Genomic DNA, 47,420 nt, shown 5'->3' on the forward strand with positions numbered 1-47,420 from the left:
GGCGACGCGCTCGCCGTTGCCGGCTTCGACGTGGCGGTCGAGGCAGTTGTACGACGCGTTGAGTTCGCCGTCGTCGAACCATTTGTAGAACGGCGCGTCGCTCTCGTCGAGCACCTTCGTGAACGGCTTGTGCCAGCTGAGGCCCTCGCGCGCGAGACGCGCCCAGAAGCCTTCGTAATCCTGCTCGGCCTCGGCGGCCAGCGCGCGGTAGGCCGGCATGCCGGAGATGTTGGCGCGCTCGCGCGCGTCGGCCGACGGTTCGAAGATTCGGTGTTCCTGCAGGATCGATACGAGGGCAGTCAAGGTGTTCTCCGTGGAAATCGTTGGTGTGCGGCCTGACTGTTGAAACGCAACTTGCATGCCAGTCGCGCGGGTATTCGGCCGCAGCGGCGTGCGTGCGCGTTGCAGTGCGGTTCACGTAGATCGATATGCAGTGCAAAGCATAAAGAGACCAGGCACTCGGTGCGCTTGCCGGCCTGCGCGTTGCGTCGAAATGCAGCAGCAGGTGTTGCAGGCGTCAACACGGCACACGATGCGCGGCGTGCACGCCGCTGGCCGGACGCCGCGCTACGCGATGAACGACCGGAGCGCGCCGAGCGCGTCGGATGCGCGAAGCCGCGCGAGCGCCGACGCCTCGATCTGCCGCACGCGTTCGGCGGACAGGTTCAACTGGCGGCCGATGTCGCGCAGCGAGCAGCCTTCGTCCGCATGCAGTCCGTAGCGCAACCGCAGGACCGTCGCTTCGCGCGGCGGTAGCCGGTCGATCGCGGCGGCGATCGTATGGCGCAACTGGGCGGCGCCGGCGGCGTCTTCGGGCGACGGCGACGACAGGTCCGGCGCGACGTCGGCGAACGTCATGTCGCCTTCCGGCGAGACCGGCAAGTCCGCCGACACCGGCTCCTTCACGATCGCCATCAGGTCGCGCACCTTGTCGACCGGCTCGCCCATGTGGACGGCCAGTTCGGCCGGCGTCGCGGCCGTGCCCGCGCGTTGCCGATGCTCGCGCGCGAGCCGCGACAGCTTGTTCAGTGCGTCGACCGTATGCGTCGGCACGCGGATCGTGCGGCCGAGGTCGGCGAGCGCATGCGTGATCGCCTGCCGGATCCACCAGGTCGCGTAGGTCGAGAAGCGGAAACCGCGCCGGTAGTCGTAGCGCTCGATGGCCTTCAACAGGCCGATGTTGCCTTCCTGGATCAGGTCGGCGAACGGCAGCCCGCGATCGGGATAGCGCTTCGCGATCGACACGACGAGCCGGAGGTTCGCGTCGAACAGGCCCGTCCTCGCCGGCTGCATCGCGCGCTCGATCGCAGCGAGCCGCGCATCGAGCGACGCGGTCGCGCCGGGCGGCAGCGCCGACGTCGGGGCATCGCGCACGATCGCGGCGCGTGCATCGACGAACTCGGCCGCGCGCCGCGTCAGCGTCGGCCCGCAGGCCGGATGGGCGGCGATGCACGACGCGAGCCAGCCCGCGTGGTCGTCGTCGGTCGACCGCGCAAACGACGGCGGGACGCCCACGTCGGCCAGCATCCGCGCCAGCCGGCCCCGCAGTGCGCGCTGCCGGCATGCGCGCTTGCGCAACGGTTCGCTCATCCGTTCGAGTGCGCGGGCGGACAGGCTCACCGTGCCGAGCAGCGCCGCGACGTCGCGGACTTGCGCGCGATACGCGGCGGAAGCGGTGCCGCCCGACAGCAGCGCCGCGCGCATGCCGCCGGCGAGCGCGTCGATGCGGGCGAGCCGTGCCACGACGGCGTCGCGCCAGGCCGAATCCTCCGGTGGCGTCTCGTCGTCGCGTGCGGGTTCGCCGATGGGGGCGGGCGAAGCGTCCGCATCGACTCTGTCCGCCGGTCGATCGTCGCGCGGGCCGTCGGCGAGAAAGATCACGTAGGTCGATGCGGCGGTCCGGCATTCGGCGATCTCGGTGCGGATCGACACCAGCGCGTCGAGTGCATCGGGGTCGCCGCACAGCACCGCGACCGACGCCGCGCGGCCGCGTTCGATGCGCTGCGCGTACGCGAATTCCTCGTCGCGCGTGAGGAGCGGCGTCGTGCCCATCTCGCGCAGGTACAGCCGGACCGGGTCGGTCGTGCGCGCCGCGAGCAGGTCGGCCGCGGCGAGCGTACCGGCGCCGTCGGCCCATGCACGCGCGGGCGGCGCGGGCCGGAAGTAGCGGTCGATCGTCCAGCCGCTCGCGGTATCGGCGCTGTCGCACACCGCGATGCCGAGTTCGGCGAGCACCGCGGCGGCGGCATCGATGCCGCTGTCGCTCGCATCGTCGTCGGGCAGCGCGTCGATGATGTCGCCGCGCGTGACGAAGCCGCGCGACAGGCCGGTCGCGATCAGCGCGTGCAGATGCGCGACGGCGTGCGGCGGCGCGCCGTCGTCGATGCCGGCCGCGGGCGCCGGTGCGTGCCGCGCCGGCATCCCGTCGCGCGACGCGTCACGCGCGCTTCGCATACACGTTGCACCAGCCGTCCGCCGCGACCAGCTTGCCGCCGAACATCGGACACGTGCCGGCGGCATCCGCCGCTTCGCCCTTGTAGAAGCGGCAGTTGACGCAGCGCTGGCCGGCCTGGTATTTCGGGAACTGCGCGGCGTCGACGCTGGACGCATGCGCGCGATAGCCGAGCGTCTTCGCGGCGGCGTCGTTCTCGTCGACGAGCGGCGGCGCCGCGAGTGCCGTGCGTGCGGCGGCGAGCGTCGCGCACAGGCCGATGGTATGGATGATGAAGGTTCTGCGGGAGGTCGGGTGCGTCACGGTCGTTTCCTGGTGAAGATGAAATCGTGGGGAAGGGCGCGGCCCGCATCGCGTGGCGGAGCCGCTGGCCCGGTGTTACTGGCTCGCGTCCTTGTGCGCGGCGGGACCGGCGATGAGCGGCGCGGTCGATGCGTGGGCGGTATCGGCCGTCAGCTTGCTCTTGCCGGCGACGTAGCCGTTCGACGCGAGCAGGAAGGCCATCAGGTCCGCGTAGTCTTCGTCCTTCAGCTTGCCGGGCTGGTCCGCCGGCATGTTGGTCGCCATGTAGCCGAACACGCCGCCGATCGTCAGGTGCGAATGCGACAGCGGTGCGAACGACGGGCCGCTCAGCGCGGGCGCGGTGTTGCCTTCGAGGTCGGCGCCGTGGCACTTCGCGCAGGCATTGCCGTAGATTTCCTTGCCGTGTGCGACCTGGACGGCGTCGAACGTCGGCGCGGCGTCGCCGGTGCTCGCGGCGACGCGGATGAAGCCGCCTGCGCTCACGTTGCGCGCGCGCAGCAGGCTATCGGGCGCGCGGCCTGCGCTCGCCGTCGCGCCGTCGAGGAAACGCGACGGCGTGCGCGACTCGTGCGCTTCGAGCGCGCTGCCGGGCAGTGCCCACTTGCGGGTCAGCGCAGCCAGCCGGCCGTTGTCCTTCATCTGCGTGAGTGCCGCGTCGATCCGCTGCTGCAACGCGGCCGAGCGCGGCGCGAACGCAAACGTGAGCTGCCACTCCGCATACGGCGACGAGGTCGCGCCGATGCGGAATGCCTGTTTCGGATGCGCGGCCTGATATGCGACGACCGCCGGATACCAGACGATCGCGCGATGCGCGCGGCCGCGGGCGACCGCGTCGACCGTTTGCTCGGACGTGTTCTCGAGATCGAAGCGCGCGTTCTTCTGCTGCACCGCGATCAGTTGCGCGGGGCTCGCGTAGGTGGCCGCGACGATTTCCCGGCCGGCCGCCGGCGTGCCGGCGTCGCGGCGCGTGACGCTTACGTAGCCCGAGCGCAGGTAGCCCTGCGAGAACAGCAGCTTCGTGTCGGATGCGTCGGCGATGGCCGAGCGCGGGAAGCCGGCGAGCACGTCGCAATCGCGTTCGAGGATGTCGGCGAGTTCGTGCGCGGATACGCCGTCGTCGTCGCTGCCGCCTGCGTCGTGTGCGGAGAAGGTGGCCGTGATGCCGGCCGTGCGGAACACCTCGCGGGCGACGGCCTTGTCGAGCGCGGCCGTCGGCGTGCCGGGCAGCGAGCAGACGCGTACCGCCGTCGCGGCCGTGGACGGCACCGGGGTCAGCGCCGTGCCTGCCGCGAGCGCACAGGCCACGGCGAGGCGGGAAAGTCGGAGGTTCATGATCGTACGCTCGGTTGAAAAGGAGAAGGGAGGCGGCACCCGCGCCGGCGGCGCGGGTGCGATGCGGTTGAACGGACGTCGATCAGCCGCGGTCGAGGGCGAACACGTACAGCGTGCCGCCGCGCGGCACGTCGTCCGCCGCCTTGGCCATCGGGCCGCCCCAGATCGGGTTGGCGCCGCCGTAACCGGCGAGCACTGCTACGTACTCCTTGCCGTCGACTTCGAAGACGGACGGCTGCGCGATGATCCCGCTCGCGAGCTTCGGGCTCTCCCACAGCACCTTGCCGGTCGACACGTCGAACGCGTACAGGTGGCCGTCGAGCGAGCCGCTGAACGCGAGGCCGCTCGCGGTCGTCGCGACGCCGCCGTTCCACGGCAGCTTGCTCCAGTGGCTCCACACCTTCTTGCCGGTGTTCACGTCGATCGCCTGGAGTTCGCCGTAGCCTTCGCTGCCCGGCTCCGGCTTGATCTCGAAGCCTTCGCCGAGATACGGCAGCCCTTCCATGTAGTTGACCGACTTGCCCGACAGGCTCATGCACGCATGCAGCGCCGGGACGATCGCGAGATGGCGCACCGGGTCGTACGACATCGACCACCAGTTCTTGCCGCCGAGGAAGCTCGGGCACGTGTCGATCGTCGTGCCGACCTTCGGATACTTCGCGGGATCCTGGATCGGCGCGCCGTCTTCCGTGTAGCCGGTGACCGACGTGGCCTTCACGAACGGCTCCGCATAGATCAGCTTGCCGGTGTCGCGGTCGATCGCGTGGAAGTAGCCGTTGCGGTCGGCATGGACGATCGCGTCGTGTTCCTTGCCCTTGTACTTGATCGTCGCGAGCACCGGCGTGTTGACGCCGTCGTAGTCCCAGGTGTCGTGCTTCGTGTACTGGTAGTGCCACTTGAGGTCGCCGTTCTTCGGATCCAGCGCGAGCAGCGAATCGGAGTACAGGTTGTCGCCCGGCCGCAGGTCCGCGAGCCACGGCCCCGGGTTGCCGACGCCCCAGTACAGCGTGCGCGTCGCCGCGTCGTAGGTGCCGGTCAGCCAGGCCGGTGCGCCGCCGTGCGCCTGCATGCCGTCGGGCCAGGTATCGGCGTGCTTCTCGCCCTGGCCGGGGATCGTGTAGCGCTTCCACAGCAGCGTGCCGTCGTTCGGGCTGAGCGCCGCGATGAAGCCGCGTGCGCCGTATTCGCCGCCCGAACTGCCGACCACGATCGCGCCGTCGAGCGCGAGCGGGGCGAGCGAGAACGCGTAGCCGAGCCCCGGTTCGAACATCTGCTTCTTCCACACGAGCGCGCCGGTCTGCGCGTCGAGCGCGGCCACCTCGCCGCTCAGCATCGCGACGTAGACGTTCTTGCCGTACAGCGCGACGCCGCGGTTCACGACGTCGCAGCAGGCCGTCTTGAACGATTCCGCGCCGAGCTTCGGTTCGTATTTCCACAGCTGCGCGCCGGTGGCCGCGTCGAACGCGTACACGTTGTCCTTCGGCGTGGTCACGAACAGGTAGCGGCCGTTGACGATCGGCGTGGCCTCGAAACCCTGCTTCAGCTCGGCCGGAAACTTGTAGCTCCACGCCTGCGTGAGCTGCTTCACGTTCGACGCGTCGATCTGCTTGAGCGGCGAATGCGCCTGGCCGCTGTACGTGCGGTAGTAGGTGAGCCAGCCCGGATCGCGTTGTGCATCCGTGAGCCGCTGGTACGTGACGGCCGGATAATCCGCGGCAGCGTCCACCAGGCCGGGATTCAAGGCGATAGCGGCAGCCGCCGCGATGCCGATCGTTGCCAGTCGGCTCGTCGAAGCCGAGAGTTTTTTCATGGTTGTCTCCTGAGTCATTGTGGTCGCACCGCGGCCAACACATGGCCGGGCCGGCAGGGTGGGGATCCGGGTCCAGTGCGCAGCCAGTCACGCAAATCGCATGCCACTGCGGCGCGCGCCTTGCCGCGCAAGGCGCAGCGGCCGATTGCGCGCGTTGTGGCGACGCGGGCGGCGCGGCGCGGGTGATCCGCGTGTGTTGCGTTCGGGGACAGCCGCGGGCCGAGTGTTGCGAAACATGACAACGCCGTGAGCGGACGGGAGCAGCACGCATGCGATACGTGGCGCACGGCCAATCGCGGCGGTTCTGCGTGCGTGCGTGCCTGAATGGACGACGGTGCGGCGCAGGGACGGCGATCGTCGTCGACTGTGTGAGTCGATGGCGCGCCGTTACCCGGTGCGACGCACGCATGCAACGGACCGCGCGCGTGCGGCGGCGCGCTCGATCCGAACGACGATCGCGCATACGACTGCACGAGCGCCGTACCGTTGATCCAAATTGACACAGGTGCGACAGCGGTGGCACGAACTGCAACAGGTCGGCGGTTGCGGATCGACGCGTGGTGGCTTCGACCGGCGCCGGCCGGGCGATGCGGGCATCGGCATGCTTCTTGCCGTTCGAACCGGCAACGATTCCGCGCAGCGAGAAACCGCGATGCCGGTCCCGATCGCGGGGCCGATCGGCCAGGCGCTGGTCGCGACCGGGATCGGGATCGGCGTCGCGATTCCGGCGGTGCTGGCTTACAACCTGTTCCTGCGGCAGCTCAAGACCGTGACGGCCGGGCTCGACGAGTTCGGGCAGGACCTGATCGCGCTGGCCGAACAGCGTCGCTTCCGGATCGACGCGCCGGTGCATGCCGCGCTGCCGGCAGCAAACAGTGCGGGCGTGCGCCGGGCGGCCGTATGAGGACGGACGAGCGCGAAGCCGACGCGGGCGAACCGCTCGGCGAGATCAACGTGACGCCGCTCGTGGACGTCGTCCTCGTGTTGCTGGTGATCTTCATGGTCGCTGCGCCGCTGATGACGCATGCGATCCGCGTCGACCTGCCGAAGGCAGCCGCGCCCGCGCGCGACCTGCGTGCGTCGACCGTCACCGTGACCGTCGACGCGCACGGAGCGGTCCGGATCGACGGCACGCCGGCCGCGCCGGCCGAGGTCGAAGCCGTGCTGGCACGCCGCGTCGCGCACGACCCGCAGACGAGCGTGAGCCTGCACGCGGACCGCAACGAGCCGTTCGGCACCGTGGCCGGCGTCATCGCGTCGATCGGACGCGCGCGTGTCGCGCATGTCGCGATCGCGACGGCGGACGGCGCTGCCGGGCCGGCGCCATGAAGCGAACGATGTCGGCGGAGATGAGCGCCGACCCATCGATACGGACAACGATATAACGACGCGACGACAAAAAAAGAGGAGACGTGGAGATGAAGGAAACCGATGGGACGAAGCGCCGCTTCGCCGCACGGCGCGCGGGCGTGACGCTGTGCTTCGGCGGCATGCTCGGCGGCTGGCTCGCGCCCGCGTCGGCGCAGGTCGAACCGGCCGGCAACGCCGATGCGCCGACGCTCGCGCCGATCGTCGTCGTCGGCACGACGCCGCTGCTCGGGATCGGCACGCCGCTCTCGCGCGTGCCGGCCAACGTGCAGACGATTCGCGGCGAGGACCTCGCGCGCCAGCACGACAGCGTGCTGACCGACTACTTCGAGAAGAACGTCTCGAGCGTCGACATCAACGAGGCACAGGGCAATCCGTACCAGACGGATGTGAACTACCGCGGCTTTACTGCGTCGCCGGTCGTCGGCACGCCGCAGGGGCTGTCGGTGTTCGTCGACGGCGTGCGTGTCAACGAGCCGTTCGGCGACGTCGTGAACTGGGATCTGATCCCGCAGGCGGCGATCGACACGATGCAGCTGATCCCCGGTTCGAATCCGACCTACGGCCTCAACACGCTCGGCGGCGCGCTCGCGATCACGACGAAGAACGGCAGGACGAGCCCGGGCGGCGCCGCGCAGGTATCGATCGGATCGTGGGGACGCAAGACCGCGCAGATCGAGCAGGGCGGGCGTATCGGCAGCCACCTCGACTATTACGTGACGGGCAACGTCGCGAACGACAACGGCTGGGCCGATCACAACGCGAGCCGCGTGCGGCAGGACTTCGGCAAGCTGCGCTACACGGACGCCGATACGACGCTGTCGATCTCGGCCGGCGGCGCGGACAACGCGCTGCAGGGCTCGCAGACGATTCCGCGCACGTTTCTCGACAATCGCGCGCAGGCCTACACCTATCCCGACCTGAACCGCAACAGCGCCGCGTACGTCACCGTGGCGGGCGACCATTCGTTCGGCGACCACGTGCAGCTGAGCGGCAACGTCTATTACCGGCACTATCGCAACACCAACATCAGCAGCAACGTGACCGACGATTTCGGCAGCGTCGACGGCAGCGGCGCCACCGACACCGTGCAGGCGACCAACGCCCGCTCGGTGATCGCGACCGACAGCTACGGCGCGAACCTGCAGCTGACGCTGCTCGGCAAGCTCGCCGGCATGGACAACCAGTTCGTGGCGGGCGCATCCGCCGATCTCGCGAACTCGGGCTTCGAGCAATCGTCGCAGGATGCGATGTTCACGGCCACGCGCGCGACGGTCGGCATCGGCGACTTCACGCAGACGACGCGCGCGAAGACGCGCAACGCGAACTACGGCGTCTACTTCGACGACACGCTCGCGCTGACGCGCCAATGGTCGCTGACGCTGGCCGGGCGCTACAACGTGTCGCGCGCGGCGATCGAGGACGTGAGCGGCCTGCAGCCGCTGCTCACCGCGCGCCATACGTTCGCGCGGTTCAATCCGGCCGTCGGCATCACGTGGAATCCGGCGCCGGGCTTCACCGCGTATGCGACGTACAACGAAGGGATGCGCTCGCCGACCGCGATCGAGCTCGCGTGCGCCGATCCGGCCGCGCCGTGCTCGTTGCCGAACGACTTTCTCGCCGATCCGGCATTGAAGCCCGTGATCGCGAAGACGATCGAGCTGGGCGCGCGCGGCCGGGTGGGGCAGGCGACGACGTGGAGCGCGGCCGTCTACCGCACGACGCTCGACGACGACATCCAGTTCATCAGCAGCAACGGCGGCGCGAGCACGCTCGGCTATTTCCAGAACGTCGGCAAGACGCGCCGGCAAGGCTTCGAACTCGCGGGTCATACGCGGCCCGGGCCGGTCGGCGTCGGCGTCAGCTACAGCTATGTCGACGCCAGCTACCGCTCGACGTGGACCGAAAGCAGCGCGAGCAATTCGAGCGCCGATGCACGCGGCAACATCGTCGTCCGCTCCGGCGACCGCATTCCGGGGATTCCGTCGAGCACCGTGAAGCTGAGGCTCGACTATGCGGCGACGCCGAAGTGGACCGTCGGCACCCGCATCACCTATCGCAGCGGCGTGTTCGCGCGCGGCGACGAGAACAACCAGGACGAAAATGGCAAGGTGCCCGGCTATTTCCTCATCGACCTCGACACGACCTGGCAGGTCACGAAGCAGCTGCAGCTGTTCGCGTCGGTGACCAACCTGCTCGACAAGCGCTATGCGAGCTTCGGGATGCTCGGCCGGAACGTATTCAATGGTCCTAACCATTCGTTCGACGAGCTCAATGCCGTCAACGAACAGTTCGTCGGGCCGGGCGCGCCGCGCGGCGCGTGGGTCGGCGCGCGCTATGCGTGGGACTGAACGGGCGGCTCGGCGCAGTGCGGTGCGGCTGCTGCCGTGACGTCGAGCATCTTGCGTACCGCGCGAGCGACGCCACGCGCGAGCGCAGCATCGCTCGCGAGATGCCCGGCCGGCACGCGCTCGACGATGGCGGCCGGCACCGCGCGCGCGAGTCGATCGACGTTGTCGACCGGGCACACGCGGTCGCGCGTGCCGTGCACTGCATGTATCGGCACGCCGGCTTGCGCGGCCTGCCGCGCGAGCGCCAGCAAGCGGCGTTCGCCGAGCCAGCAATGGCGTTGCAGGTAGTGCGCCTGGATCCGGTACTTGTCGATCAGCCGGTCGATCGCGGCTTGCGTCGGCCGCGCGCCGCGCGCCGGCCGCCCGGTCAGGATCGCGTCTTCATACGCGTTCCATGCGAGCGCGACCGCGCGCTGCCGCGCCGCGCCGGCGCCCGGCTGGAGACGCCGCGCGCAGCAGGCGATCAGACGATCGACGCGCGCGGTGCCGGCGGCGGCCGTCAGGCGCTGCCAGGCCCGCGGTGCGCGTGCGCGTGCACCGACGAACAGGCCGCGCACTTCGCGCGACGACGTGAGGAACAACCCGCGCAGCACGACGCCGGTGACGCGCGACGGATGCCGTCCCGCGTAGGCGAGCGCGAGCGCCGCGCCCCACGACCCGCCGACGACGCTCCAGCGTGCGATGCCGAGCCGCGCGCGCAGCGCGTCGAGATCGCCGATCAGTTGCATCGTGTTGTTGTGACGCAGACCGCCGCGCGGCGTCGACGCACCCGCGCCGCGCTGGTCGACCAGCACGACGCGTGTGCGCGTCAGGTCGAACAGGCGCAGCACGGCCGGCCGGCTGCCGCTGCCGGGCCCGCCGTGCAGCACGACGACCGGCGCGCCGCGCGGGTTGCCGGCTTCGGTCCACGCGATCGTGCATGCATCGCGGGACAGGCGGCGCACGGGGAGGGCGGAGCGTTGGCTGCGTGATGGCGACATGTCGGCGGGGTATAGACGGAGAGGGAAAGGCAATCGCACGATGCGGCCGCGCTCGACCCGTATGAAGCCAGATTCGCGCCGGCGATGAAGATAGGGATTCGTCCGGGTGGCGGCACGCGTGCGTTTCACGTTATCACGTGGACCACGCGCGCGGCACGCCGCATCGACGGCAAGCTAGTGCCGTCATTTCATTTCCCTTTCAATTTCGGTCGGCGCGGCGATGCAACGAAACCAGATCGTGCGCGTATCCCATCGTGGCCCGATGTTTGCTCGCATCAAGGGCAAAGAGTCCGGCACGACCGGAAGGATCCCCGGAGGAGACAATGCGCGATGACGTTCATCCGACGGCCAACGCACGGGCCACGCATGCGCCCGGCTGGCCGACGCCGACGATCCAGAAGTCCCATGAGCGGTCCGAGACGTTCGGCCTGCAGGCATCGGCACGTCCCGACTACGACCTGCTGTCCGGCGCCGCGCTGGCGCTCAAGCGCGAGCAGAACCGCGTGCTGTGCGTGCATGCGATGCCCGTGATGGAGACGCTGCACGAGCAGATCGTCAATACGCAGAGCATGATCGTGCTGACCGATGCGGAAGGGCTGATCCTGCATTCGATCGGCGACGACGACTTCCTGCGTCGCGCGGAACGGGTCGCGCTGCGCCCCGGCGCGAACTGGGCCGAGAACCGGCAGGGCACCAACGCGATCGGCACCGCGCTCGCGGAGCTGTGTCCGATGGTCGTGCACGGCGACCAGCACTTCCTGGCCGCGAACCATTTCCTGACCTGCTCGAGCGTGCCGATTCTCGATCCGTACGGCGACGCGATCGGCGTGCTCGACGTGACGGGCGACCACCGCAGCTATCACCAGCACACGATGGCGCTCGCGAAGATGTCGGTGCAGATGATCGAGAACCACCTGTTCACGACGACCTTCCAGGAGACGCTGCAGGTGTCGTTCCACGGCCGCCCCGAATTCCTCGGCACGCTGATGGAAGGGATCGTCGCGTTCACCGCGGACGGCCGCTTCCTGTCGGCCAACCGCAGCGCGCAGTTCCAGCTCGGGATGCCGCTTGCCGCGCTGCGCGCGCATACGCTCGCGTCGCTGTTCGACGTGACGAGCGCGCAACTGATCGACCGGATGCGCGCGAGCACCGAGCCGCACGTGGCGCTGAATCTCGGCAACGGCGCGGTGGTCTGCGCGCGCGTGCAGTTCCGGCGCGCGTTGCGGCCCGAGGGCAGCCGGCCCGCCGAGGTGCACGACGGCGCCGCGCCCGCCGCGCGGCCGCCTGCCGCGCAGGGCGCGGCGAGCCTGTCGCGCCTCAGCTATCTCGACACCGGCGATCCGCAGGTCGCGGCGGTGATCGCGAAGATCCGCAAGGTGATCGGCAAGGACATTCCGGTGCTGATCACCGGCGAAACCGGCACCGGCAAGGAACTGCTCGCGCAGGCGATCCACAACGACTCGCCGCGCCGCGACGGGCCGTTCGTCGCCGTCAACTGCGCGTCGATTCCGGAGACGCTGATCGAATCCGAACTGTTCGGCTATGAGGAGGGCGCGTTTACCGGCGCCCGCCGCAAGGGCGCGACCGGCAAGCTGCTGCAGGCCAACGGCGGCACGCTGTTTCTCGACGAAATCGGCGACATGCCGTATCCGCTGCAGGTGCGGCTGCTGCGCGTGCTGCAGGAGCGCATCGTCAATCCGCTCGGCTCGACGAAGGCGATCGGCGTCGACATCGCGATCATCTGCGCGACCCACCGCGACCTGCGCGAGATGATCGCGCAGAACCGCTTTCGCGAGGACCTGTACTACCGGCTCAACGGCCTCGTCGTACGGCTGCCGCCGCTGCGCGACCGCACGGACCTCGCGGTGGTCGTCCAGAAGATGCTGCAGCGGGAGACGCTGTCGGGGCCCGGCCGCCGGCCGTTGAGCGTCGCGCCCGACGTGATGGCGCTGTTCGAGCGTTGCGCGTGGCCGGGCAACTTCCGGCAGCTCGCGAACCTGCTGCGCACCGCGTCCGCGATGGTCGACGACGACTGCGAGATCCGCTGCGAGCATTTGCCGGACGACTTCTTCGACGACGTGCGGCGCGACTGTGGCGCGGTGGCGCAGGGCGCCGCTGCGCCGCCGCAGCAGCTCGCAGCGGATGCGCCCGCGTTCGCGAACGCGAACGCGGCCGCGGCCGGTGATGCACGGTTGCAGGACGTCGCCGCATCCGCGATCGCGGCCGCGCTCGCGCGTCATGGCGGCAACGTGTCCGCCGCCGCGCGCGCGCTCGGCGTGTCGCGCAACACGATCTACCGCAAGATGCCGGCCGCCGGGCCGGATGCGCTGGAGCCGGACGAACCCTGACGGAAGCCTCGACTGTCACACCGGTGTGTCAGGTTGCAACACCCGGTGTTCAAGGATTCAACACTTGCTCAACCGGCCGCGCGCATCGTGAACCGTCGCTCGACGGATTCTGAAATGTTAGTGTCGGTCAATCGTAAGGATTTCGGTGCCGTGACCACCCGGCGGTGGCCGCACGCCTGCGCACGCCGCTGCGCGACGCAAATCCGGCCCCGGCACGCTCCTTGCTGAATGGGTATCGGCCGCTCGATCGATGCGGTTTGTTCGACTCACCAACTCAACAAGGAGACACATCATGCAGTGGACCACCCCGGCTTATACCGACCTGCGTTTCGGTTTCGAAATCACGATGTACATCGCCAACCGCTGATCGAGGCGCGCAGTGCCGCCCGCATCGACGGACACGATGCGGGCGGCACCCGGAGCACACGCAGATGAAGATCAAGATACTCGGCTCGGGCGCCGGCGGCGGACTGCCGCAATGGAACTGCAACTGCGGCAACTGCCGTCGCGCGCGGGCCGGCACCGACGGCATCGTGCCGCGCACGCAATCGTCGATCGCCGTCAGCGGCGACGGCAGCGACTGGGTGCTGGTGAACGCGTCGCCGGACATCCTCGCGCAACTGCGCGCCGCCCCCGACCTGCAGCCCGCCCGCGCGATCCGCGACAGCGCGATCGTCGCCGTCGTGCTGTGCGACGCGCAGATCGATCACGTGACGGGTCTGCTGATGCTGCGCGAACGCACGTCGCCGCTGCCGCTGTACGCGAGCGCACCGGTGCTCGACGACCTGTCGACCGGGCTGCCGCTGGTGCCGCTGCTCGGCCACTACTGCGGGGTCGACGTCCACCCGATCGCGCCGGGCCAGCCGTTCGCGATCGCGGGCGCCGGCGGCCTTCGCTTCACCGCCGTGCCGGTCGACAGCAAGCCGCCGCCGTATTCGCCGCGCCGCGAGGCGAGCGTGCCGGGCGACAACATCGCACTCCTGATCGAAGATACGGCGACCGGCCGGCACGCGTTCTACGCGCCGGGGCTCGCCGACGTCGACGACGGCGCGCGCGCCGCGATGCGCGACGCCGATCTCGTGCTGGTGGACGGCACCTTCTGGACCGGCACCGAGATGATCGACCTCGGCCTGTCGTCGAAGCACGCGGCGGACATGGGACATCTCGCGCAGTGCGGCGACGCGGCGCGGCCGGGGATGATCGAGCAGTTGCGGCAGTTGCCGGCGCACACGCGCAAGGTCCTCACGCACATCAACAACACGAATCCGATTCTCGACCCCGGTTCCGCGCAGTGCGCGCAGTTGCGCGAGCACGGCATCGAGGTCGCCCACGACGGCATGCAATTCGAGGTCTGACCATGAACGCACCGATTCCCGCCGCGGCGCTGCACGCGACGCCCTGGAGTGCGCAGGAGTTCGAGGCGCGCCTGCGCGCGCTCGAATCGCGCTACCACATCCATCATCCGTTCAACCGGCGCTTGAACACCGGCGCGTGCTCGCCGGCGCAGATCCGCGGCTGGGTCGCGAACCGCTTCTACTACCAGGTCAGCATTCCGCTGAAGGACGCAGCGATCCTGTCCAACTGCCCGGACCGCGACACGCGCCGGCTGTGGGTCGAGCGGATTCTCGACCACGACGGTCACGGCGGCCAGGAAGGCGGGATCGAGGCCTGGGCGCGGCTCGGCGAGGCGGTCGGCATCGAGCGCTCGGAGCTGTGGTCGCTCGCGCACGTGCTGCCCGGCGTGCGGTTCGCGGTCGACGCCTACGTCAATTTCGCGCGGCACGCGCCGTGGCAGGAGGCCGTGTGCTCGTCGCTGACCGAGATGTTCGCGCCGCAGATCCACCTCGACCGGCTCGCGGGCTGGCCGTCCCACTATCCGTGGATCGAGGCGGACGGGCTGCAGTATTTCCGCAGCCGCGTGCCGCTCGCGCAGCGCGACGTCGAACACGGGCTCGCGGTGACGCTGAGCCATTTCACGACACCGGACGCGCAACGGCGCGCGCTCGACATCCTGTCGTTCAAGCTGGATGTGCTGTGGTCGATTCTCGATGCGATTGAAAAGGCGTACCCCGCATGAACTCCAACGAAGCCGTCAGCGGCGTGCCGCTGCGCCCCGCGCTGAGGGGCATGTACCGCCTGCAGTGGGAGGCGGCCCAGGATGCGTACGTGCTCCTGTATCCGGAAGGCATGGTCCGGCTCAACCCGAGCGCGGGCGAGATCCTCGCGCGCTGCGACGGCACGCGCGAGCTCGACGACATCATCGACGAGCTCGAGCGGCTGTTCAGCACGTCGGATCTCGCGTCGGACGTCTATCGCTTCCTCGATCATGCGCGACTGCGCGGCTGGCTCGACTGACATGGACATGACACCGCCTCCGAACCGCCCGAGCGCGCCGCTGTGGATGCTCGCCGAGCTCACGTACCGCTGTCCGCTGCACTGCGCGTTCTGCTACAACCCGGTCGACTTCGCGACGCACGGCGCGGAGCTCGACACCGACGCGTGGCGCACGGTGATCAGCGACGCGCGCGCGCTCGGCGCCGCGCAGATCGGTTTTTCCGGCGGCGAACCGCTGCAGCGCGACGATCTGGAGGTGCTGGTCGAGCATGCGCGGTCGCTGGGTTTCTATACCAACCTGATCACGTCGGGCGTGGGCCTGAATGCCGCGCGCATCGGCCGGCTCAAGGCGGCCGGCCTCGATCATGTCCAGCTGTCGCTGCAGGATTCGACGCGCGAGCTGAACGACTTCCTGACCAGCACGCGCACCTTCGACCTCAAGCGCGGCGTCGGGCGACTGATCAAGTCGCATGGCTATCCGATGGTGCTGAACTGCGTGCTGCACCGGTACAACCTGCCGCACGTCGGCCAGATCATCGAGATGGCGCTCGACCTCGGCGCGGATTTTCTCGAGCTTGCCAACACGCAGTACTACGGCTGGGCGATGCTGAATCGCGACCAGCTGATGCCGACCGCCGAACAGCTGCGCGAAGCGGAGGAAACGGTCAACCGCTACCGGAAGCTCGTCGGCGAACGGTGCAAGATTCTGTTCGTCGTGCCCGACTACTTCGAGCAGCGGCCGAAGGCCTGCATGAACGGCTGGGGCTCGGTGTTCCTCGGCGTCGCACCGGACGGCACCGCGCTGCCGTGCCATGCCGCGCGCGGGTTGCCGGGCCTCGCGCTGCCGAACGTGCGCGACCGGTCGCTGAAGGACATCTGGTACGACAGCGACGCATTCAACGCGTTTCGCGGCGACGGGTGGATGCGCGATCCGTGCCGCACCTGCGACGAGCGTCACACGGATCACGCCGGGTGCCGCTGCCAGGCATACATGCTGGCCGGCGATCCGGCGCAGGCCGATCCGGTCTGCGCGAAGTCCGAACATCACGGCCGGGTCGAACAGGTCGTGCAGTTCGCACGGCGGGTAGGGCGGGAGGACGAGCGTCCGCTGATCTTTCGCAGTACTGCGAATTCGATCGCGCGCTGAGCGGCAGCGGGCGGCATGCCGGTGGGCCTTACGGGTTCGACCGCTTGCCCGCTTGCCTTGCCGCCTGCTCGAGCAACGCCGCGAACGCCGCTTCGTCGACGCGCAGCCCCCTCGGCGTGCGGCGCACCTGCAGCGCCGCGAGCATCCCGGCCTCGAACGTATCGAGCACCACCGGATGAATGTAGCAGCGCCGGCACACGGCCGGCGTGTTGCGCAAGACCTCGGCGACGGTGCGCACCGTTTCGACGATCTGCTTGCTGGCGTGCGCGACGTCCTGCTGCGGGATGCGCCGCAGCAACGCCAGCGCCTGCACGCTGCCTGCCCACGTCCGGTAATCCTTGGCCGTGAATGCCGCGCCCGCTGCGTCGCGCAGATAGTCGTTCACGTCGCACGAGCCGACCGAATGGCGCGTGCCGTCTTCGTCCAGATACTGGAACAGCTCGTGTCCCGGCAGCTCCGCGCAACGGCGCACGATGCGGCCGACGCGCGGGTCGTCGACCGTCACGTCGTGCTCGATCCCGCTCTTGCCCGTGAAGCGCAGCCGCACCTGTCCCGGACCGATCGTCACGTGGCGCTTGCGCAGCGTCGTCAGCCCGTACGACGCGTTCTCGCGCGCATACTCGGCGTTGCCGATCCGCGCGAGCGTCGTGTCGAGCAGCCGGACGACCGTCGCGACGATCTTCGCGCGCGGCATGCCGGGCAGCGCGAGATCGCGCGCGACCCGTGCGCGAATGCGCGGCAGCGCGCGGGCGAATTCAGCCATTCGTGCGTACTTGTTCGCGTCGCGTGTCGCGCGCCACTGCGGGTGATAACGATACTGCTTGCGTCCGCGCGCGTCGCGCCCCGTCGCCTGCAAATGGCCGCGCGGATCCGTGCAGATCCACACGTCGGTGTAAGCGGGCGGAATCGCGAGCGCGTTGATGCGGGCGATCTCGTCGGCGTCGCGGATCCGCGTGCCGTCCGGCGCGTAGTACGCGAAGCCGTTGCGCAGCCGCCGGCGCGTGTAGCCGGGGCGCCGGTCGTCGACGTGGCGCAGCGGCGCGGCGGTCACGTCTGCGTCCGGAGGTGCCGCGCGGGGCGTGCGCGTCTTCATGCTGCGATGCGTCGATCGACGCGCGCGGTCGATCCGCGCATCGGCGGTGCGGGTCCCGCTCGTCGCTGCTGCTGGCATCGTCTTCTCCTTGTCGTTCGCGCGATTCGGAGCGTGACAGCAAGAAGCGTGCGCCGTGCTTTCGGCGCCATGCCGTTACCGTTGCGCCGACCGATCATGGAGAAAAACAATCCCTGTGGCGTGCTCGTTGATTGCCCCGAGCTCATTTGACGACGCCGCCCCGCCCGCTTAGGTGTTTATACGTATGCCGATACCGATATCGCTTCAATCCAATATTTCATTGGAAGGTTATCGGACTTGTTCCTAGACTGATCCGGGGCGTACATCTCGGGCCGGCCGCAACGGCCGGGCCGCATCGCCCCGAACCGCGCCCGTGCCACGCAGAACCACAACAGCACGACATGGCACCGCGCCAGGCCGGCGCCGCGGCATACAACGACACCATCGGAGACGGACCATGACATTCATCAGGAAGCTGGCGGCCGGCGCGATCGTCGCCGCGGCGACGGTGCTGGCCACCGGCGCGCACGCGCAGCAAAAGCCGATCACGCTCGGGTTCTCGCAGGTCGGCGCGGAAAGCGCGTGGCGCACCGCGAACACCGTGTCGGTGAAGGGCGCGGCGAAGGAGGCCGGCATCAACCTGAAATTCTCGGACGCGCAGCAGAAGCAGGAGAACCAGATCCGCGCGATCCGCTCGTTCATCGCGCAGAAGGTCGACGTGATCGCGTTCTCGCCGGTCGTCGAGTCGGGCTGGGAGCCGGTGCTGACCGAAGCGAAGGCGGCCCGTATCCCGGTGATCCTGACCGATCGCGGCGTCGACGTGAAGGATCCGTCGCTGTACGTGACGATGATCGGTTCGGACTTCCTCGAGGAAGGGCGGCGCGCGGGCCACTGGCTGGAAGAGCGCTACAGGAACGACGCGGGCCCGGTCAACATCGTCGAGCTGCAGGGCACGGTCGGCTCGGCGCCCGCCAACGACCGCCGCGCGGGCCTGCTCGAAGTGATCAAGAACAATCCGAAGTTCAAGGTGATCGCGTCGCAAAGCGGCGACTTCACGCTCGCCGGCGGCAAGCAGGTGATGGAAGCGTTCGCGAAGACCTACGGCAAGCAGATCAACGTCGTCTACGCGCACAACGACGACATGGCGCTCGGCGCGATCCAGGCGATGGAAGAAGCCGGCATCAAGCCCGGCAAGGACGTGAGCGTCGTGTCGTTCGATGCGACCAAGGGCGGCTTCCAGGCGATGGTCGCCGGCAAGATCAACGTCGACGTCGAATGCAGCCCGCTGCTCGGCCCGCAGCTGATGACCGCGGTGAAGGACGTGGTCGCCGGCAAGCAGCTGCCGAAGCGCATCGTCACGAACGAGACGGTGTTCCCGATGAGCGTCGCCGCGCAGGTGCTGCCGACCCGCAAGTATTGAATCCCGGCGCACGCGGACGGCGGCGCGTTCGCCGCCGTCCGGCCGCCGCTTCGAATCGAGGGCGATCCATGACGAGTCCGCCGGTGGTCGAGATGATCGGCATCGACAAGGCGTTTCCGGGTGTCCACGCGCTGCAGCGCGTGAACTTCCGGCTGTTTCCGGGCGAGATCCACGCGCTGATGGGCCAGAACGGCGCCGGCAAGTCGACGTTGATCAACGTGCTGACCGGCGTGCACGCGCACGACGCGGGCGAGATTCGTGTCGGCGGCGCGCCGGTGAGTTTCGCCGCGCCGCGCGAGGCCGAGGCGGCCGGGATCCAGACGCTGTACCAGGAAGTGAACCTGTGCGCGAACCTGTCGGTCGCGGAGAACATCTTCGCGGGTCGGCAGCCGATGCGGCGCGGCGCGATCGACTGGAAGACGATCCACGCGCGGGCACGCGATGCGCTCGCCGAGCTCGACCTGTCGCTCGACGTCACGCGTTCGCTCGACGCGTATCCGATCGCCGTGCAGCAGATGGTCGCGATTGCGCGGGCCGTGTCGGTCGACGCGCGCGTGCTGATTCTCGACGAACCGACGTCGAGCCTCGACGACGGCGAGGTCGCGCGGCTGTTCGACGTGCTGCGCCGGCTGAAGGCGTCGGGCATCGCGATCCTGTTCGTCACGCACTTTCTCGAACAGACCTACGCGGTGTCCGACCGGATCACCGTGATGCGCAACGGTGAGCGCGAGGGCGAGTACCTCGCGCGCGACCTGCCGGTCGATCTGCTGGTCGCGAAGATGACCGGCCGCGAGCCGATGTCCGGCACGCTGCAGGCGGGCGCGGCGGCCGTGCAGCGCGATGCCGATGCGGCCGCGCCGTTCCTGTCGATGCGGCAGGTCGGCCGGCGCGGGATGATGAGCCCGCTCGATCTCGACGTGCGGCCCGGCGAAATCGTCGGGCTGGCCGGGCTGCTCGGCTCGGGGCGCACGGAGACCGCGCGGCTTGCGTTCGCGGCCGAGCGCACCGACACCGGTGCGATCGAGATCGACGGCGCGCGCAAGCGGCTCGCGTCGCCGCACGACGCGGTCCGCAACGGGATCGCGTATTGCCCGGAGGATCGCAAGAAGGAGGGCATCGTCGCCGCGCTGTCGATCCGCGAGAACATCGTCCTCGCGCTGCAGGCGCGGCGCGGCTGGTGGCGGCTGATCAGCCGTGCGCGCCAGCGCGAGCTCGCCGACACGTACATCGCGCGGCTCGGCATCAAGGCGCGCGACGCGGAGCAGCCGATCGGGCTGCTGTCGGGCGGCAACCAGCAGAAGGTGCTGCTCGCGCGCTGGCTCGCGACGGAGCCGAAGCTGCTGATCCTCGACGAGCCGACGCGCGGCATCGACGTCGCCGCGAAATTCGACATCATGGAGCGCGTGCTCGCGCTGTGCGCGCAAGGGCTCGCGATCCTATTCATCTCATCGGAGATCAGCGAAGTGGTGCGCGTGAGCCACCGGATCGCGGTGCTGCGCGACCGCCGCAAGGTCGCCGAACTGACCGGTGCCGACGCGTCGGAGGAACACGTGTATCAACTGATTGCGGGAGGCCGGTCATGATGCGGCTCCGTGCCTTGCTTCGTCATCCGCTCGTGTGGCCGGTGCTGACGCTCGCGCTGCTGTTCGCGCTCGACGTCGCGCATCGGCCGGGCTTCCTGTCGATCGCGCTGCTCGACGGTCACCTGTTCGGCGCGCCGGTCGACATCCTGACTCGCGCGGCGCCGCTCGTGATCGTGTCGCTCGGCATGACGCTCGTGATCGCGACGCGCGGGATCGACATCTCGGTCGGTGCGATCGTCGCGATCGCGGGCGCTGCCGCGGCGATCGTGCTCGACGGCGATCCGGCGCGGGTCGGCACGGCGCTTGCCGCCGCGCTCGGCGTCGGGTTGCTCGCCGGCGCATGGAACGGCGTGCTCGTCGCGTTCGTCGGGATGCAGCCGATCATCGCGACGCTGATCCTGATGGTCGCCGGACGCGGTATCGCGCAGCTGCTGACCGGCGGGCAGATCATCCCGATCGGCGCGCCCGGCTACCTCGCACTCGGCGGCGGCTATCTCGCGGCCGTGCCGTGCGCGGTCTGGATCGCGCTCGCGACGATCGCGGCGAGCGCGCTGCTGGTGAACCGCACGGCGCTCGGCCTGTTCATCCGCGCGATCGGCGTGAATCCGATCGCGACGCGGCTCGTGGGCTTGCGCGCGGGGGCGGTCGTGTTCGGCGTGTATCTGTGTTCCGGCGTGATGTCGGCGCTCGCCGGCATCCTCGCCAGCTCGAACGTGCGCAGCGCCGACGGCAACAACGCGGGGCTGTTGCTCGAGCTCGACGCGATCCTCGCGGTGACGCTCGGCGGCACGTCGCTGCTCGGCGGCCGCTTCAGCCTCGCCGGCTCCGTGCTCGGCGCGCTGATCATCCAGACGCTCACCTACACGACCTATTCGATCGGCGTGCCGCCGGAGGCGACGCTCGTCGTGAAGGCGATGGTCGTGATCGTCGTGACGCTGATCCAGTCGGACGCGGCGCGCGCGCTGGTCGTCCGGCGCGCGTCGCGGCTGCTGCCTTCCGCGCGTTCGCGCGCCACCACCGGAGCGACGCCGCGATGAACCGATTCCTCGCACGGCTCGCCGACCCGCGCACGCTGCCGATCGTCGTGACGATCGTGCTGTTCGCCGCGCTGTTCGGCTTCGGATCCGTGATGTATACGGGTTTCTTCTCGATGCAGGTGCTGACCGGGCTGCTCGTCGACAACGCCTTCCTGCTGATCGTCGCGATCGGGATGACGTTCGTGATTGTGTCGGGCGGCATCGACCTGTCGGTCGGCTCTGTCGTTGCGCTGACAACGATCTTCTGCGCGGTCGGCGCCGAACGATTGCACTGGCCCGTCTGGGCGATCGTGCCGCTCGTGCTCGTGTTCGGCGCGTTGTACGGCGCGGCGATGGGCGCGCTGATTCATTACTTCCGGCTGCAGCCGTTCATCGTCACGCTGGCCGGGATGTTTCTCGCGCGCGGCGCGTGCTTCCTGATCACGACGCAGTCGATCACGATCAACGAGCCGACCTTTCATGCGCTCGCGGGCATCAGCGTGCCGGTCGGTGGCGGGACGCTGAGCGCGGGCGCGCTGATCGCGCTCGCGACGCTGGCCGCCGCGATCTACGTCGCGCATTTCACGCGCTTCGGCCGCAACGTGTATGCGATCGGCGGCAACGAGCGCTCGGCGCTGCTGATGGGGCTGCCGGTCGCGCGCACGAAGGTCGGCGTGTATGCGCTGAGCGGCTTCTGTTCGGCGCTCGGCGGCGTGGTGTTCACGCTGTACGTGCTGTCCGGCTACGGGCTGCAGGCGCAGGGAATGGAACTCGATGCGATCGCCGCGACCGTGATCGGCGGCACGCTGCTCACTGGTGGGGTGGGGTACGTGATCGGCTCGGTGTTCGGCGTCGGCATCCTCGGCACGATCCAGGTGCTGATCACGTTCGACGGCACGCTGAGCTCGTGGTGGACGCGGATCGTGATCGGCGCGCTGCTGTGCGTGTTCTGCCTGCTGCAGCGGATCATCGAGCGGCATGCGGCGCGGCGGCGTAGCGGCGGCACCGGACTCGATCCGAAACGGCGCAAGCGGGAAGTTGGGCAGGCCGGGTCAGCTGCGGCGGGTGACGATGCGGCGTTGGTGTCGACGATGCGGCGGGTGTGGCGGTTGCGGCGGTTCACGCCGTCGGCGGCGCGCCGGTGACGGTTATGCAGGTTCGGGTATATCCATATCTGGTTCGGCGTTGAACGGCGTATGTTTCGACGCATCGGCGATGCCGATGTGTTTCAGCAACGCGGTCAGCCGCTCGACCGCGTGCAGGTCCGGCGCATCGAGCGGCTCCCGTACCGCCTGGACGAACGCCGCATGCGCGCCCGCGGAGTCATGCCGCGATATCCGCAAGGCGGCCGTTGCTGGCGAGCACGGCCGGTTTGTCGAGCGCAGCGGCGGTCGGCAGTCGGCCGTCGGCCGTCACAAGTATCCACGGCGGCCGCCGGACCTGCCGGCGCTCCGAAGTGACGATTAGAACCGATGACGCAGTCCCAGATTGACGAGGGCCTGCTTTTTCGTGCCGTTGTAGCCGTATGAACCGATCGACGCCTGCGCCGGTATCGAACCGCCGGCGCCGTCCGCGGTAATCGGCTGCACGAGGTCGATCAGCGGATCGTATTGGCGACGGAGCGTGAGCGAGCCATACCGGTTGCTGGTCAACCCGACATAGGCTTGGCGGCCGAAAATGCGGCTGCCCTGGCCGAGGCCGCCCGTACTCGGATTGAAGCCGTTTTCCAGCTGGAAAATCGCCGCCAGGCCGCCACCGGGATCTTCCGAACCCTTGAGCCCCGACGACTGCCCGACAGATTGCCGGCGCAGCTGTTGCCTAGCGCCCAAAGGTTCTTTCCGCCGCCGGCGTTGCGCACGTACGTGAGCGACGTGTCGATCGTCCCGTACAGCATCACGCTCGACTGCGCGTGGGCTACGCCGGCCATCGCGACCGACGCGATCGCAAGGACAGGAAAAAATGCGTGTTTCATGGTCGCTCCTTTTTGCAAGCATGCCTGCGTTCAAATGAACGGAAGCGACCACATCGAGAGATTTCTAGTGCGAAATTAAAAAGGAGAGGTGCCTCTAAAAAATAACGGAGGGTGCTCTTTTTCGATGGGTTAATGAAAATACAACGGGTTAATATAGGCGCGATGCGCCAATGATTTGATTTGATCGGACTTCGTAGATTTTTTGAAGCGGTTTTCGATTTTATTATTGAGGAGTCAGAGGCAGCCGGCGCGGAGTCGGCACTCTCGTTTGTCGTGCGGCCTCATCGTCCGGGGTATGTGTGGACTCTTCGAGAAACCGTGCCGAGGCGTATCGAAAGATCCGGAACGAGACGTGTGCGGAATCGGGCCGTTAAGGAAACCGCAGCGAGTGATGGCGGTGCAGACACGCTCATGTCCGAGGCGGCTTGGTCTACAGGCGCTGCGATATTAACTCATGGTTGCTCCGCGGACGGCGTCATCCGGGAAAGAAGGCGTTTTCAAGCTGCGTGTCACATCGGAAAATTCCGGCTATGGGCGTCGCAGACGCTTGAATCAATGACCGGAGAATTCGAAAGCGATGGCGAACCGATAATCGCTGCACGATGCGTGAGATCGATGTGCGGATCGACCGTCAGATTGAATGGCGTGCGCAAAGCCTGTTCGACGACGCTTTACAGCGAGAGCAATCATCGCGATTGAAGTCATGCCGGCAGGAATTCGATTTCTGAAACTGATCGGTGGGGGAGGGTGCCGCCGTGCGCCGGATGTCGATGTGCACGTCGTACGATCACGCACATAAAGATTCGTTTTCCTTACTGGTTGGCAAGGCGGAAATCTCCGAGTCATGTGTGGCCGCATGCGCCACCGGACGCCGTTCTGGAGCTGCGACGCGCATCGTCCACGGCGCTGACGAGCGCACGCGTCCCGCAGGTGAACGGTGTATGTCTCGCACCGGCCCCGCCACGACCGGAACGAAGTCCCGTTTCAGTGGCGGAATGCGCTTCGTACGATCGACGACCGGGCAAGTATCACGATCGGCCGGCGGCAGAATCGCATGTTGCAGAAACCGATGGCATTGGTGATGTGACGCGCAGGACGTGGCGCACGTGGGGTTCGATGTTACGAAATATTCGAGCCTTCCCGCCGGTGCTGATTTATCTGATGAAATTCGGCTATCATCGATAAATAAGAATTTGAATGCATATAGAAGAATTTGCTTAATATAGGCAAACGTTAAAATGCTTGCCATCATGATTTTTTCGTATCGCGCATGAGTGACTGAGTTTGCGGGGTAATATCCTCTCCCGCAGAAGGATGCATTGCGCATATTTTTGTCCCTTCCCCTCCACTCCGACTATTGCGGTGGCGGACGTGCGAACGGGGTCATTCCTGGTGACCAACATTGTCAGGTTTTGTAAGGAATTGAGCGCATGCTCTATCTTCTGCTGAAACATGCGCTGTTTGTTGTGTTGCAAAAATGTTACGTCTTTGACCTGGATCAAATCTTCGCGACTTTGTGCCGTCACACCCATCCCTATTCCTGATTATCAACAAATAATTGGTTCCATATCATCGCCTTGACCGATTCCGTCAACAATGAGGCGAGATCGGACACCGACGGAACGGCCGACGATTTAGCCGCATATGATGCGCTGCAGAAAATGCAAAAAATTGTTAAGAGGCCGGGATGATGCAAATAGCGCCGAACGAAACGACTACGGGGTTCAGAGTGAGTGGTGACCGGGGAAGAAGCGTCGGTCGTCGGCGGGACAGCGTCATCATCCTGCTGCTCGACGGATTTTCGATCATGCAAATGGGCAGGCTGGCCGCAGTATTCGAGCTTGCAAATCAGCTCGAAGGCGTGAACGTCGCGTTTGCCGATCGCTATGAATTGCGGCTCTATTCCAGTCACGGCGGCGCTGTTCGTTCGTCGTCGGGGGTACAGATCTGGACGGAAGCGGCTCGCCCGCTCGATGCGAGCAGTGTGCAGGCAATGTTCGTGCTCGGTGGACAGGGGCGGGCAGGCGGCCTCGACGATGCGTTCATCAGCTGGTTGCAGCATGCCCATCAGCGCGCTCGCGTGGTCAAGGGCGACAATGCCGGCGCCGAAATGCTGACGGCGATTCGCCTGAACCAGAAAGTTCCGGAAGTCGTACCGCAAGCGGCGCTTGCCGTTGGCGGTATGGGCGAATCGGGGCCATCCGACGACGATGGTGAAGGCATGTTTGCGGCCGCGTTGTCGATCGTCGTGCGTGACGCCGGCTACGAAGTCGCGCAAGAGATCGTCTCATACATGATGCCGGGGGCGAACAGGAAATTTGCGAGCGTCCTGTTCGGGGCGCAGGAGGCGCGAGCCAGTGAATTGATTCGCGCGGCCGCTCAGCATCTTCGGGCGAACAGTGCGAATCGCATCTCGATCGCCAATGCAGCGCAGGCCGCTGCGATGAGCGAGCGGAATTTCCTGCGGCGCTTCAAGAACGAAATCGGCGTGACGCCAACCGAATTCGTGCTGCGGGTGCGGCTCGAAAAGGCGTGCTCCATGCTGGTCGAGACGGATTTGCCCGCCGACAAGGTCGCGCGGCGGGTCGGTCTCGGCAGCGGAGACCGGCTGGCCAAGCTTTTCCGCCAGCATCTGTCGATGTCGCCGACGGAGTATCGCGCGGCCGCTCGGGACAGAATGTTCGCGTCGGTTGGCGGCTCGGACATTCGCAACGGTACATCGTCGCTTTGATGCCCGCGCCGGGCTAACGACCGGCGTCGGGTAGTCGATTTGTCCGCCGGAGCAGCGCTCGCCCGATTTCAGGCGGACGTGCCGAAGTAGGTTCGCGTATTCGAATGGACCGTTTGATCGGCGACGATCTCGTCGGCGGTCGCCCATCGGTAGGCAGTGTGCTGGGCGTTCGGCAGCGACACGAGGTCGAACTTGCCGCGGAGCTTGTATCCCATCACCACATAGTGCGTCGAGATACCCGGTTCGCCGCCAAAGTTGTCTTCATAGAGATGATCATAGATGCCGATCAGTTCGGCATCGGCACGTTCCAGACCGCTACATCCGAGTTCGTCGCGCGCGATACGATTGAACGCATCGTCGAGACGCTCGTTCTTGCGGATCCGGCCGCCCGGCACGAACCAGAAACCCTGTGCGGGACGATTGACACGGTGACCGAGTAGATACGCGCCATCGCCGTTCGAGATGATCAGGTCGATCGCAACGAGCGGGGTTGCGTCGACGACGCGCAAGAAAGTGTCCAGCGGAAGCATGACGGATAGGCTCCTGGAAGTCTGTCGAAGTGCACCGGCATCGTTGCGCGTTCGAGGCGAATCGCTCACGGCGATGACGTGCCGGCTATGTCGATGAACGAACGGTGGATGTCCGTCAGCACGCATCTCATCATGGCTAGTCGAGATTGCGCTCGTCGGCCAAAACACCGAAGCAATCCGCCAATTACGGAAAGCGAATCGGGCGTGACGGCGCAATACCCGTCGAGAAACGCGTGCGCGTGCATCGATACATTTTCATTCGGCCATGATCGTGGTCGAAGCCGCCATCTCGTTTTGAAACGGTCGATTCGACGTTACGCTTTTGTCTGGCCTTTCGAGGAGACGCGTTCACCCCGGAACTCTCCTCGGAATTTTGCCTGCGTGCCGTGTGGCACGCAGGCCTTTTTATTCATCACGGGTCGAACTGCACGTACGGTGAATGTCAGTCGCCGTCGTTCGAGTCGTGGATCCGCAAGACGATCCGTGTGGCCTGGCTTCGAACATTGCGAAGCAGTGCGAACATTGTTGCACGCGCGTGGCGCTTCGCGTCGCGCGCCACGCGGAGGAAACGTGCGGTAACCGGTTGGCGGAATCGTCGGATCAATTGTCATGTCCGGCATGCTGCATTGCAATGTACGCTATCGGCATCGAACCGCGCGCCATCTGATGCGCGGTATCTCGCCGAAAACGGAGCATCGCCGCCATGAACGTCGCGCTTCTTATCTTCTCGAGGATTTGCTTCGTCTGGATTCTCGTCTACCTCGTCTTCAGCACCGCGTCCGGCCTTTGGGCCGGCGCACGACATGGTCAGGGGCTGCTGCTGCTCGAATTTCAGTCGCGCCGAGCACGCGGCTCGCGCGAGGTGGCGCGCGCTCGAATCTTGAAAAGGATGGCGCTGTCGGCGCTGTTCGCGCTACCCGTGGCGATTGCGTCGCTCGTTGCGAGCGCGGTGATGTCGTAGACGCCCGGCTCGCGTGTGCGTCGTCATGCGGCTGGAACGAGTGCCAGCCGGCTCGAACAAAAAATACAAGGAACTGAAGGGGCGGCGGATTGCTGCATCGCGTCGTCAGCGCGTTTCGCCAGGCGCCGGGCTGGCGGATCCGGGCTAATCGGCTTTGCGCGGTACCCGTGGCCGAATACGACGCATCGATGCAGGCTGATCGTCAACGACGCCGATCGCGTTGCGCCACCGTACTGTCGAGTTCCACGGCCGAATCGACTGATCCACGACGATGCCAGCCTGCACATGATCGTGTCGCACCACATTGCTTGTCGTCGTGATTCATGCACGAAGGTGCCGCGCATCTTGCCGAACGCCTGACCGCCCGTGGGGCGCACCACGACGCTTCGATCACCGAACGACTGCCGTCGGATATCACTCGCTCGTCATGCGAGCGCCGCTGTTTCTGCAAGCTCTTCGTCATCTGTTTCGCTGCCGCGAGGTAGTCGGAAACCGCCAACATTTGGCCGATCAGGGAATTCCCGCAGACTAATCCGACGACTGTTTGTTCGAATCGGCCAGTGTTTAAACGCCATTCGGCGCCCTCGGTATGATGCGTCGCAACGGAGTAAAAAACGACGACCGAAGTTGATTGGACTGATTGTCCGAGAGCACGCCATGACGCACACGAGTGTCGATCATTCGGGAGATGAAGCGGCAGCAGATGTTGGGGGAAAGCGGTCACGCAGGAATCGGGATATCGGCGTTGTCGTCTTCGACGGGTTCTCGTTGTTTGCGGCGGGCGCGGTATTCGAGGTGTTCGAAGTAGCCAATGAAATCTATGCGCCGCGCGCGACAGGGCTTCCGCTGTACGACATTCGCTTCTATTCGTCGAAAGGTGGAAACATCGTCTGGTCGTCGGCCATCAGCGTGCGGACATTCGCATGCGATGCGGGCTCGGCGCACGCATTCGATGCGCTCTTCGTCGCGGGTGGCGAAGGTGCGCGGCGCGCGTCGCGCGACGCCCGGGTGATCGACTGGTTGCGGATCGTGCTGCCGAAGGCGGGCATGGTCGAGACGATCGGCGAAGGCAGGATGTTGATCGATGCGGCGCTGAATGGCTCGCACGTGATCGACGCAGTGGATGCGGTGCGCGTGGGTCGCGGCGGCTACGAGCCGGCAAGAGCCGCATTGGCGCTCATCGAACGTGACCTGGGTGGCGACGCGGTGCGAGGCATTGCGGCGCGGCTCGCGCTGGGCGACGCATTCGAGCCGGCCGAGCAGGAGGGTGAAGTGCGCAATGGCACGCCAGCCGATCGGATCCGCGCGACGGCGAGCTGGTTGCGCAAGAACTGTGGAAGAGCCATATCCGTCAGCGATGCAGTGCGGGTTGCTGCAATGAGCGAACGGAACTTCCTGCGGCATTTCAAGCAGGAAATCGGCGTGACGCCGTCCGAATTTCTGCTGCGGGTTCGCCTGGAGCGCACGGTGCAGATGTTGATGGAAACCGACTTGCCGATCGGCACGATCGCGCGGCAATGCGGGTGGGGGAACGGTGATCGTCTGGCCAAAATTTTTCGGCGACACCTCGACGTGACACCCTCGGAATACCGGTTCCAGGCGCGCTCGGGCCAGACGGAACTGGAGTTGTAGAGAAGGCTGGATAAGCTTCGGCGAAGGGACGGAGCTCATTCCCGGATTTTCAGATCGAATTATTGCCTGAGAGAATAGGAGTGCAGATTATGTCGGCATCCATCGAAACAGAGGGCGGCGAAACAGGACCGGTCGGCTCCGGTCGCGGCGACGCAGTCGACGTGAAGGTCAGCGTCGCGCCCGTCGTTCTCGCGGGCGGATCGGGGTCGCGCTTGTGGCCCATGTCGCGCGGACAGTATCCGAAGCAGTTGATCGGCGTACTGGGTGCGGATTCTCTGCTGCAGGCAACCGTCCAGCGCATGACGGGTTTTTCGATCGAGGAAGGCGATGTGTCGGCGCCCATCGTCGTTTGCGGCGACGAGCATCGTTTCGTCACGGCGGAGCAGCTTCGGGCCAGCGGACTCGATGCCCGCGTCATCGTCGAGCCGGCCCGGCGCGATACGGCGCCCGCACTGACGCTGGCGGTCGCTGCCGCCAGTGCGGACGGGAAGGACGCGATCGTCGTCGCGATGCCGGCCGATCACGCCATTGCCGATACCGCCGCGTTTCATCGTGCGATCGCACTCGCGGTGGAGCACGCGCGGCGCGGCGCGATCGCGACGCTTGGCGTGCCGCCGACCCGGCCCGATTCGGGGTTCGGCTACATCAAGATCGGCGAGGCCCTTGGCGCCGGTGCGCACCGCATCGAGCGATTCGTCGAGAAGCCGGCCGCCGAACTCGCGGCGCAGTACGTCGAATCGGGTTCGTACTGGTGGAACAGCGGCATTTTCGTCGTGCGTGCGAGCGTCTGGCTCGACACGTTGCGCACGCTCCAGCCCGATATGCACGCCGCATGCCTCGCGGCACATGTGGACGGCAAGCACGATGGTCCTTTCTTCCGGCCGCATGAGGATGCCTTTCTCAAGTCGCCGTCTGATTCGATCGACTACGCGGTGATGGAACGCCTCGTGTCCGACACGAGCCTGGTGGAGGGCGTGGTCGTGCCGCTCGATGCGGGCTGGTCGGATCTCGGCTCGTGGGATGCGGTTTGGGAGGCGCTCGACAAGGATGCGGACGGCAACGTCGGGCGCGGCAAGGTCGTGTTCGAAGGTGCGACGTCGAGCTTCGTGCATTCGGAAGGGCGGCTCGTCGCATGTGTCGGCATGACCAATGCCGTGATCGTGGAAACCGCCGACGCGGTGCTGGTGGCGGACCGCTCGCGCGTCCAGGACGTGAAGGGCCTGGTGAACCGGATCCGCGCGCAACAGGCGCCGGAAGCCGACACGCACCGGAAGGTGCGCCGCCCGTGGGGCTACTACGACTCGATCGATCACGGTGCCCGATTCCAGGTCAAGCGCATCGTCGTGCATCCGGGCGGACGATTATCGCTCCAGCTGCACCACCACCGTGCCGAGCACTGGATCGTCGTGAGCGGAACTGCGCTCGTTACCCGCGGCGACGAGCAATTCATGCTCGGCGAAAACGAGTCCACCTTCATTCCGCTTGGTGTGACGCATCGGCTCGAGAACCCGGGAAAGTTGCCGCTCGAGCTCATCGAAGTGCAATCGGGATCGTATCTCGGCGAGGACGACATCGTGCGGTTCGACGATACGTACGGGCGTGCGTAATGCCCCGATTCGACTGTGATCGTTGGCGTCAGACGGGAGATTGAAATGTTCGGTCTACAAGGCTTGATGGCTCGACTCGTGGATATCGCGTTGATCGTCGCCGGCTCGTTGCTTGCGTCGCAATTTCGCTATCAGACGGTTTCCGAGGGGCACTTCGACAGCGCACTCGTCACGTTCGCGATCGCGTTCACGCTGGTGCTGTTTCCGGTATTCGGCGTGTACGAATCGTGGCGGGGACGGTCGATGCTGAGGTTGAGCGGGAAGATCTCGCTCGCGTGGCTCGTCGTTCAGGCGTGCGGGATCGTGTTGATGTTCTCGCTCCATCGCTCGGACGTGATTTCCAGGCTGTGGTTCGTGTACTGGACCGCGATGACGGGGGGCGCACTGATCGCGTCGCGAATCGGCACGCATCTGTTTCTGCGCAGTGTTCGTCATGCGGGCATCAACCTGCGCAGTGTCGCGGTTGTAGGACACGCTCAGCACTGCCAACAGGTGGTTCGAAACATCGAGGAGTCGCCGGCGAGCGGATTCCGGCCGGCGGCTGTATTCGACCTGCGCCCCGTTACCGCGAATGCTTCGCATCGCTTGCCGGTATTCACGGAGCTCGATGCGTTCGCGCAGTTCGTCCGGGAGAACGGTGTCCAGGAAATCTGGCTCGCGCTGCCTTTGTCGGAGGAGGCGACCGTTCTGCGGTTCGTCAATACGTTCGGCGACGATCTCGTGAACATCCGCTTCATTCCCGACGTGCGCAGCGTCGCGCTGTTCGACGGCGCGATGATCGACCTCATCGGCGCGCCGGCGATCAATCTCGTGGCGTCGCCGCTTCCGCGTCATGCAATGTGGCAGAAGGAGGTGTTCGATCGCCTGTTCGCCGCAGTCGCGCTGGTGGCGCTGCTGCCGCTGATGGTGCTGATCGCCATCGCGGTGAAGTTGTCGTCGCGCGGGCCGGTGTTCTTCAAGCAATACCGCAAGGGTGCGGACGGGCGCAAGTTCCAGATCCTGAAGTTCCGCACGATGCGCGTGCACGCCGAACAGGCTGGCGTGGTCACGCAGGCGACGAAGAGTGACTCGCGTATTACCCGTGTCGGACGCTTTCTCAGACGAACCAGTCTGGACGAGTTGCCGCAGTTTCTCAACGTGCTGCGCGGGGAGATGTCGGTGGTCGGGCCGAGGCCGCACGCGATCGAGCACGATCGGCTTTATCAGAAAGTCGTCGACGGGTACATCCATCGTTATCGGATCAAGCCGGGGATTACCGGATGGGCCCAGGTGAACGGGTATCGCGGGGAAACCGATCGTCTCGAGAAGATGCAGAAGCGGGTTGAGTATGACCTTTATTACCTGCGGAACTGGTCGTTCGCGCTGGATATGCGGATCGTGTTGGCGACGGTGGCGAAGGGGTTGGTGAATGCGAATGCTTACTGAGCGGGTTTCGACGTCATGATTTGTCGCATCTCTAAACATAAACCGGGGAAGACGAGATGAGATGTATTTGGGATCGGCGCGAAAGCCGGGCAGCGGAATTTCGCCGTCATGGCGCCCGAATCGTGATCGGTGCAACGATGAGCGCGGTGCTGTCGGCGTGTGCTGTGGCGCCGGGTATGCGTATGTCGTCGCAAGCGACATTGCCCGTAACTGGCGGCGATGAAAATACTGCCCAGCAGGAGCTTCACATTCCGATCACTGATATCAACATGGCGTTGATTCAGGAGATGCGTGAGGAGGGGAAACGGACTGGCGAAACGCAGTTTGACGACCTGCTAGGAAAACCGGAACCGTACACGCTCGGTGTGGGTGACGTATTGCAGATCACGGTCTGGGACCACCCCGAACTTGCTGCTGCGCAGGGTGCGCAAACGTCGACGACCTCGCGGCCGTACGACCCCGTTCAGGGCTTCGTCATCGACGACAACGGCAACGTGCAGGTGCCATATGCCGGCAACGTTCATGTGGCCGGTATGCGTATCGAACAAGCTCAACGCGCCGTCCAGGCCGCGTTGCAGCGTGTCTTTGTGAAGCCGCAGGTCTCGGTGCGTGTCTCTTCGTTCCGGGCGAAGCAAGTTTACGTCGACGGAGAAGTCCATACACCGGGTGTCGTGCCGGTCAATGATGTCCCGATGACGTTGAACGAGGCGATCAACCGAGCGGGCGGATTCAGTCCGACGGCGGACCAGAGCCGGATGGTCGTCGTGCGAAATGGCAAGTCGTACCGGATCGACCTCACGCGGATGCTGGACCGCAACGTGAATCCCTCGAGAATTTTGCTTAGAAACGGGGATCTGCTACGCATCGTCTCACGCGAAGACAACGGTGCTTTCGTCATGGGCGAAGTCAACAAGCCAATTACGGCACTGCCGTTGAGGAACGGACGGCTCACGTTGAGTGATGCGCTCTCCCAGGCTGGCAGTGTGAATAGCGCCAGTGCGGATGCTGCTCAGTTGTACGTGATTCGCGGAGCGTCGGAAGCCAAGCCCCAGGTTTTTCATCTCAATGCTCGCTCTCCAGTTTCGATGGTACTAGCGAACCAGTTTGAGCTGCAGCCAAAGGATGTCGTGTATGTCGACGGCAACGCATTGGTGCGTGTCAGTCGCGTGCTGAGCCTGCTGCTGCCCGCAATCAATGCAGGTTTGACCGGCGCGGTGTTGGCGAAATGATCGACAACATCCTCGTCGTGTGTGAAGGGAACATTTGCCGGAGCCCGATGGCACAGGCGCTGTTGGCGCGTGAATTGCCGTCGGCTCGAGTTGGTTCAGCTGGATGTTCGGCGCTTGCGGGACGGCGCGCTGATCCATTGGCCATTGAATTGATGGCTGAGCGCGGCATTGACCTCGGGGAACACATCGCAGTCGATTTGAACCTGCAACACATGCGGTCAGCGGACCTGATTCTCACGATGACGGAGAGCCAGAGAAGAAGAATCGAAGCCGGCTATCCGTTTTCGAAGGGGCGGGTGTTTCGTATCGGCGAGTTCGAAAAGATCGACGTTATCGATCCGTACCGGCGAGGACGATCGGTTTTCGAATTGGCGCTGACTCAAATCGACAAGAGTATGAAGCGTTGGGTTGACAAAATGAATCGGATCAAGAATTGACTATGGAATCCGTAAATAAATCCAAAATCATCGACATGCAAGACGGTGAAGAGATACATCTGTCCGACTATGTCGCTGTCGTCGCGGAGAACTGGAAGCTCATCTCCGCGATTGCTGCCTTTGTACTTCTACTCGGGACGGTCTACGCATTTGTTGCGAGACCGGCCTACCGTGCTGACGTGATGATTCAGGTCGAAGACAGTGCTAACTCAACGCAGAATGCGCTGGGCGAGCTGGCATCGATCTTCGATACGAAGCAAACCGCCGACGCCGAGATCGAGCTGCTTCGTTCCCGTCTCGTCGTTGGTCACACGGTGGAGGCGCTGCATCTGGATATTTCGGTCCAACCGCGCTATTTACCGGTGGTTGGGGCGATGCTGGCACGCATCGCAGGAAGCAAGAAACTGGCATCCCCCTGGTTCGGATTGACACACTTCGCATGGGGAGGGGAAAAAATCGAAGTCTCCCGGTTCGAGGTGCCAAAGGAACGCTACGGTGCCAGGTTCGAGCTGATTGCTCGGGATGAAGGCCACTACGAACTCGTGAACCCGGAGGGTGATGTCGTTCTGAAAGGGACGGTCGGCCGGGTTGAGCATGGCGTTGATCAATACGGCCCGGTGGAGCTGACGGTCGAAAGTCTTCGTGCGCGACCAAACACGGACTTCGTTCTCAGTCGCGCATCGACACAGGCGACGATCAAGCAATTGCAGGACAGTCTCGTCATTGCCGAGAAGACCAAGCAATCGGGCGTGATCGGTGCATCGCTGGATGGCCCGGATAGTGCACGGACAGCCAAGATCCTCAACACGATCGCATCCACGTATGTGCAACAGAATATTGATCGAAAGTCGGCTGAGGCGGAGCACACGCTTGCGTTTCTTGATCAACAACTGCCGCAGTTGCGCAAACAGCTTGACCAGTCAGAAGACAAATACAATGCTTTTCGCAACAAAAAAGGTACGGTCGATCTAACCGAAGAGAGCCGACTTTTGCTGCAACAGATCGTCGAAGGCAAGACCAAGCTCGTCGATCTGGAACAGCAACGTGTCGAAATGGCTCAACGCTTTACGGGCGAGCACCCCGCGCTAGCAGGGTTGAATGCACAGATTGCAACGCTCAACGAACAGCAGGATCGGTTGAACAAGCGCGTGCTGACGCTTCCGGATACCGAGCAGTCTGCACTGCGTCTGTTGCGCGATGTGCGCGTGAATACCGAGCTCTACACGAGCTTACTGGACAATGCGCAGCAACTTCGCATCGTCAAGGCAGGGCAAGTCGGTAACGTTCGTGTCGTCGATTTCGCAGTGGTAGCCGATGAACCGGTGAAGCCTAAGCGCCCGCTCGTCGTCGTGTTGGCCGGGTTGCTCGGGCTCGTAATCGGTACTGTGACGGCGTTCGCGAAGCATGCACTGTTTGGCGGTTTGAAGCATAGCGACGAAATCGAGAAAGCCATCGACTTGCCCGTATATGCGACGATCCCGCACAGCCAGGCACAGATCAACCTGCAACAAGCAATGGATCGTGGGCTACCTGGCCCCCACGTGCTGGCGTCGCTCGAGACCGAGGATCTGGCGACCGAAGGGATTCGCAGTCTGAGAACGGCATTGCAGTTCGGATTGCTGGATGCTTCCAATAACGTGATCGTGATAACCGGCCCTCGGCCGGACGTCGGAAAGTCATTCGTGTCCGTGAACTTGTCGGCCGTTATCGCAAGCAGCGGTACCCGCGTGCTTCTGATCGATGCGGACATGCGTCGCGGCAACGTTCACTCGTATCTCGGGGTGTCAAAGCAGCCCGGGTTATCGGATGTCATTACGGGGTTCAATCTTGACGAGGCAATCCAGCGTGACGTCGTGACGGGCGTCGATCTGCTTCCGAAGGGGTCTTTGCCACCGAATCCGGCCGAGCTATTGCTGAGCGATCAGTTCAAGACGCTCCTCGATGAAGTGTCGCGACGCTACGACCTTGTCATCGTCGATACACCACCCGTCCTGGCGGTCACCGACTCCACGGTGATCGGACGGTATGCCGGTGCGACGCTACTCGTCGTTCGTCATGGACAGCACCCCCGCGCAGAACTCATCGAATGCGCAAACCGCTTGCGTGGTGGCGGAGCGGCGCTGAAGGGCGCGTTGTTGACCGACGTACCGCGGCACCGATTCGGCTACGGCAGCTACTACTCCGGGTATTACGGATACGAAAGCGTTTCAGAGTGAACAACATCGCGGAATGTGTTTGAAATCGACACGTGCGGCACGTCCAATTGGGAGTATCGAATCATGAATCGTAAAGTTGCTTTAATTACCGGCGTGACAGGGCAAGACGGCTCGTATCTTGCAGAACTGCTGCTGAACAAGGGCTACGAAGTGCATGGCATCAAGCGTCGCGCTTCACTGTTCAATACCGACCGGATCGATCATCTCTATCAAGACCCGCATGTATCCGACCGGCGCTTCGTGCTGCATCATGGTGACTTGACCGATTCGACGAGCCTCGTGCGCATTATCCAGCGTGTGCAGCCGGACGAGATTTATAACCTCGCCGCTCAGAGTCACGTCGCCGTTTCGTTCGAGGAACCGGAATATACGGCGAATGCCGATGGTATCGGCGCGCTGCGGATCCTTGAAGCAATCCGGATTCTCGGGCTCGAGAAGAAGACCCGCTTCTATCAGGCATCGACGTCGGAGCTTTACGGTCTCGTGCAGGAGATTCCGCAGAAGGAGACGACGCCCTTCTACCCGCGCAGCCCGTATGCGGTCGCGAAGATGTACGCGTACTGGATAACCGTCAACTACCGCGAGGCATACGGCATTTATGCGTGCAACGGCATCCTGTTCAACCACGAATCGCCAGTGCGCGGCGAGACCTTCGTAACGCGCAAGATCACGCGTGCGATCGCACGTATTGCAGCCGGCCTGCAGGATTGCTTGTACCTTGGAAACATGTCGGCGTTGCGCGACTGGGGCCATGCGCGCGACTACGTCGAAATGCAGTGGATGATGCTGCAACAGGAGCAGCCAGAAGACTTCGTTATCGCGACGGGCGTGCAGTACAGCGTCCGGGAGTTTGTCAAGCACGCGGCTGCTGAACTCGGCATTACCGTGCGATTCGAGGGTGAAGGCGTCAGCGAGGTGGGTATCGTCGAAAAGGTGGAAGGCTCGGAAGCAAAAGTGACGCCTGGCACTGTGATCGTCCGTGTCGATCCGCGCTACTTCCGTCCGACTGAAGTCGAGACGTTGCTGGGTGACCCCACCAAGGCTCACGAAAAGCTGGGTTGGAAGCCGACCACTTCGTTCGAATCGTTGGTCACTGAAATGGTACGTGCGGACTATCAGGTTGCAAGACGCGATGCGCTGGTGACCCTCGCCGGCTTCAAGACATTCGAATACAACGAGTGAGCGTCATGGACAAGGACACTCGAATCTTTGTGGCCGGGCACAGGGGCATGGTCGGCTCGGCCATCGTGCGCAACCTTGAGGCGAAAGGCTATCGCAACGTGGTGACGCGTCGTCGTTCCGAACTCAACTTGACCGATCAGGCCGCCGTGGAAGCCTTCTTCCGCGACGGTGCGATCGATGTCGTGGTGCTTGCGGCGGCCAAGGTGGGCGGAATTCTGGCGAACGACACTTATCCAGCCGATTTTCTATACCTTAACGTGATGATCGAGGCCAACGTGATTCACGCCGCCTATCGGGCCGGGATTCAGCGCTTGGTATTCCTCGGGTCATCGTGCATCTATCCGCGGGAATGTCCGCAGCCGATCAAGGAAGAGTATTTGCTGACCGGGCCGCTGGAAAAGACGAACGAGCCGTACGCAATCGCAAAGATTGCCGGCATCAAGCTTTGCGAGTCGTACAACCGGCAATACGGGACGAAGTACGTGTCGCTGATGCCAACAAACCTGTACGGCCAGAACGACAACTATGACCTGAATAATAGCCACGTGTTGCCCGCATTGCTGCGCAAGGCGCACCAGGCGAATCTCGAAGGGAAGGACAAGCTCCAGGTGTGGGGAACCGGTCGCGCGCGCCGTGAATTCCTGCACGTCGATGACATGGCTGAGGCGACAGTCTTCGCTTTGGAGAGGGACATCGATTCGAGCCTGTACAACGTGGGATGCGGAGCGGATGTCACGATCGAGGAACTGGCGCGCGCCGCTATGCGAGCAGTGGGATTCGACGGGCGTATCGAATTCGACACGACGAAGCCCGATGGCACGCCGCAGAAACTGCTCGACGTCAGCAAGTTGGCCGAGTTGGGATGGACTGCGAAGATTGGTCTCGACGAAGGACTGGCTTCGACCTACCGCGATTTTCTCCAGCGTCCCGAAGCGCGGATGACTGAACGGGTTTAAGCGGGTAGAGACGGCAAACCACGATGATGCGATTTGACGAGAGCAGCGCGACCTGGGTGTTCGCGCAACAAGGTGTGTCGCGCCTACTGGTGGCGTTCAAGTTCTTTCTTTTGGCACGCTTGTTGGGGCCGGAGTCGATCGGTCTGATTGCCGCGGCCCTGATGGCTCTGTCGATTGCGGAATCTCTCACCGAAATGGGATTGAGTCATGCGCTGATCCAGCAACGTGAGTTGCTGGATCAGCGCAGCCTGGATGCATTGTGGACGGCAAATGCAGTGCGGGGCACGATCCTCTCAGTCGTGTTGTTCGTGACTTCGGCGCCGATCGCGCGACTGATGAGCATTCCGGAGAGCACGACGCTGTTGCAACTTGTCGCGCTGGTGCCGTTTGCGCGGTGCATGGCAAGCATGCGCGTTGCGATCGCCCAACGCGAAAGACGGTTTCGCACGGTCGCGCTGTTGACGACGACATTCGTCGTCGTTGACTTCGTGATGTCCTGTGTTGCGGCATTCGCCTATCACGACGTGGTATGGGTGCTTGCGGCGCTTCCGCTGGCCGAGTTACTGAAGGCTATCGCGTCGCATGTCGTGTTTTCCACACGACCGCGTCTGAACTTCGACACGGCGCCGCTTGGCGAGGTCATGGGGTTTGGCCGCTGGGTCTGGGCGAGCAGCTTGTTGACAATGGTCGTCAACCAACTTGATCGGCTTATCACGGTCAAGACCTTTGGCGTACAGACTCTGGGTCTATACCAGACGGCGAGTCGCCTTGCCCAATTTGGCGTGGCCGATTTCGGAATTGCACTTAACCAGTACCTGTTTCCGAACTTTGCCGAATTGGCCCGGAGAGATAAAGAGCATGCGGTAAGGTATGCATTGGCCCTGTTTAGCCATCTGGGCGCGATCGGCTTGGTGCTTGCGACATTCCTTTGCGTGGCGGCGCCGGACATCGTCAGTTTGACTCTCGGCAGCCAGTGGAGCGGCGCCGTGCCATTTTTCCGGATCTTTGTCTATTTGATGGCGGTGGGCGTGCTCGTCGGTCTGCTCAACGCATATCTTCGTGGAACGGGGCGGCCGAGTCGGGTCACGGTTGCCACATCGATACAACTGGTCGTGTTGCTAGGTCTATCTGCTATTGCAGTACCTTTGCTTGGTGCGATTGGTGTCGCACTTGCGTCTGCTATTTCGGTTTTTGTCTGCTGCTTGATCATGCTTCGGGAAATGATTACCGACGCGCGTGGCGAATTACGGGAGTTGTGGCCGCTCGCTACAATCGGAGTACCGATTTCAGGGTTGATTATATTGCTCGGATATCTGTTGTCGGAGATCCCGTACCATGTGGTACCGATCGGATTCTTGAGCGCTGCCGCAATCGTTTTGCCCCTGCAAAAATTGCGGGCAGGCTTTTCGCTGTCTGCTTGAGGAGACTCGGCCATGCGAATTCTCCATATTGTTTTGACGCCACGGCATTCAGGCGCGGAAGTCCTTGCGTGCAGCTTGGCGGACGCACACGCCGGGCATGGCGCAGTCACGGGCATCGCGGCGTTAAATCCGGCCGATCCGGATTTCGAGAAAATTATTGATCCGCTTGTACAACGGGGTGTCTGGTACACGAGCCCGCAACATGTGTCTGGACGTCTAGAGCGATTGCACTTGATCAACCGCGCATACCGCGAATTCCAGCCGGACATTGTCGTCGCGCATTCAGTGATCCCGGCCGCGTATGCCCGGGCGGTGGCGAGATTGTCGGGCGCTTCCATTCCGGTAGTCAGCGTGCTGCACTCTGCGACGAACGACGACTATTCGAATGCAGGATTGCGTACTTCAGAATATCTGTTGCGCTTTGCGGCGGCGGCGGTTGTAACCGTGACCGACACTGCTCGCGACAACTACAGAAAGCGATTCGGTAGCGTGGGCCGGCTCGAGACGATCCCGAACGGTACGCAGATTGATCGTTTTCGTTTCAATCCGGCCGAGCGCTACAGGCTGCGCCGTGCCTTGCAGGCGGGTGAGAAACAGATAGTTCTGTTGCAAGTCGGTCGCGTTGCGCGAGTGAAGGGGCAAGTGTCCAGCGTACTTGCGCTCAAGCGGCTCGTGGACGCTGGCCACGATGTCGTGCTTTGGTTCGCCGGCCTGACGGAGACCGAGGAGTATCGCCAGGAAGTGGTCGACACAATCGCCGAACTGAGTCTCGAGCACCATGTCTTGTGGCTGGGCAGCCGGTCGGACGTGCCTTCGCTTCTGTCCGCGGCGGATGTCTACCTGATGCCCTCGCTGCGCGAGGCACACAGCGTTGCAATGATCGAGGCGCTAGCCAGCAGCATTCCGGTCGTCGCGTCGAATATCGATGCGTTTGCGAAGCTGAACGGGTTTGAAGGAATCCGATGTGTTCCTGTGTCGGACAGCGTGAGTTACGCGGCGGCGATCGAATCATTCATCACGCATCAGACGCGGTTCAAGCGGGATCTCAGCGCTTTTTCCGTTAAACGTGTAGCCGAACGGTATTTTGATCTTTTCAAGCAGATCTTGATGCGTAATGACTTCAGGACAGAACGTGCGTAGGGGAACGGAATGGCGACATTGATGATTGTCGAACCTGACGCGACCGGTCACCGTATGGTGCTGTACGTTCGCTTGATCGTGGCTGAGGCGCTTGCCCGTGGACTGAAGGTCGTTATGCTGACCAGCACCGAAGCTACGCGTCACGACGCATGCAAAGCGCTGTTGTCTGAATTCGGCGACCGGTTGAAGATCGCAACGATGCCAGACGTGCCGCCAGCGGGGACGGGCCGGTTCGAGTTGTTCCGCTTGCAGTACCGATGGATTCGTGCATTTGAGGCGGGCTATCGAACCGTGTCCGGGTACGAGAAGATTGATTTCGTATATGTGCCTTTCTTCAACAACATCGATAAGGTGATCGGCTGGTTTGGATCACCATTCGGCGATACGCCGTTCGGCGGGATGTTGTTGGCTGCAAAGTTTCATCATGCGGCGTCCGGTATTATCGGCGAGCACGGCAAGCAGGATAATGTTAACAAGTTCTTTTTTGACCGTGCGCTCAAGACGCGAAATCTTGCCGTGCTGACATCGATCGACGAGCCGCTAGCCGAATTTGTCGGCCGAACGATGAAGCGCCATTCCGCTAAGGTTCGCTACGTTCCCGACGTGTCCTTCATCAGGCAACCCGCAGAACGATCGGCGGCGCGTTTGATTCACGGCCTCTCGCCCAGCGATTTCGTGATCTTGCTGTATGGCTCGGTTAGCCCTCGCAAAGGGCTTGCGAAGCTGTTGAAGTTGTTTGACGCACCAGATCTGCCGTCGCATTTCCGTTTGCTGATGATGGGCGCACAGAATGCGGAAGCGAAGCGGATGATCGCCGAGTATCTTGAGCGTCGGCCGGAGCGGAAACACCAGGTTATTTCTGTCGATCGCTTCGTGACGGATCTTGAGGAAGGGCAGGCCTTCGCCTGCGCAGACGTGGCGTGGTTGTGCTACGAGAACTTCAGTGGAATGAGCGGTGTGTTGATTCAGTCGGCGCAGGCTGGCGTGCCGGTTGTGACGGCAGGCTACGGACTAATTGAACACTATCGAGAGCGCTACTTGCTAGGCGTTCGTTGGAACGATTTTGTCACGGATGGACCGGGCGAGGTGCGTTTCAATTGGTCAAGCCTTATCGACAGCGTGGCCGCGATGAGCGGATCGGGGCGGCTGCGTGCGTTCGCGATGGCACATACGCCGGAGGCTTTTGGACGCAACGTCGTTAATGCGATTGCTACATCGCAGAGCTGGACCTTCGACGAAGTGGATTGTTGGGTTTCGTGAGTCGAGTTGATCATTTGGACGGGACAGTGACGAACCACAAAACATCGAATCGGAGTGGTAACGGCGCGGGCACCGCCACTCAGTTTGCGTTGAAGCATACGGTCTATTACGTGCAACCGTTGATTGCCCGATATCGGGTTGAGGTTATCGTGGCGCTCAGACAACGCTTCAACGTGAAGGTCTTCGCGAGTTCCGTCGGGGTCGAGTCGCGAGGGTTTTCGCGCGAACGTCCCGAATGCGAAGAGTTCGTCGAAACGCCGATCAACAATGTGTTTCGCAAGCGCGTCAAAATCCAGACAAGAGTCGTGCCGCGCATCATGCGCGAGCGGCCGGCAGCTGTGTTCATCTTCGCCGATGTGACTTACGTTTCGTTGTGGCTGGCATTGGTCGTTGGTCGTCTGACGCGCGTTCCGATGGTGATTCACGGACAAGGACTTTACCGTTACGAGAAACCTGGCCTGTTGCGTACCCTTTGTTATCGCGCCGCGGTCGCACTTTCCTCACGTTACGTCTGCTACGCGGAGGTATCGAAGCGTTCACTCGAGCGCATTGGTTGTCCGCCATCGAAGCTTACCGTCGCGAGCAATTCGCTCATGGTCGAACGGACGGTCTCGCCGTCGGAGAAGACTGGTACCGAACACGGCGTGCTGTTCGTCGGGAGGTTGCGCGAGGGCTGCAACGTAGAAATCCTGATCCAGGCCGTGGAAGCGCTCGTGAGCGAGGGACATTGTATTGTGCTGCATGTCGTTGGTGACGGCGAGCAACGAGCCCGCCTGCAGGACAAGTATGCGGGGAGAGCTCACGTGATCTGGCACGGAGGGATTTTCGATGACGGCGAGATCGCCGCGATCAGCAGAAAGTGCCGAATTGGCTGCTATCCGGGCGCTGCCGGCTTAAGCGTCGTGCATATGTTCGGCCTCAGTCTGCCGCCCCTGGTGCATGACCGGCTGCCGATGCACATGGGCCCTGAGCCGGAAAATGTGGAGCCCTTCGAGACCGGATTTCTCTATGCTCAGGACGGCGGGGCGGATGCGTTGGCAGCGGCTTTGACCGAGATCTGGAATTTGCCGCCGGAGATCGTTCGCAACACGGCTTCGCGTGCGTTTGCGAAATATCATCAGCTCAACTCGCCGAGTTTGGGCCAGAGACTGGCGGATATCGTTGATAGAGTAATCGAAGCATGACGCACGACACCGAGACAGAGTATTCCGATCGCCTTGGCGATCGATCGACCTATCAGGATTTGAGTCGCTTTGCTGTACCGAGCGGCTTCCGAGGACGCAGCATGGTGATCGTTCAACTCTGGTGGATCTGCCAGTCGATCCTGTTTCGGGCATCACCGCAATTCATGTATGGCTGGCGGCGATTCCTATTGCGTTTATTCGGCGCGCGAGTCGGGAAGGGCGTGCTGGTCCGACCGACGACCGTGGTGACGTACCCATGGAAAGTAACGCTAGGCGATCACAGCTGGATCGGGGACGATGCGGTGCTATACAGCTTGGGTCCGATCGAGGTCGGTGCGCACGCGGTTGTCTCGCAGCGCTCGTATTTGTGTGCTGGTGATCACGATCCTACTCGTGTTGACTTCGCAATCCGCAGCCGATCGATCCGCATCGAGGAACAGGCGTGGATAGCCTCGGATGTATTCGTCGCCCCAGGTGTGACTGTCGGCCGCGGCGCTATCGTTGGCGCACGAAGCTCGGTGTTTTCGGATATGGACGAAGGGATGATTTGCGTCGGAACCCCTTGTCGACCGGTCAGGCGCAGGGTGTCGCGATGATCGCTTGATAGATGATTCGAATTCCGCATTGGGGTCGAACGTATCGAAATTGTTGATATAAAGGTGCCTTGTGAAAAGTATGGGGTTAACAGTCAAAGCAATCGGCGAACGCGCGCCAGTTGCGAATGTTGCCGTTGTAACCTCGTCAGTGTCACGCAATGCCGGCGGCTTGTTCGATGCAGTTAGGGGGTTGGTTCTGCAGTTGCCCGACGCGGGGATCTCGCCGCATGTTTTTGGCTTGGAAGATAACCACACACTGGAGGATCGTGCGGAGTGGGGCGCGATTCCGCTGACTACCTCGAAGCCTCTGGGACCGAAATCCATAGGTTTTGCTCCCGCGATGCGTCAGGCCCTGTTGAGTTCCGGAGCGGAACTCGTGCATACGCACGGCATCTGGATGCACCCATCGGCGGATGTTGTTGCGTGGCGGCGCAGATACGGCAAGCCGTACCTGATCTCGCCGCACGGAATGCTGGATCGCTGGATTCTGAATCGCTCCAAGATCAAGAAGTGGATCGCGTTGACCGGTTATGAACGCGCGCATTTACGGGGCGCTGCTTGCTTTCATGCACTGAGTTTGGAGGAGGCGCGCGGCATTCGCGCAGCCGGGTTCGAACAGCCGATCGCGATCATACCGAACGGTGTGCATATGCCCCAGACGGAGGTGCGAACGAAGCCGTCGTGGTGGAGCGATAACCTTGAGGGCAAACGGTTGTTGTTGTATTTCGGGCGCTTGCATCCAAAGAAGGGCTTGGACAATCTTTTGCTCGCGTGGAAAGCGACGTTTCAGGATGGAACGCTGGACCCGCGCCTGGTGCTGATTGTCGGCGGCTGGGGGGACCAGGCTTATATCGATCACTTGCATCAGATCGTCGAGGCACGGGGAGCGGATTACCAGGTTCGATTCATCGGGCCGCAATTCGGTGGGGCGAAACAGCAGACCTATGCGGCCTGTCACGGGTTGATCTTGCCGTCGTTCAGCGAGGGTCTGCCAATGGTCCCGCTGGAAGCATGGTCGCTAGGCGTGCCGTGCGCACTGACGGACGCATGCAATCTGCCGGAAGGATTTGATGCCGGGGCGGCGTTCAGAATCGGGGCGGATGTCGACAAGATCAAGCAGTTTCTGGTGAAGTTCGGCGCGGCGGATGAGAGAACACTGAGCGAGATTGGGGAGCGTGGACGCGTGATGGTCGCGGAGCACTTTATCTGGCGCAGCATCGCGGAACGGATGGCTGCAGTGTATCGCTGGTTGCTTGCGGAAGGGGAGAGGCCGGAGTGGGTGGTAGACGGGGCTGTTTAAGAATGTCTTCCGCCTGTCGGTCAGGTCGAATTCAGAGCGCAAACCACCGGTGCACCACACGCAGCGAAAAAAACGCAGGCAGGCGACGGATTCCGCCAAGATTTAGGCGGACACCGCCACCCATGATCGGACACCATGCCAGAATATGCCGCGTCGCCGCAACGGATGCTGTGCGGAATGCCTTTGAATAGTGAGTGACATGGTTCCACACCTAGGTGCCACTCGTCGATAGTGATCGAGCCCTAGCCTCACGCTAGATTACGCATTATCACACCCGTAAATTGTGCTTCGTACGGGCTGCCATCTCACGCAAGCGGAAATGTCGAAATAATCGGTTTATGAAAACCACGCTACATTGATCACCACTCCCATGTGGAAGAGATAATTCGGTTTACTTGCGGCGGAAAAACATGTACATATGTAAGAAAATTTTCTGCATTTTCCTAACGCTTGGAATTTTCTTGGCGAACGGTACAGCGGCCAACGCACAAAGTGGATCAAATAAAGGGCAAACGCGTCGCCAATGGAGAAATGTGGCAATGCCTGCGGGGACATTGACATCTTCGCAGTTGGGAACTGCACATGGAGTTGATGGTAGGTTGACAGGTGCCTCTGGCCGCAGTGATGGCAAAGCTCCGGCGAGCAGCGGTCAGGCACGGAACTTAATAAGTAACCCCCGGGTGTCCGCAAGCCCGCTGCTCGGCGCACCGAAAGGTTACGACGAGAGATATAGAGCGAATCTCGGAGAGGAACTTGGTGGAACGCAATTCGCTGACCAATCGCAAGGTTACAGTTACAGCCGAACACCGGTGGAGCGATTGCTTTCGCCGGAATCCGCCACGCGTGTTGCTAGCTACGCCGGGCAAAGTAATCAGGGAAAGGGCCTGGCGCGGAATAATGCGGCGGCCTCAGTGTCGTATCGCGCTTCGCACTCTGGTTCGCCTGACGGCGACCACGGTACGATTGGCAGAAGCGCTGTATACCGCTCGCCTTGGTGAATGAATCAAGTGATCGGCAGCACGGCTTAGTTGTGCGATTCGCAGACATCGTTTCACTTTCTTGAAGGCCGTTTCTTTGGCGCGTCGGAGCCCGTTGCGCCGGTAGGGGACACGGGTTTCGATGCGCGCCGATGATGTTCGCCGAGGATCTTGTCGACCCGCCCATTCGCGGTGCCGAATCGCTCTTTCCGCTTGTCGTACGCACTTTCCACCTCCTCCGCGAGGGGGGGCACCCAGCCCCGCAATGCGGTCAACAGGAGTCTTTCCACCGAGTGAGCCGTGAGGCCGACGCCAGTTGTAGTCGACTGCCACTCTTCGATTCGCAGGTCGATTGCCTGATCTGTCTGGGCATGGTGGGACCCAAACTCGTTCAGGTCAGTAAGCTGTGAACGTTCAACCTTGCCACCTCGATCTGCGCAACCCACACTCAGCGAGGCATTGCGATTGATCGCCCGCCTCGGTGGTTTCCTCGCTCGGAAGGGCGACGGCGAACCCGGCACGAAGACGATCTGGAAGGGACTCGCGAAGGTTCATCTCGCCTCGGAAACCATGCGTCTATTGCGCGAGGACGGCGACGCCGACACTTCTATATAACAACATGAGCAAAACCATGGATGGATCTGGAGCAGCCCCCTGAAACGCCGGACACAGTCACCCACTTACAATAACGGGTAGGCATACGACTGTGTTTTTGACTAACACCAAGCAAGAAGTGATGGAAGTATTGACGGGACCCGAGCGCCGGCGGCGGTGGTCGGTAGAAGAAAATGTGTCGATGGTCAGGGAGACCTTCGAGCCGGGCAAGACGGTTTCGATGGTGGCGCGCCTGTACGGCGTGAATCCGAATCAGCTGTTTCATTGGCGCAAGCTCTACCAAGACGGCAGCCTCTCGGCAGTCAGTGCTGGCGAAGAAGTTGTGCCGGCGTTGGAACTGAGCGATGCCCTCAAGCAAATCCGTGAGCTTCAGCGACTGCTCGGCAAAAAGACCATGGAAAACGAAATTCTTCGCGAGGCGGTGGAGGTGGCGAAGTCGCGAAAATGGATTGCGCGCTCACCCTCATTGCCGGGGGACGAGCAGTGAAGCAGGT

At 63.8% G+C, this 47,420-nt stretch carries 39 protein-coding genes and 4 pseudogenes; 31 read left to right on the forward strand and 12 right to left on the reverse strand.

Annotated features, from left to right (window positions below; translation table 11 throughout):
- From NQV17_RS33940 to NQV17_RS33960, 5 genes are all read right to left on the reverse strand, one after another.
- The coding region (locus tag NQV17_RS33940) for an acetyl-coenzyme A synthetase N-terminal domain-containing protein (RefSeq protein ID WP_374692792.1) at nt 1-360 on the reverse strand (360 nt) is incomplete at its 3' end.
- Between the two features lie 207 nt (nt 361-567).
- Nucleotides 568-2,421 carry a sigma-70 family RNA polymerase sigma factor gene (locus NQV17_RS33945; protein WP_257775647.1) on the reverse strand — a complete coding sequence of 618 codons (1,854 nt, stop codon included), beginning with the start codon at nt 2,419-2,421 and terminating at the stop codon, nt 568-570.
- Nucleotides 2,422-2,437: 16 nt separating this feature from the next.
- Entirely contained in the window at nt 2,438-2,755 is a 318-nt protein-coding gene (locus NQV17_RS33950; protein WP_257775619.1) for a high-potential iron-sulfur protein, read from the reverse strand.
- 75 nt (nt 2,756-2,830) lie between these two features.
- A complete protein-coding gene (locus NQV17_RS33955) occupies nt 2,831-4,087 on the reverse strand; it encodes a c-type cytochrome (RefSeq protein ID WP_257775620.1) in 1,257 nt (418 codons plus the stop codon).
- 82 nt (nt 4,088-4,169) lie between these two features.
- A complete protein-coding gene (locus NQV17_RS33960) occupies nt 4,170-5,897 on the reverse strand; it encodes a methanol/ethanol family PQQ-dependent dehydrogenase (RefSeq protein ID WP_257775621.1) in 1,728 nt (575 codons plus the stop codon).
- 652 nt (nt 5,898-6,549) lie between these two features.
- Here NQV17_RS33960 and NQV17_RS33965 point away from each other — a divergent pair.
- The 3 genes from NQV17_RS33965 (at nt 6,550) to NQV17_RS33975 (ending at nt 9,616) form a co-directional block, all read left to right on the forward strand.
- Entirely contained in the window at nt 6,550-6,801 is a 252-nt protein-coding gene (locus NQV17_RS33965) for a MotA/TolQ/ExbB proton channel family protein (RefSeq protein ID WP_257775622.1), read from the forward strand.
- The gene (locus NQV17_RS33970) at nt 6,798-7,226 is read left to right on the forward strand and encodes a biopolymer transporter ExbD (protein WP_257775623.1); all 429 of its coding nucleotides are present in this window, start codon (nt 6,798-6,800) and stop codon (nt 7,224-7,226) included. The genes NQV17_RS33965 and NQV17_RS33970 overlap by 4 nt, the downstream gene beginning before the upstream one ends.
- A gap of 89 nt (nt 7,227-7,315) precedes the next feature.
- Nucleotides 7,316-9,616: a TonB-dependent receptor gene (locus tag NQV17_RS33975; RefSeq protein WP_257775624.1), complete on the forward strand. Its 2,301-nt coding sequence runs from the start codon at nt 7,316-7,318 to the stop codon at nt 9,614-9,616.
- Here the strand turns inward: NQV17_RS33975 and NQV17_RS33980 are convergent.
- Nucleotides 9,601-10,596, reverse strand: coding sequence for an alpha/beta fold hydrolase (locus tag NQV17_RS33980; protein ID WP_257775625.1), 996 nt, complete (start codon nt 10,594-10,596; stop codon nt 9,601-9,603). The two genes, NQV17_RS33975 and NQV17_RS33980, sit on opposite strands and share 16 nt — an antisense overlap.
- A 323-nt stretch (nt 10,597-10,919) precedes the next feature.
- On the opposite strand from NQV17_RS33980, the gene NQV17_RS33985 reads away from it, so the two are divergent.
- The 6 genes from NQV17_RS33985 (at nt 10,920) to pqqE (ending at nt 16,425) form a co-directional block, all read left to right on the forward strand.
- Nucleotides 10,920-12,944: a sigma-54-dependent Fis family transcriptional regulator gene (locus tag NQV17_RS33985; RefSeq protein ID WP_257775626.1), complete on the forward strand. Its 2,025-nt coding sequence runs from the start codon at nt 10,920-10,922 to the stop codon at nt 12,942-12,944.
- 292 nt (nt 12,945-13,236) lie between these two features.
- Complete coding sequence (gene pqqA / locus NQV17_RS33990; RefSeq protein WP_006410019.1) at nt 13,237-13,311, forward strand: pyrroloquinoline quinone precursor peptide PqqA; 75 nt, start codon at nt 13,237-13,239, stop codon at nt 13,309-13,311.
- Nucleotides 13,312-13,375: 64 nt separating this feature from the next.
- Entirely contained in the window at nt 13,376-14,299 is a 924-nt protein-coding gene (gene pqqB, locus NQV17_RS33995) for a pyrroloquinoline quinone biosynthesis protein PqqB (RefSeq protein WP_124571957.1), read from the forward strand.
- A 2-nt stretch (nt 14,300-14,301) separates the two neighbouring features.
- Entirely contained in the window at nt 14,302-15,021 is a 720-nt protein-coding gene (gene pqqC, locus NQV17_RS34000) for a pyrroloquinoline-quinone synthase PqqC (RefSeq protein ID WP_124523765.1), read from the forward strand.
- On the forward strand, nt 15,018-15,299 hold the full coding sequence (gene pqqD, locus NQV17_RS34005) for a pyrroloquinoline quinone biosynthesis peptide chaperone PqqD (protein ID WP_257775627.1): 282 nt from the start codon (nt 15,018-15,020) through the stop codon (nt 15,297-15,299). Before pqqC ends, pqqD begins: the two co-directional genes overlap by 4 nt.
- A gap of 1 nt (nt 15,300) precedes the next feature.
- On the forward strand, nt 15,301-16,425 hold the full coding sequence (gene pqqE / locus NQV17_RS34010; protein ID WP_257775628.1) for a pyrroloquinoline quinone biosynthesis protein PqqE: 1,125 nt from the start codon (nt 15,301-15,303) through the stop codon (nt 16,423-16,425).
- A 28-nt stretch (nt 16,426-16,453) separates the two neighbouring features.
- Here the strand turns inward: pqqE and NQV17_RS34015 are convergent, their stop codons facing one another.
- The gene (locus NQV17_RS34015; RefSeq protein ID WP_257775648.1) at nt 16,454-17,518 is read right to left on the reverse strand and encodes a DNA topoisomerase IB; all 1,065 of its coding nucleotides are present in this window, start codon (nt 17,516-17,518) and stop codon (nt 16,454-16,456) included.
- A 475-nt stretch (nt 17,519-17,993) separates the two neighbouring features.
- Here NQV17_RS34015 and NQV17_RS34020 point away from each other — a divergent pair, with 475 nt between their 5' ends.
- The 4 genes from NQV17_RS34020 to yjfF all read left to right on the forward strand — a co-directional run bounded on the left by NQV17_RS34020 (nt 17,994) and on the right by yjfF (nt 22,700).
- On the forward strand, nt 17,994-18,956 hold the full coding sequence (locus NQV17_RS34020; RefSeq protein ID WP_124523762.1) for an ABC transporter substrate-binding protein: 963 nt from the start codon (nt 17,994-17,996) through the stop codon (nt 18,954-18,956).
- Between the two features lie 68 nt (nt 18,957-19,024).
- Nucleotides 19,025-20,539 (forward strand): sugar ABC transporter ATP-binding protein, encoded by a 1,515-nt coding sequence (locus NQV17_RS34025; protein WP_257775629.1) that lies wholly within the window; start codon nt 19,025-19,027, stop codon nt 20,537-20,539.
- Nucleotides 20,536-21,576 carry an ABC transporter permease gene (locus tag NQV17_RS34030; protein WP_257775630.1) on the forward strand — a complete coding sequence of 347 codons (1,041 nt, stop codon included), beginning with the start codon at nt 20,536-20,538 and terminating at the stop codon, nt 21,574-21,576. Before NQV17_RS34025 ends, NQV17_RS34030 begins: the two co-directional genes overlap by 4 nt.
- Nucleotides 21,573-22,700: a galactofuranose ABC transporter, permease protein YjfF gene (yjfF, locus tag NQV17_RS34035; protein ID WP_257775631.1), complete on the forward strand. Its 1,128-nt coding sequence runs from the start codon at nt 21,573-21,575 to the stop codon at nt 22,698-22,700. The genes NQV17_RS34030 and yjfF overlap by 4 nt, the downstream gene beginning before the upstream one ends.
- A 3-nt stretch (nt 22,701-22,703) precedes the next feature.
- On the opposite strand, the gene NQV17_RS34040 is transcribed toward yjfF, so the two are convergent.
- From NQV17_RS34040 to NQV17_RS34050, 3 genes and pseudogenes are all read right to left on the reverse strand, one after another.
- Nucleotides 22,704-22,898: a hypothetical protein gene (locus tag NQV17_RS34040; protein ID WP_257775632.1), complete on the reverse strand. Its 195-nt coding sequence runs from the start codon at nt 22,896-22,898 to the stop codon at nt 22,704-22,706.
- Between the two features lie 207 nt (nt 22,899-23,105).
- Nucleotides 23,106-23,527 (reverse strand): annotated as a pseudogene (locus NQV17_RS34045) (porin); the annotation flags it as partial.
- Nucleotides 23,528-24,314: 787 nt separating this feature from the next.
- The gene (locus NQV17_RS34050; RefSeq protein WP_257775633.1) at nt 24,315-24,779 is read right to left on the reverse strand and encodes a hypothetical protein; all 465 of its coding nucleotides are present in this window, start codon (nt 24,777-24,779) and stop codon (nt 24,315-24,317) included.
- A 435-nt stretch (nt 24,780-25,214) separates the two neighbouring features.
- On the opposite strand from NQV17_RS34050, the gene NQV17_RS34055 reads away from it, so the two are divergent.
- Entirely contained in the window at nt 25,215-26,258 is a 1,044-nt protein-coding gene (locus NQV17_RS34055) for a GlxA family transcriptional regulator (protein WP_257775634.1), read from the forward strand.
- Nucleotides 26,259-26,326: 68 nt separating this feature from the next.
- Here NQV17_RS34055 and NQV17_RS34060 read toward each other — a convergent pair whose 3' ends face one another.
- Nucleotides 26,327-26,788: a GDP-mannose mannosyl hydrolase gene (locus NQV17_RS34060; RefSeq protein WP_059681343.1), complete on the reverse strand. Its 462-nt coding sequence runs from the start codon at nt 26,786-26,788 to the stop codon at nt 26,327-26,329.
- A 703-nt stretch (nt 26,789-27,491) separates the two neighbouring features.
- On the opposite strand from NQV17_RS34060, the gene NQV17_RS34065 reads away from it, so the two are divergent.
- The 15 genes from NQV17_RS34065 (at nt 27,492) to NQV17_RS34135 (ending at nt 45,334) form a co-directional block, all read left to right on the forward strand.
- Nucleotides 27,492-27,749 carry a hypothetical protein gene (locus NQV17_RS34065; protein WP_044846981.1) on the forward strand — a complete coding sequence of 86 codons (258 nt, stop codon included), beginning with the start codon at nt 27,492-27,494 and terminating at the stop codon, nt 27,747-27,749.
- A 657-nt stretch (nt 27,750-28,406) separates the two neighbouring features.
- Entirely contained in the window at nt 28,407-29,381 is a 975-nt protein-coding gene (locus NQV17_RS34070) for a GlxA family transcriptional regulator (RefSeq protein ID WP_257775635.1), read from the forward strand.
- Between the two features lie 89 nt (nt 29,382-29,470).
- Nucleotides 29,471-30,988 (forward strand): mannose-1-phosphate guanylyltransferase/mannose-6-phosphate isomerase, encoded by a 1,518-nt coding sequence (locus tag NQV17_RS34075; protein WP_257775636.1) that lies wholly within the window; start codon nt 29,471-29,473, stop codon nt 30,986-30,988.
- 45 nt (nt 30,989-31,033) lie between these two features.
- Nucleotides 31,034-32,413 carry an undecaprenyl-phosphate glucose phosphotransferase gene (locus tag NQV17_RS34080; protein WP_124921554.1) on the forward strand — a complete coding sequence of 460 codons (1,380 nt, stop codon included), beginning with the start codon at nt 31,034-31,036 and terminating at the stop codon, nt 32,411-32,413.
- A gap of 137 nt (nt 32,414-32,550) precedes the next feature.
- Nucleotides 32,551-33,642 carry a polysaccharide biosynthesis/export family protein gene (locus NQV17_RS34085; RefSeq protein WP_257775637.1) on the forward strand — a complete coding sequence of 364 codons (1,092 nt, stop codon included), beginning with the start codon at nt 32,551-32,553 and terminating at the stop codon, nt 33,640-33,642.
- Nucleotides 33,639-34,079, forward strand: coding sequence for a low molecular weight protein-tyrosine-phosphatase (locus NQV17_RS34090; protein WP_124524032.1), 441 nt, complete (start codon nt 33,639-33,641; stop codon nt 34,077-34,079). The genes NQV17_RS34085 and NQV17_RS34090 overlap by 4 nt, the downstream gene beginning before the upstream one ends.
- A 2-nt stretch (nt 34,080-34,081) precedes the next feature.
- Complete coding sequence (locus NQV17_RS34095) at nt 34,082-36,295, forward strand: polysaccharide biosynthesis tyrosine autokinase (protein WP_257775638.1); 2,214 nt, start codon at nt 34,082-34,084, stop codon at nt 36,293-36,295.
- 63 nt (nt 36,296-36,358) lie between these two features.
- Nucleotides 36,359-37,477, forward strand: a complete 1,119-nt coding sequence (gene gmd, locus NQV17_RS34100) for a GDP-mannose 4,6-dehydratase (protein ID WP_257775639.1) — start codon at nt 36,359-36,361, stop codon at nt 37,475-37,477.
- Nucleotides 37,478-37,482: 5 nt separating this feature from the next.
- Nucleotides 37,483-38,433: a GDP-L-fucose synthase gene (locus tag NQV17_RS34105; protein WP_257775640.1), complete on the forward strand. Its 951-nt coding sequence runs from the start codon at nt 37,483-37,485 to the stop codon at nt 38,431-38,433.
- A gap of 23 nt (nt 38,434-38,456) precedes the next feature.
- Nucleotides 38,457-39,854: an oligosaccharide flippase family protein gene (locus tag NQV17_RS34110; protein WP_257775641.1), complete on the forward strand. Its 1,398-nt coding sequence runs from the start codon at nt 38,457-38,459 to the stop codon at nt 39,852-39,854.
- A 12-nt stretch (nt 39,855-39,866) separates the two neighbouring features.
- A complete protein-coding gene (locus NQV17_RS34115; RefSeq protein ID WP_257775642.1) occupies nt 39,867-40,994 on the forward strand; it encodes a glycosyltransferase family 4 protein in 1,128 nt (375 codons plus the stop codon).
- A gap of 9 nt (nt 40,995-41,003) precedes the next feature.
- Complete coding sequence (locus NQV17_RS34120) at nt 41,004-42,254, forward strand: hypothetical protein (protein ID WP_257775643.1); 1,251 nt, start codon at nt 41,004-41,006, stop codon at nt 42,252-42,254.
- A gap of 26 nt (nt 42,255-42,280) precedes the next feature.
- Nucleotides 42,281-43,438 (forward strand): glycosyltransferase, encoded by a 1,158-nt coding sequence (locus NQV17_RS34125; protein ID WP_257775644.1) that lies wholly within the window; start codon nt 42,281-42,283, stop codon nt 43,436-43,438.
- Nucleotides 43,435-44,034, forward strand: coding sequence for a putative colanic acid biosynthesis acetyltransferase (locus NQV17_RS34130; protein ID WP_257775645.1), 600 nt, complete (start codon nt 43,435-43,437; stop codon nt 44,032-44,034). The genes NQV17_RS34125 and NQV17_RS34130 overlap by 4 nt, the downstream gene beginning before the upstream one ends.
- A 79-nt stretch (nt 44,035-44,113) precedes the next feature.
- The gene (locus tag NQV17_RS34135; protein WP_257775646.1) at nt 44,114-45,334 is read left to right on the forward strand and encodes a glycosyltransferase; all 1,221 of its coding nucleotides are present in this window, start codon (nt 44,114-44,116) and stop codon (nt 45,332-45,334) included.
- Nucleotides 45,335-46,385: 1,051 nt separating this feature from the next.
- Here NQV17_RS34135 and NQV17_RS34140 read toward each other — a convergent pair.
- Nucleotides 46,386-46,736 (reverse strand): annotated as a pseudogene (locus NQV17_RS34140) (integrase core domain-containing protein); the annotation flags it as partial.
- Nucleotides 46,737-46,752: 16 nt separating this feature from the next.
- Here NQV17_RS34140 and NQV17_RS34145 point away from each other — a divergent pair.
- A pseudogene (locus NQV17_RS34145) lies at nt 46,753-46,926 on the forward strand (IS4 family transposase); the annotation flags it as partial.
- 121 nt (nt 46,927-47,047) lie between these two features.
- Nucleotides 47,048-47,420, forward strand: a pseudogene (locus NQV17_RS34150) (transposase); the annotation flags it as partial.

The sequence above is a fragment of the Burkholderia sp. SCN-KJ genome, from assembly GCF_024656005.1.
GTDB lineage: Bacteria > Pseudomonadota > Gammaproteobacteria > Burkholderiales > Burkholderiaceae > Burkholderia.

What these genes read in the sequence shown, in the direction of transcription:
- NQV17_RS33945 (WP_257775647.1), bottom strand. Translation starts at nt 2,421, where the DNA reads ATGCCGGCGCGGCACGCACCGGCGCCCGCGGCCGGCATCGACGACGGC.
- NQV17_RS33955 (WP_257775620.1), bottom strand. Translation starts at nt 4,087, where the DNA reads ATGAACCTCCGACTTTCCCGCCTCGCCGTGGCCTGTGCGCTCGCGGCA.
- NQV17_RS33960 (WP_257775621.1), bottom strand. Translation starts at nt 5,897, where the DNA reads ATGAAAAAACTCTCGGCTTCGACGAGCCGACTGGCAACGATCGGCATC.
- NQV17_RS33965 (WP_257775622.1), top strand. Translation starts at nt 6,550, where the DNA reads ATGCCGGTCCCGATCGCGGGGCCGATCGGCCAGGCGCTGGTCGCGACC.
- NQV17_RS33970 (WP_257775623.1), top strand. Translation starts at nt 6,798, where the DNA reads ATGAGGACGGACGAGCGCGAAGCCGACGCGGGCGAACCGCTCGGCGAG.
- NQV17_RS33975 (WP_257775624.1), top strand. Translation starts at nt 7,316, where the DNA reads ATGAAGGAAACCGATGGGACGAAGCGCCGCTTCGCCGCACGGCGCGCG.
- NQV17_RS33980 (WP_257775625.1), bottom strand. Translation starts at nt 10,596, where the DNA reads ATGTCGCCATCACGCAGCCAACGCTCCGCCCTCCCCGTGCGCCGCCTG.
- NQV17_RS33985 (WP_257775626.1), top strand. Translation starts at nt 10,920, where the DNA reads ATGCGCGATGACGTTCATCCGACGGCCAACGCACGGGCCACGCATGCG.
- pqqB (WP_124571957.1), top strand. Translation starts at nt 13,376, where the DNA reads ATGAAGATCAAGATACTCGGCTCGGGCGCCGGCGGCGGACTGCCGCAA.
- pqqC (WP_124523765.1), top strand. Translation starts at nt 14,302, where the DNA reads ATGAACGCACCGATTCCCGCCGCGGCGCTGCACGCGACGCCCTGGAGT.
- pqqD (WP_257775627.1), top strand. Translation starts at nt 15,018, where the DNA reads ATGAACTCCAACGAAGCCGTCAGCGGCGTGCCGCTGCGCCCCGCGCTG.
- pqqE (WP_257775628.1), top strand. Translation starts at nt 15,301, where the DNA reads ATGGACATGACACCGCCTCCGAACCGCCCGAGCGCGCCGCTGTGGATG.
- NQV17_RS34015 (WP_257775648.1), bottom strand. Translation starts at nt 17,518, where the DNA reads ATGAAGACGCGCACGCCCCGCGCGGCACCTCCGGACGCAGACGTGACC.
- NQV17_RS34020 (WP_124523762.1), top strand. Translation starts at nt 17,994, where the DNA reads ATGACATTCATCAGGAAGCTGGCGGCCGGCGCGATCGTCGCCGCGGCG.
- NQV17_RS34025 (WP_257775629.1), top strand. Translation starts at nt 19,025, where the DNA reads ATGACGAGTCCGCCGGTGGTCGAGATGATCGGCATCGACAAGGCGTTT.
- NQV17_RS34030 (WP_257775630.1), top strand. Translation starts at nt 20,536, where the DNA reads ATGATGCGGCTCCGTGCCTTGCTTCGTCATCCGCTCGTGTGGCCGGTG.
- yjfF (WP_257775631.1), top strand. Translation starts at nt 21,573, where the DNA reads ATGAACCGATTCCTCGCACGGCTCGCCGACCCGCGCACGCTGCCGATC.
- NQV17_RS34050 (WP_257775633.1), bottom strand. Translation starts at nt 24,779, where the DNA reads ATGATGGCAAGCATTTTAACGTTTGCCTATATTAAGCAAATTCTTCTA.
- NQV17_RS34055 (WP_257775634.1), top strand. Translation starts at nt 25,215, where the DNA reads ATGATGCAAATAGCGCCGAACGAAACGACTACGGGGTTCAGAGTGAGT.
- NQV17_RS34060 (WP_059681343.1), bottom strand. Translation starts at nt 26,788, where the DNA reads ATGCTTCCGCTGGACACTTTCTTGCGCGTCGTCGACGCAACCCCGCTC.
- NQV17_RS34065 (WP_044846981.1), top strand. Translation starts at nt 27,492, where the DNA reads ATGAACGTCGCGCTTCTTATCTTCTCGAGGATTTGCTTCGTCTGGATT.
- NQV17_RS34070 (WP_257775635.1), top strand. Translation starts at nt 28,407, where the DNA reads ATGACGCACACGAGTGTCGATCATTCGGGAGATGAAGCGGCAGCAGAT.
- NQV17_RS34075 (WP_257775636.1), top strand. Translation starts at nt 29,471, where the DNA reads ATGTCGGCATCCATCGAAACAGAGGGCGGCGAAACAGGACCGGTCGGC.
- NQV17_RS34080 (WP_124921554.1), top strand. Translation starts at nt 31,034, where the DNA reads ATGTTCGGTCTACAAGGCTTGATGGCTCGACTCGTGGATATCGCGTTG.
- NQV17_RS34085 (WP_257775637.1), top strand. Translation starts at nt 32,551, where the DNA reads ATGAGCGCGGTGCTGTCGGCGTGTGCTGTGGCGCCGGGTATGCGTATG.
- NQV17_RS34090 (WP_124524032.1), top strand. Translation starts at nt 33,639, where the DNA reads ATGATCGACAACATCCTCGTCGTGTGTGAAGGGAACATTTGCCGGAGC.
- NQV17_RS34095 (WP_257775638.1), top strand. Translation starts at nt 34,082, where the DNA reads ATGGAATCCGTAAATAAATCCAAAATCATCGACATGCAAGACGGTGAA.
- gmd (WP_257775639.1), top strand. Translation starts at nt 36,359, where the DNA reads ATGAATCGTAAAGTTGCTTTAATTACCGGCGTGACAGGGCAAGACGGC.
- NQV17_RS34105 (WP_257775640.1), top strand. Translation starts at nt 37,483, where the DNA reads ATGGACAAGGACACTCGAATCTTTGTGGCCGGGCACAGGGGCATGGTC.
- NQV17_RS34110 (WP_257775641.1), top strand. Translation starts at nt 38,457, where the DNA reads ATGATGCGATTTGACGAGAGCAGCGCGACCTGGGTGTTCGCGCAACAA.
- NQV17_RS34115 (WP_257775642.1), top strand. Translation starts at nt 39,867, where the DNA reads ATGCGAATTCTCCATATTGTTTTGACGCCACGGCATTCAGGCGCGGAA.
- NQV17_RS34120 (WP_257775643.1), top strand. Translation starts at nt 41,004, where the DNA reads ATGGCGACATTGATGATTGTCGAACCTGACGCGACCGGTCACCGTATG.
- NQV17_RS34130 (WP_257775645.1), top strand. Translation starts at nt 43,435, where the DNA reads ATGACGCACGACACCGAGACAGAGTATTCCGATCGCCTTGGCGATCGA.
- NQV17_RS34135 (WP_257775646.1), top strand. Translation starts at nt 44,114, where the DNA reads ATGGGGTTAACAGTCAAAGCAATCGGCGAACGCGCGCCAGTTGCGAAT.